This window comes from Massilia orientalis (assembly GCF_030411975.2).
Taxonomy (GTDB): Bacteria; Pseudomonadota; Gammaproteobacteria; order Burkholderiales; family Burkholderiaceae_D; genus Telluria; species Telluria orientalis.
In genome coordinates this window covers 281767-339437 of record NZ_JASNRB020000008.1, presented here as the reverse complement: position 1 = coordinate 339437, position 57671 = coordinate 281767, and the positions used below count along the sequence as shown (strand labels likewise).

49 protein-coding genes and 2 tRNA genes (1 of these 51 running past the window's edge) are annotated in these 57671 nt (G+C 63.5%); 15 read left to right on the top strand and 36 right to left on the bottom strand.

Going from position 1 to position 57671, the window contains the following annotated elements; all coding sequences use genetic code 11:
* Positions 1–2248, top strand: partial view of an ATP-dependent DNA helicase gene (locus tag QPK29_RS15450; protein WP_371769862.1) — the 3' portion only. Its footprint begins 14 nt before the window's first position; only the last 2248 of its 2262 coding nucleotides appear in the window; its start codon lies off the left edge, out of view; its stop codon occupies positions 2246–2248.
* A 64-nt stretch (positions 2249–2312) separates the two neighbouring features.
* On the opposite strand, the gene QPK29_RS15445 is transcribed toward QPK29_RS15450, so the two are convergent.
* From QPK29_RS15445 to QPK29_RS15415, 7 genes are all read right to left on the bottom strand, one after another.
* Positions 2313–3062, bottom strand: coding sequence for a LytR/AlgR family response regulator transcription factor (locus QPK29_RS15445; RefSeq protein ID WP_371769863.1), 750 nt, complete (start codon positions 3060–3062; stop codon positions 2313–2315).
* A 3-nt stretch (positions 3063–3065) separates the two neighbouring features.
* Positions 3066–4166: a sensor histidine kinase gene (locus QPK29_RS15440; protein WP_371769864.1), complete on the bottom strand. Its 1101-nt coding sequence runs from the start codon at positions 4164–4166 to the stop codon at positions 3066–3068.
* An 11-nt stretch (positions 4167–4177) separates the two neighbouring features.
* Complete coding sequence (locus QPK29_RS15435) at positions 4178–4885, bottom strand: LiaF transmembrane domain-containing protein (RefSeq protein WP_371769865.1); 708 nt, start codon at positions 4883–4885, stop codon at positions 4178–4180.
* The gene (locus tag QPK29_RS15430; protein WP_371762600.1) at positions 4875–5249 is read right to left on the bottom strand and encodes a LiaF transmembrane domain-containing protein; all 375 of its coding nucleotides are present in this window, start codon (positions 5247–5249) and stop codon (positions 4875–4877) included. The genes QPK29_RS15435 and QPK29_RS15430 overlap by 11 nt, the downstream gene beginning before the upstream one ends.
* A 165-nt stretch (positions 5250–5414) precedes the next feature.
* Entirely contained in the window at positions 5415–5579 is a 165-nt protein-coding gene (locus tag QPK29_RS15425) for a hypothetical protein (RefSeq protein WP_200949101.1), read from the bottom strand.
* Between the two features lie 34 nt (positions 5580–5613).
* Positions 5614–5781: a hypothetical protein gene (locus QPK29_RS15420; protein WP_200949099.1), complete on the bottom strand. Its 168-nt coding sequence runs from the start codon at positions 5779–5781 to the stop codon at positions 5614–5616.
* A gap of 296 nt (positions 5782–6077) precedes the next feature.
* A complete protein-coding gene (locus QPK29_RS15415) occupies positions 6078–9026 on the bottom strand; it encodes a TonB-dependent receptor (protein WP_371769866.1) in 2949 nt (982 codons plus the stop codon).
* A gap of 192 nt (positions 9027–9218) precedes the next feature.
* On the opposite strand from QPK29_RS15415, the gene QPK29_RS15410 reads away from it, so the two are divergent.
* The 11 genes from QPK29_RS15410 (at position 9219) to QPK29_RS15360 (ending at position 21780) form a co-directional block, all read left to right on the top strand.
* Entirely contained in the window at positions 9219–10199 is a 981-nt protein-coding gene (locus QPK29_RS15410; protein WP_371769867.1) for an N-acetylmuramoyl-L-alanine amidase-like domain-containing protein, read from the top strand.
* Positions 10200–10579: 380 nt separating this feature from the next.
* Positions 10580–12586 carry a polysaccharide biosynthesis protein gene (locus QPK29_RS15405; protein WP_371769868.1) on the top strand — a complete coding sequence of 669 codons (2007 nt, stop codon included), beginning with the start codon at positions 10580–10582 and terminating at the stop codon, positions 12584–12586.
* A 51-nt stretch (positions 12587–12637) separates the two neighbouring features.
* A complete protein-coding gene (locus QPK29_RS15400) occupies positions 12638–13966 on the top strand; it encodes a nucleotide sugar dehydrogenase (protein ID WP_371769869.1) in 1329 nt (442 codons plus the stop codon).
* Between the two features lie 11 nt (positions 13967–13977).
* Positions 13978–15039 (top strand): Gfo/Idh/MocA family protein, encoded by a 1062-nt coding sequence (locus QPK29_RS15395; protein WP_371770030.1) that lies wholly within the window; start codon positions 13978–13980, stop codon positions 15037–15039.
* Positions 15040–15041: 2 nt separating this feature from the next.
* Positions 15042–15650: an acyltransferase gene (locus QPK29_RS15390; RefSeq protein WP_371769870.1), complete on the top strand. Its 609-nt coding sequence runs from the start codon at positions 15042–15044 to the stop codon at positions 15648–15650.
* A gap of 31 nt (positions 15651–15681) precedes the next feature.
* Positions 15682–16821, top strand: coding sequence for a DegT/DnrJ/EryC1/StrS family aminotransferase (locus tag QPK29_RS15385; RefSeq protein WP_371769871.1), 1140 nt, complete (start codon positions 15682–15684; stop codon positions 16819–16821).
* A gap of 26 nt (positions 16822–16847) precedes the next feature.
* Entirely contained in the window at positions 16848–17978 is a 1131-nt protein-coding gene (locus QPK29_RS15380) for a glycosyltransferase family 4 protein (protein ID WP_371769872.1), read from the top strand.
* Positions 17950–18645 carry a hypothetical protein gene (locus QPK29_RS15375; RefSeq protein WP_056128048.1) on the top strand — a complete coding sequence of 232 codons (696 nt, stop codon included), beginning with the start codon at positions 17950–17952 and terminating at the stop codon, positions 18643–18645. The genes QPK29_RS15380 and QPK29_RS15375 overlap by 29 nt, the downstream gene beginning before the upstream one ends.
* 35 nt (positions 18646–18680) lie before the next feature.
* Positions 18681–19421, top strand: a complete 741-nt coding sequence (locus QPK29_RS15370; RefSeq protein WP_371769873.1) for a polysaccharide deacetylase family protein — start codon at positions 18681–18683, stop codon at positions 19419–19421.
* A 38-nt stretch (positions 19422–19459) separates the two neighbouring features.
* Complete coding sequence (gene wecB, locus QPK29_RS15365) at positions 19460–20569, top strand: non-hydrolyzing UDP-N-acetylglucosamine 2-epimerase (protein WP_371769874.1); 1110 nt, start codon at positions 19460–19462, stop codon at positions 20567–20569.
* Between the two features lie 50 nt (positions 20570–20619).
* Positions 20620–21780, top strand: coding sequence for a DUF1565 domain-containing protein (locus tag QPK29_RS15360; protein ID WP_371769875.1), 1161 nt, complete (start codon positions 20620–20622; stop codon positions 21778–21780).
* Here the strand turns inward: QPK29_RS15360 and QPK29_RS15355 are convergent.
* From QPK29_RS15355 to QPK29_RS15340, 4 genes are read right to left on the bottom strand one after another with little or no spacing between them, the layout of a single operon-like run.
* Positions 21777–22451 carry a membrane-associated phospholipid phosphatase gene (locus QPK29_RS15355; protein WP_400189775.1) on the bottom strand — a complete coding sequence of 225 codons (675 nt, stop codon included), beginning with the start codon at positions 22449–22451 and terminating at the stop codon, positions 21777–21779. The two genes, QPK29_RS15360 and QPK29_RS15355, sit on opposite strands and share 4 nt — an antisense overlap.
* Positions 22448–23641, bottom strand: a complete 1194-nt coding sequence (locus QPK29_RS15350) for a DegT/DnrJ/EryC1/StrS family aminotransferase (protein WP_371769877.1) — start codon at positions 23639–23641, stop codon at positions 22448–22450. The genes QPK29_RS15355 and QPK29_RS15350 overlap by 4 nt, the downstream gene beginning before the upstream one ends.
* 4 nt (positions 23642–23645) lie before the next feature.
* Positions 23646–24242: a sugar transferase gene (locus QPK29_RS15345; protein ID WP_371769878.1), complete on the bottom strand. Its 597-nt coding sequence runs from the start codon at positions 24240–24242 to the stop codon at positions 23646–23648.
* Between the two features lie 39 nt (positions 24243–24281).
* The gene (locus QPK29_RS15340; RefSeq protein ID WP_371769879.1) at positions 24282–25514 is read right to left on the bottom strand and encodes a glycosyltransferase family 4 protein; all 1233 of its coding nucleotides are present in this window, start codon (positions 25512–25514) and stop codon (positions 24282–24284) included.
* A gap of 276 nt (positions 25515–25790) precedes the next feature.
* Here QPK29_RS15340 and QPK29_RS15335 point away from each other — a divergent pair, with 276 nt between their 5' ends.
* Entirely contained in the window at positions 25791–26990 is a 1200-nt protein-coding gene (locus QPK29_RS15335; protein WP_371769880.1) for an acyltransferase family protein, read from the top strand.
* Between the two features lie 27 nt (positions 26991–27017).
* On the opposite strand, the gene QPK29_RS15330 is transcribed toward QPK29_RS15335, so the two are convergent.
* The 6 genes from QPK29_RS15330 to QPK29_RS15305 form a co-directional block, all read right to left on the bottom strand.
* Positions 27018–28280, bottom strand: a complete 1263-nt coding sequence (locus QPK29_RS15330; RefSeq protein ID WP_371769881.1) for a glycosyltransferase — start codon at positions 28278–28280, stop codon at positions 27018–27020.
* Positions 28281–29561, bottom strand: coding sequence for a lipopolysaccharide biosynthesis protein (locus QPK29_RS15325; RefSeq protein ID WP_160408644.1), 1281 nt, complete (start codon positions 29559–29561; stop codon positions 28281–28283).
* A gap of 121 nt (positions 29562–29682) precedes the next feature.
* Positions 29683–31965 (bottom strand): polysaccharide biosynthesis tyrosine autokinase, encoded by a 2283-nt coding sequence (locus tag QPK29_RS15320; RefSeq protein ID WP_371769882.1) that lies wholly within the window; start codon positions 31963–31965, stop codon positions 29683–29685.
* Positions 31966–32024: 59 nt separating this feature from the next.
* On the bottom strand, positions 32025–32999 hold the full coding sequence (locus QPK29_RS15315; protein ID WP_371769883.1) for a polysaccharide biosynthesis/export family protein: 975 nt from the start codon (positions 32997–32999) through the stop codon (positions 32025–32027).
* Positions 33000–33367: 368 nt separating this feature from the next.
* On the bottom strand, positions 33368–34498 hold the full coding sequence (locus QPK29_RS15310) for a choice-of-anchor Q domain-containing protein (RefSeq protein ID WP_371769884.1): 1131 nt from the start codon (positions 34496–34498) through the stop codon (positions 33368–33370).
* A 303-nt stretch (positions 34499–34801) separates the two neighbouring features.
* Positions 34802–36643: an energy transducer TonB gene (locus QPK29_RS15305; RefSeq protein WP_371769885.1), complete on the bottom strand. Its 1842-nt coding sequence runs from the start codon at positions 36641–36643 to the stop codon at positions 34802–34804.
* Positions 36644–36811: 168 nt separating this feature from the next.
* On the opposite strand from QPK29_RS15305, the gene QPK29_RS15300 reads away from it, so the two are divergent.
* Positions 36812–38113 carry a family 1 glycosylhydrolase gene (locus tag QPK29_RS15300; protein WP_371769886.1) on the top strand — a complete coding sequence of 434 codons (1302 nt, stop codon included), beginning with the start codon at positions 36812–36814 and terminating at the stop codon, positions 38111–38113.
* A 9-nt stretch (positions 38114–38122) separates the two neighbouring features.
* Here the strand turns inward: QPK29_RS15300 and QPK29_RS15295 are convergent, their stop codons facing one another.
* The 7 genes from QPK29_RS15295 to QPK29_RS15265 all read right to left on the bottom strand — a co-directional run bounded on the left by QPK29_RS15295 (position 38123) and on the right by QPK29_RS15265 (position 44440).
* Positions 38123–39058: an MBL fold metallo-hydrolase gene (locus tag QPK29_RS15295; RefSeq protein WP_371769887.1), complete on the bottom strand. Its 936-nt coding sequence runs from the start codon at positions 39056–39058 to the stop codon at positions 38123–38125.
* 89 nt (positions 39059–39147) lie between these two features.
* Positions 39148–39224 (bottom strand) — tRNA-Arg (locus QPK29_RS15290).
* 52 nt (positions 39225–39276) lie between these two features.
* Positions 39277–39353: transfer RNA gene (locus QPK29_RS15285), tRNA-Pro, on the bottom strand.
* Positions 39354–39416: 63 nt separating this feature from the next.
* Positions 39417–40757: a phosphoglucosamine mutase gene (gene glmM, locus QPK29_RS15280; RefSeq protein WP_371769888.1), complete on the bottom strand. Its 1341-nt coding sequence runs from the start codon at positions 40755–40757 to the stop codon at positions 39417–39419.
* An 18-nt stretch (positions 40758–40775) separates the two neighbouring features.
* Positions 40776–41618 (bottom strand): dihydropteroate synthase, encoded by an 843-nt coding sequence (gene folP / locus QPK29_RS15275; RefSeq protein ID WP_371770031.1) that lies wholly within the window; start codon positions 41616–41618, stop codon positions 40776–40778.
* 73 nt (positions 41619–41691) lie between these two features.
* A complete protein-coding gene (gene ftsH, locus QPK29_RS15270; RefSeq protein ID WP_371769889.1) occupies positions 41692–43569 on the bottom strand; it encodes an ATP-dependent zinc metalloprotease FtsH in 1878 nt (625 codons plus the stop codon).
* A 223-nt stretch (positions 43570–43792) separates the two neighbouring features.
* On the bottom strand, positions 43793–44440 hold the full coding sequence (locus QPK29_RS15265; protein ID WP_056127987.1) for an RlmE family RNA methyltransferase: 648 nt from the start codon (positions 44438–44440) through the stop codon (positions 43793–43795).
* 43 nt (positions 44441–44483) lie between these two features.
* Here QPK29_RS15265 and yhbY point away from each other — a divergent pair, with 43 nt between their 5' ends.
* On the top strand, positions 44484–44951 hold the full coding sequence (gene yhbY / locus QPK29_RS15260; protein WP_056331231.1) for a ribosome assembly RNA-binding protein YhbY: 468 nt from the start codon (positions 44484–44486) through the stop codon (positions 44949–44951).
* A gap of 52 nt (positions 44952–45003) precedes the next feature.
* On the opposite strand, the gene QPK29_RS15255 is transcribed toward yhbY, so the two are convergent.
* From QPK29_RS15255 to pstC, 12 genes are all read right to left on the bottom strand, one after another.
* Positions 45004–45444: a DUF4149 domain-containing protein gene (locus QPK29_RS15255; protein ID WP_371769890.1), complete on the bottom strand. Its 441-nt coding sequence runs from the start codon at positions 45442–45444 to the stop codon at positions 45004–45006.
* 10 nt (positions 45445–45454) lie between these two features.
* Positions 45455–45928: a transcription elongation factor GreA gene (greA, locus tag QPK29_RS15250; protein WP_056127980.1), complete on the bottom strand. Its 474-nt coding sequence runs from the start codon at positions 45926–45928 to the stop codon at positions 45455–45457.
* A 125-nt stretch (positions 45929–46053) separates the two neighbouring features.
* Positions 46054–49284, bottom strand: a complete 3231-nt coding sequence (gene carB, locus QPK29_RS15245) for a carbamoyl-phosphate synthase large subunit (RefSeq protein WP_056127977.1) — start codon at positions 49282–49284, stop codon at positions 46054–46056.
* Between the two features lie 10 nt (positions 49285–49294).
* Positions 49295–50458 carry a glutamine-hydrolyzing carbamoyl-phosphate synthase small subunit gene (gene carA / locus QPK29_RS15240; RefSeq protein ID WP_056127974.1) on the bottom strand — a complete coding sequence of 388 codons (1164 nt, stop codon included), beginning with the start codon at positions 50456–50458 and terminating at the stop codon, positions 49295–49297.
* A 284-nt stretch (positions 50459–50742) separates the two neighbouring features.
* Positions 50743–51150: a heme-binding protein gene (locus tag QPK29_RS15235; protein WP_056127969.1), complete on the bottom strand. Its 408-nt coding sequence runs from the start codon at positions 51148–51150 to the stop codon at positions 50743–50745.
* Between the two features lie 43 nt (positions 51151–51193).
* Positions 51194–52132 (bottom strand): patatin-like phospholipase family protein, encoded by a 939-nt coding sequence (locus QPK29_RS15230; protein WP_371769891.1) that lies wholly within the window; start codon positions 52130–52132, stop codon positions 51194–51196.
* A gap of 170 nt (positions 52133–52302) precedes the next feature.
* A complete protein-coding gene (gene phoR / locus QPK29_RS15225) occupies positions 52303–53595 on the bottom strand; it encodes a phosphate regulon sensor histidine kinase PhoR (RefSeq protein WP_371769892.1) in 1293 nt (430 codons plus the stop codon).
* 13 nt (positions 53596–53608) lie between these two features.
* Positions 53609–54301, bottom strand: a complete 693-nt coding sequence (locus tag QPK29_RS15220) for a response regulator (protein WP_056127958.1) — start codon at positions 54299–54301, stop codon at positions 53609–53611.
* A gap of 3 nt (positions 54302–54304) precedes the next feature.
* Positions 54305–55009 (bottom strand): phosphate signaling complex protein PhoU, encoded by a 705-nt coding sequence (gene phoU / locus QPK29_RS15215; protein ID WP_056127954.1) that lies wholly within the window; start codon positions 55007–55009, stop codon positions 54305–54307.
* A 35-nt stretch (positions 55010–55044) separates the two neighbouring features.
* Positions 55045–55851 (bottom strand): phosphate ABC transporter ATP-binding protein PstB, encoded by an 807-nt coding sequence (pstB, locus tag QPK29_RS15210; protein WP_371770032.1) that lies wholly within the window; start codon positions 55849–55851, stop codon positions 55045–55047.
* A gap of 11 nt (positions 55852–55862) precedes the next feature.
* On the bottom strand, positions 55863–56717 hold the full coding sequence (pstA, locus tag QPK29_RS15205; protein ID WP_371769893.1) for a phosphate ABC transporter permease PstA: 855 nt from the start codon (positions 56715–56717) through the stop codon (positions 55863–55865).
* Entirely contained in the window at positions 56717–57649 is a 933-nt protein-coding gene (gene pstC / locus QPK29_RS15200; protein WP_371770033.1) for a phosphate ABC transporter permease subunit PstC, read from the bottom strand. The genes pstA and pstC overlap by 1 nt, the downstream gene beginning before the upstream one ends.
* Between the last annotated feature and the right edge of the window lie 22 nt (positions 57650–57671).

Here is a 57671-nt window from a genome sequence, read left to right as displayed (position 1 = left end):
CTACGTCGTGTCCGTGCGTGCCCTGTGCGAATTCACGGCCAAGCAGGGCGACCTCGACCTGCGCTTCACGCCGTCGCCCACGGCGCAGGAAGGCATCGCGGGCCATGCCGTCGTGGCATCCCGCCGCGACGACAACTACCGCAGCGAAGTGACGCTGGCGGGCGACTGGGGCCCGCTGCACGTGCGCGGACGGGCCGACGGCTACGACCCCGACCGCAACCTGATCGAAGAGGTCAAGACGTACCGCGGCCAGTTCGCGCGCATCCCCGACAATCACCTGCGCCTGGCCTGGGCCCAGTTGCGCGTCTACGGGCACCTGATGTGCGAGGAGCTCGGGATGGACGACGTCAACCTGGCGCTCGTCTACTTCGACATCGGCACCCAGCAGGAAACCGTGCTGCGCGAGACCCACACCCGCGCCGACCTCGCCGCGCTGTTCGAAGACCAGTGCCGCCGCTTCGTCGCCTGGGCCGAGCGGGAACTCGCGCACCGCGGCGCGCGCGACGCCGCGTTGACGGCGCTGCGTTTTCCGCACGCTGACTTCCGTCCCGGCCAGCGCCAGCTCGCGGAAGCCATCTTCCGCGCCAATGCCGGCAAGCGCAGCCTGCTCGCGCAAGCCCCGACCGGTATCGGCAAGACCGTCGGCACGCTGTTCCCTGTGCTGAAGGCGGCACCCGGCCAAGCGCTCGACAAAGTGTTCTTCCTGGCCGCGAAGACGCCGGGACGCCAGCTCGCGCTGGACGCCGCTGCCACGTTGAAGTCCGGGGGCACGCTGCCGTTGCGCGTGCTCGAATTGAGCGCGCGCGACAAGGCCTGCGAGCATCCGGACAAAGCCTGCCATGGCGATTCGTGCCCGCTGGCCCAGGGCTTCTACGACCGCCTGCCGGCCGCGCGCGACGCGGCGGCGCACGCGGACATGCTCGACCGCGCCGCGCTGCGCGAGATCGGTCTCGCGCACGACGTCTGCCCGTACTACCTGGGCAGCGAGATGGTCCGCTGGAGCGACGTCGTCGTGGGCGACTACAACTACTGGTTCGACGGCGGCGCGATGCTGTACGCGCTGGCGCTGGAACGCGGCTGGAAGGTCAGCGTGCTCGCGGACGAGGCGCACAACCTGGTATCCCGGGCACGTTCGATGTACACGACGACGCTGCAACGCGCGGGCCTGCGCGCGGCACGGGCCATCGCACCGCCGGCGCTGCACAAGCCGCTCGACAAGGTCAAGCGCGCGTGGACGGACGTGAGCAAGTCCGCGCCCCTGCCCTACCAGGTGCTGGACGGCCTGCCGGACAAATTCCTGAACGCGCTGCAGGGCGCGGCCAGCGCCATCACGGAGCACATGGCGGCCTTCCCCGTACCGCTCGACCCGGAACTGCAGGATTTTTATTTCGGCGCGCTGCAGTTCGGCCGGCTCGCGGAATCGTTCGGCGAGCATTCGCTGTTCGACGTCACGCGCGAGGACGAGCGGAACACGACCCTATGCATCCGCAACGTCGTCCCCGCCCCCTTCCTCGGCCCGCGCTTCGCGTACGCCCATTCGACGACGCTGTTCTCCGCGACTCTGAGCCCCTGGCATTATTTCGCCGACCTGCTCGGCATGCCGGCAGACACCGCGTGGATCGACGTCGACTCCCCGTTCACCGCGAGCCAGCTGGACGTGCACGTCGCGCACGGCATCTCGACGCGCTACCAGGCCCGGGCCGGTTCGCTCGCGCCGATCGCGACCCTGATGGCGGACCAGTACCACGAAAAGCCCGGCAACTATCTCGCGTTCTTTTCCAGTTTCGACTATCTGCAGCAGGTGGCGGACCGCTTCGAGCGCGACCATCCGGACATCCCCGTATGGCGACAGGCGCGCCGCATGAGCGAGCCGGAACGTGCGGACTTCCTCGCGCGCTTCGTCGCGGGCGGTCGCGGCATCGGCTTCGCGGTGCTGGGCGGCTCGTTCGGCGAAGGCGTCGACCTGCCCGGCGAGCGCCTCATCGGCGCCTTCGTCGCGACCCTGGGCCTGCCGCAGGTGAACCCCGTCAACGAGCAGCTGCGCCAGCGCATGCAAGCGATGTTCGGCGCGGGCTACGACTATACCTATCTCTATCCCGGCATGCAGAAGGTCGTGCAGGCGGCGGGCCGCGTGATCCGCACGGAGCAGGACCGCGGCGTCGTGTGGCTGATCGACGACCGCTTCGCGCGGCCGGAAGTGCAGGCGCTGCTGCCCGCCTGGTGGCCCGTCGGCAAGGCCGCCTCCTAGCGCCTCATTCAGGGTGGACGGGGCCAGGCGCGGCGGCGACGCCATGGCCGCCCTGAATCAGCCGCTAGCGCATCAGGTCGCGCACCTTCTGGTAACCGCTGCGGCTGATGGGAATGCGCGCCCCCGACTTCAGCACGGCGCAGTGACCATCCTTCCCGGTCGGCTCGATGCGCGCGATGGTGCCCAGGTTGACGATGTACGACCGGTGCACGCGCAGGAAGGCCTGCGGATCGAGCTGGCTTTCCAGTTCGGCCATGCGCTGGTTCTTCAGCCACTGCCGGCCTTCCGAACAGATGGCCACGTAATCGTCCTGGGCCTCGATGTAGTCGATGCGCGCGACGGGAATGACTTGCACGCGCGCGCCGTCGCGGATCAGCACGCGCTCGATCGGCTGGCGGCGCGCCTGCGCATCGCTCACGAGCGCGCGCATGGCCTCCTCGCCCTGCATCGCGGCGGCGGGGGCGGCGAGGCGGGCGCGCGCATGCGCCAGCGCCTGCGCGAGGCGTTCGCGCGTGAACGGTTTCAGCAGGTAGTCGAGCGCGTGGACGTCGAAGGCCCGCAACGCGAACTGGTCGTACGCGGTGACGAACACGTAGTGCGTCTTCGCGCCGGCCAGCTCGACGACTTCGAAGCCGTCCAGCTTGGGCATCTGGATGTCGAGGAACACGAGATCGGGCGCCATCTCCGCGATGGCCTTCACGGCCTCGAAGCCGTTGGCGCATTCGCCGACGATCTCCACGTCGGGGTGGAGGCCGAGATGCTCGCGCAGCACGGCGCGCGCCAGGGGTTCGTCGTCCACGATGATCACGCGCATGCGTCAGATCCTTTCGGGTTCGGGATGGGGTTCGTCGGCCGTCACCGCCGGCAGTGCGAGCTCCACGATGAAGCGGCCGTCGCGCCGCATCCAGTGCGCGCTCGCCTCATGCCCATGGTCCGCCGCGAGGCGCTGGCGCACGTTGACGAGGCCCAGGCCCGTGCCGCGTGCCGAGGCTGTCCCGTCGACGCTGTCGGGATCGACATCGTTCTCCACGCGGATGCGCAGGATCGAGCCGGCGCGCGTCGCCTCGATGCGCACGAGGCCTGTCTCGATCATCTGGCCGATGCCGTGCTTGATCGCGTTCTCCACGAGCGGTTGCAGCAGCATCGGCGCCAACAGGCACTCACCGGCGGCGGGATCGATGGCGGTATCGAAGCGCAGCCGGTCGCCGTAGCGCACCTGCTCGATGGCGACGAAATGCCGCACGATCTGGAGTTCCTGGCCGAGCGTCACCTTGCGGTCGGCGCGCAGGCCCAGCGTGTGCCGGAAGAACTCGGCCAGTTGCACGGTCATGGCACGTGCGGCCGCGGGGTCGAGCGACGTCAGCGCGCTGATCGAATTCAGGCTGTTGAACAGGAAGTGCGGATCGACCTGGGCGCGCAGCATGCGCAGCTCCGCATCCTGGGCCATCAGCTTCATCTCCAGGCGCTGCGTCTCGAGCTGGCGCACGCGTTCGGTCTCGATCAGCAGGTAGTTCACGGCGGCCGCCAGGCCGTACAGGATCAGGCCGAGACCGAACATCGACGCCAGCACGGGGCCGCTCGCGACGGGCACGTAGCCGTCCGGCGCCAGCGCGGACAAGAGGCTGTTCCACACTGCGCCCATGCCGCACCACAGCCCGGACACGCAGGCCGCCGTCATGCCGACGCCGGCGGCGATAGCGAGCGGACGGCGCCGTCCCAGCGGATACGCGCGGCACACGTAGTAGGCGGAAAAGCCCGCCGCGTACGCGAACCAGAGCGCCAGCGGCACGGCGAACAGCACGCTCGCCCCCCAGCCCGCGCCGCTGACGGCCAGCATGGCCGCCAGCAGCAGGCCCAGCATCAGCCAGGCCAGCAGGTAGAGCGCCGTCGCGCGCCAGCTCGCGAAAATGCCGTGCATCGGCCGCGCCTTTAGTTACGCACTTCCACGCCGCCCATGATGGCGTAGCCGGTGATGACGAGGCGCTTGCTGGCGTCGGGCGGCCGGGCCGTCTTTTCCGCAAAGCCGCCCATCACGGGCGTGCCGTTCAGGACGACGGTCCAGTCGGACGGAACCTTGATGTTGATGCCGCCCCAGACCGTGAAGACGTTGATCACGGCTTCCTTGACGATGGACGCGTCGCGCAGGTCGAGCGCGCAGCCGCCCATCACGGCCGTGATCTCGCCGCCGCGGAAGTCCTGAGTGCTCACGCGGCGCTCGAAACCGCCCAGAACGGCGACGATGTCGACGACGTTGTCCGGACTCGTGCCCGCGGCAACGCCGTCGCGCACCACCCGCCCCGGGCCCAGCGAGCGGTACAGCACGAGCCCCCCGAGCGCGATCATCACGAGCGGCCACAGCGTGCCCCAGCTGATGGTGAAGTAGCCCATGCGGCTGACGATCATCAGGAGGCCGATCCCGATCAGCACGCCGCCCATGTAATTGCCGCTGCGGCCGCTGCGCGTCCCGTTGCCGAACAGGGCGGCGCAACCGGCCACGATGAAGGCGAGCGGCCAGAACCCGATCGCATGGCGGAAATTCAGGATGTCGAGGTTATCGAGCAGGAACAGGACGCCCATGCCCACGACGATCAGGCCCAGCACGACCTGGCTCGACGCGCGGTTCGTGTTATTTTCCATGGCCGTCCCCTCCCTTCGGGCCGAAGCGGCGCTCGGCGATCGGCCGGATCGCCATCGTGATGCCGCTGATGATGATGAACAGGGGCCAGCTGTTGCCGAACGTGAGGCCCCACAGGCCCTCGAGCACGGCGAACAGCCACAGGCCGATGAACACGGTCCACAGGCCGTTGGAGAATTCGCGGGCGCTCGGGTAGCCAATGGTCTGGTTGATGCCCACGACGACCAGCAGCAGCGGCGCATAATGCCACAGCGAGCGGACGTCGAACACATCCATCTGGTCCAGCAGGAAGGCCACGCCCAGCCCCACCAGGACCAGGCCCCACAACACCTGGCGCCGCAGGTGGTAGGAAGCTTCGCTATTCATGTTTCCTCCGTTGTGATCGAATGTCGACACGATAACGGAGGTCGGCGCGCGGGTGGAAGTGCTTTTCGGCCAATGGCGGCGCCGTCCCGGTGAATGGCGACGGGGCCGGCGAATGGCAAAGGGCCCGCCATGTCGCCATGGCGGGCCCTTCGGAAAGCCGATGAATCAGGCCGCGGCTTGCGGACGCTGCCCCTTCTGCTGGTTGCGGTACTTGGCGCGCGCAGCGGCCAATTTAAGGGCTTCGCGCGCGACGTTCATCTTGTGGATCTCCTCGCGCTCTTTCTTGCCGCGGTGCTGGGCCACGTGTTTGCTGCCGATCTTGGCGGTCATGATGCTTCTCCTGTTCGGTGACGGTGAAACTGGTTCAAGAGCGGGAGGTGCCGATCCGGTCGTCCGACGGCATCAGCATGCCCCACCCCAGCTGGCGCCGGATTTCTTCCGGCGTCGGCGGCGGTTTCGGGTCTTTCGAACGCCGCTCGAGGTACTCGCGCACGAGATGCTTGGGGGGATGGTTCGTCGTCGTCGTGGTCATGGCAACCTCCGCTTCCGTTGAAGCCGGCGCGTTCATCGCCGGCTTCGAAATTGGTGCCGGTCCTCGAGGCGACCGGCTGACCTGTCGAGGTGGTTGGCCACCTGCGGAAGATCGCTTGGTGCCTCACTCGACGCCTCCATCGTAGCGAGTCCAACGGGGTCGCAACCGTTAGATGCCGCACACTGTGCGCCCCCATGAGTTCCAGTCCTACAGGCCATCTTCAAAGAGACCTACGCGGCAACAAGAAATGCAATAAAAACGGGGCCGCAGCCCCCTTGCGCCTGTCGGCGACAACGTCAGAAACGATATTTCAGGTTCACATAGAACTGGCGGCCGCTGACGTCCAGCTTCTGCTGCTCCTCCTCGCTGTAACGATAGTAGGCGCGCTTCGCATTGGTCAGGTTCGTCGCATCGAACGTGAGCAGCAACTGCGGCGTGAGGTTGACGCTGGCGTTGAAGGCCAGCGTCGTCACCGGCGCGGCCATCGTCGGCGCCGTCGGCATCAATACGCCGTTGACGCTGTACAGGCCCTGGCTGTTGGCCGTCGGCGCGGGCGCCGTGGAGCTGTTCACGTATTCGCTGCGGTAGTTCGCGACGAGGCGCAGCGACACCTTGTCGTTCTCGAAATAGCCGCCCAGGTTCGCGGCCCATTCGGACGCGCCGACCATCGGCCGGCCGTCGTCGACCTTCGTGTGCGCGCGGCTGATGTTGCTGGTGAAGCCAAAGCCCGTCGTGCCGAACGGTTGTTCGTACGACAGTTCGAGGCCGGCGATGTGCGCCCCCTGCTGCTCCGACGTCTGGACGGTGTACGTCTTCATCGCCTGCGCCGCCGAATCCCACAGGTCGATCGTGGCGCCGCCCGTGGTGCCGGTCTTCGCATAACCCTGGATGCGCGAGTAGAACAGGTCCACGCCCACCATCGAGCGGCGCGAGAAATACCACGCCCACGACGCGTCGAGGTTGTCCGACGTGAGCGGCTTGATGTCCGGGTTCGGGCCCGTCACGCGGCACCCCTGCGCATCGCACGTCGGGGAGCCGAAGCCGGCGCCGAGCAGGTTGTAGTTCTGGCGGCCCACCGTGCGGCTCGCGCCGAAGCGCAGGATCTGGTCCTTCGTCAGTTCGTAGCGCACGTTCATGCTGGGCAGCCAGTTGTTGAAGCGGCGGTCCGTCTTGATGAAGTAGTAGGTGTTGCCCGTGTTGTTCTTGAAGGGCTCGTTGTCGTAGACCGGCTGCAGGTCGCCCGAGGTCGTGATCGCATCCGGATAGGCCGCGCATGGAATCGCCGGCTGGCCGGGCGCGGCACGCAGGCAGACGCCGGCCGGAATCGGCGTCGGGATGTCGGCGTTGATACGCGTCTGCACGAAGCGCAGGCCCACGTTGCCGGACCAGCGCTCGCCCTCCAGGTTGGCCATCACATAGGCCGCACCCTGTCGTTCGCGCATGTGCAGTTCGGACGCGATGCGGCGCTCGTACTGGTCGCTCGTCGCCTTCGTCGCGCCCTGGAAGTATGCCATCAGCACGGCGGGGTCGAACGTATAGCCCGTGTTGTCCCAGCCGGCCGGGCCGTCGAGACCGGCGCCGAAGTCGGACGGCCACGGAATCGTGCCGGTCGGCGCGCCGATAGTGATGTCGCGGTTGTGATAGGCCGGGTAGCGGCGCGCGCTGTCGCGGTGGTGGTCGGCGTAGCGCACGCCGCCTTCGACCGACTGGACCCAGCCCTTGTCGACGCGCCATTCGCCGTCGACCTGGCCGCTCGTCTCGCGGTCCGTCGTCTTCAGGCCGGAGATCGTCCGCACCACCAGCTGGTCGGGCCTGGCGCCGGTGCCGTAGTACTTCACGTACGGCGCGTTGTCGACGCCGGCCAGCGCGTACGACACGCCCGTGCCGAAGCTCGCATAGGTCAGGCCCTGGTCGTAGTCCGTCTTGCCGACGCCGCGCGTCGTCGACAGCAGCGTCCTCAGCGTGAGGTCCTGGTTCACGCGCCACTTGCCATCCAGGTCGAGGAAGGAACTGGTGGCACGCGCGCCTTGGCGGTAAAAGCCTTCCGAATTGCCGATGTATTGGGGCGGCGTCCCGTCGGGGAACATGATGTCGGCGCTTTTCAGCACGCGCAGCTGGTCGCCGTACATCGTCGTCTCGGTGACGATGACGGGGTTGCGGATCGACGCGAACACCTGCTGGCCCTGGGCGCCCACGGTGTTCGGCGCCGTCGCGCCGGTGGCGCCGTCGGCCAGCGACGCTTTACCGAGCAGCATGCTGTACATGGCGCCGGCCTTCAGGCGACCGTAGTTCGGCGCCTTCAGCGTCGACGTGAAGCCCGTCACCGTGACGTCGACGTCCTGGTTCGGCTTGAACTCGAGCGAGAACATGCCGCCCTTGCGGTCGCGCACGCCCTCGACGAATTCCGTGCTCATCGAACCGGGCAGGCGCACCCCGTTCAGGTCGGCGGCCTTGTAGCCGCTGCCCGCCAGCGACGCGTCCGTGTTGCCCTTCATCGTGGTCGTGTTGATGACGTCCCAGCCGCTGCTCGTGCCGTACGCGAGGCGCGACGCGGAATCGCGGCGGATGTAGCGCTTTTCCGCGAAGCCCTGCAGGATGAAGCCGAACGTGCCCGCCTCGTTCTTCCAGTTCACGGACGCGTTCAGGTCGGGCGCCGTCTTGCCGGGCAGGGTCGCGTAGCTGGCGCCGACGCTGGCCACGCCCGACAGGCGCTCCTTCTGCGCCAGGGGTTTGCGCGTCGTGACGTTGATGGTGCCCGCGAGGCCGCCGTCGACGATGTTCGCCTGCGACGTCTTGTACACGATGGCCTGGTTCAGCACCGACGACGGCATCAGGGACAGGCTCGTGGAACGGCTGCTCGATGCCTGGTCGGCGATGTACCAGTCGCCGCTGCTCACCGCGTGGCCGTTGAACACGATCAGCGACATGTCCGGATTGGTGCCGCGCATCGCCACCTTTTCCGCTTCGTCGTAGTCGGTGCGCACCGCCACGCCGGGCAGGCGCTGCAGCGAATCGGCCAGGTTCTTGTCCGGCATCTTGCCCACGTCCTCGGCGGTGATCACTTCGACGTTGGCGGTGGCATCGCGCTTGACGGCCAGCGACTTCGCCATCGACGCACGGATGCCCGTCACTTCGACCGTTTGCATCTGCGTGCTGCCGGCGTCGTTCTGGGCCAGCGCGGGCGTACCCGCCACGCCCAGCCATGCCAATGCGACAGCGGCCGCGAGCGGCTTCTGCTTCAACATTTCTCTCTCCTCTGTAGTCATCGTCGGGGCCGGTGTTTCCCGGTCTCGCGCTCAGTATTGACGATGACAAAGTCGTTGGATAATGATTACTGTTGAAGAATCTATAACTAAAAGGAATGCTCGGACTGCAATTTGTTTTTGACGGCTCCGGCCGGCCGGGTTAGCGTAGCGTTTTATCCATCGAGACCCGCCATGCGTCCTGTCCGCGCGCTGCCCGCGCTCCTGCTTTCCATACTCGTTGCCGGCTGCGCGACCCCGCCCGCCGTGCCGCCCGCCGCCGATGCGGTCGCGGTTGCGCAAACGGCGGCCACCGAACCGCTCGACGCGATCCTGGCCAAGCCCCTGTACCGCATGCACCCCGTCGAAGCGGGCCGTTACATCGCCTGGGTGCACGAGGCCGAGCCCGACCTGCGCAAGCGCATCGCCGCCATCGGCCGCAAGAACCTCGGCCAGCCGTATCGCCTGAACCTGCTGGGCGAGTTCCCCTACCAGGTCCATGACGACCTGCCGATGTTCAGCCTGGATCACAGCGACTGCGTCGTGTTCGCGGAGCACACCTACGCGATGGCCCTGTCGCAGTCGTGGGAAGAATTCTTCTGGATGCTGCAGCGCATCCGCTACCGCGACGGCGTCATCGGCGTGGCCACGCGCAACCACTACACGGAGATGGACTGGAACGTGGCGAACCGCTGGCTCGTGACGGACATCAGCGCCGACCTGGCCGGCCCGGATGGCCCGGCGTACACGATGACGATCGACCGCGCCCGCTTCCTCAAGACGCGGCACCACACGGACGCCAGCATCCCCGTCGAGACAAGCCGCCAGGCCTACGTGGCGAAGGACCGCGTGGCGGCCATCGCAAGCCAGCTGCGCGAAGGCGATCTCGTCAACGTGATCTCGACGCGCGACGGCCAGTACTGGGCTTCGCACGTAGGGCTCGTCGTGCTCGGTCTGGACGGCGAGCGCCACTTCCTCCATTCCTCCGAGCCGCAGGTGCGCGAGGAAACCTTCGAGTCCTACATCGCCCGCGCCGCCGCGCGCGAGGAACGCAACCGCCAGGCGGGCAAGAACGGCCAGGTGCTCGCCGGCTTCAAGTTCCTGCGCCTGAACGACGACATGGTGGTGCCGCCGATGGCACCGCAGCCGCGCCCGGGCCGTCCGGCCGGCGCCTGAATCCCGCCTCTACGGCGTCCATCACCCGTGATGGACGCCCTCTTTCACTCCCCCTTCATTGCCGCCTTCCGCCTGGCAGCCCCTCGCATCACGTTTTGAATCGGCGCGAATTCCAATTAGAAAATAATGGGAAATATTCTTTGAATTAATTTCCCAATGTTATCGCTTATGGATTCCGAAAAGAATTCCCTATTCCCGGTTGAGCATGGTCAAATCTTTATCGATGTGTATCGAGATAATAAATAGACCTGCTCATCAGAATAACAAACGACAATTTATCCGCGAATAAATATAAGTCTGACTTCGCCTTTCCGGGATACCAGTGCTTGTTTCAAACTTTGGAAGTTTGCATTCATTAACTCACGCAATGCTTCAGAATCATGGCCAAGCTCAACCAAGTATTCGTTCGTCGAATCTGCTCCCGGATGGTGTCCCTGCATCGCGCGTCGAAAATCGCGCTGATGATCACGGCCGACCTGATCGCGCTGCCATTTTGTTTCCTGGGCGCGATGCTCCTGCGCGGCGGCGATTTGAGACTCGCCTCCCATTTCGGGCCGGGTTCTTATGTTCTCGTAGCAATCGTCACGATAGCGGCGTTTTCCATTTCGGATCTTTATCGCGCCGTGATTCGTTTTATCGACCAGCGTTTATTGAGCGCGACAGGCGTGGCATTGGCGATTGCCGTTCTCTGTGCATACACCATCACGTTTTCGGTGAACGAAGCAAATTTTCCACGCAGTGCCTTGGCCATTTATTGGTTTATCGCTTTTTCGTATGTCGTTGCATCGCGCATCGGTGTACGCAATCTGCTGCGTAACCTGAACGGGAACCAGCGCGGCACATCGGAAGTGGTGGCAATCTACGGCGCCGGGGAATCCGGGGCGCAGCTGGCGCAGACGATGCGCAATAGCGACGAATATCGCCCTGTCTGCTTTTTCGATGACAAACGCGCCCTCAGCGAACGCACCATCGGCGGCCTTCGCGTTTTTCCCACCGATCGTCTGGTGGAAACGGTCAATGCAATGGGTATCCGCTCGATTGTGATCGCCATCCCGGCCGTGGCGCCCGGCCGCCTGCGCGACATCATGCAGCGGCTGGCCCAGGCCGGTATCACGACCAAGATCCTGAGCCGTCTCGTCGACCTGGCCGACGACAAGGTCACGCCGCGCGAGAGCATCCGCGACCTGAAGTTCGAAGACCTTCTCGGCCGCGCGCCCGTGCCGCCGCGCCTCGACCTGTTTGCGCTCTGCGTACGCGCAAAAAACGTCATGGTCACGGGCGCAGGCGGCTCCATTGGCAGCGAACTCTGCCGCCAGATCGCCACCTTGAGGCCAAGCCGGCTGCACCTGCTCGACCACTCCGAATTCGCCTTGTACACAGTCCGCCAGGAGATGGCCAATCGCTTCCCCGACGTCCCCGTGGACGCCCATCTCGGCTCGGTCTGTAATGCGGACCTGATCGAACGCATCCTGCGCGACAACCGCGTCGACACCATCTACCACGCCGCCGCGTACAAGCACGTTCCTCTTGTGGAAACGAATATCGTCGAAGGCCTGCGCAACAACGTGATGGGCGCCCAGGTGATCGCCACACAGGCCGCAAGACACGGCGTCGAAACCTGCGTGCTGATTTCGAGCGACAAGGCGGTGCGTCCGACCAACATCATGGGTGCCAGCAAGCGCATCGCCGAACTCATCTTTCAGGCAGCGGCCGCGCGCCCAGGCACGGACACGACGTTCTGCATGGTTCGCTTCGGGAATGTGCTGGGGTCGTCGGGTTCGGTGATTCCGCTGTTCCAGCGCCAGATCGCACGGGGCGGCCCGGTCACCATCACGCACCCCGACGTATCGCGCTACTTCATGCTGATTCCTGAGGCGGCCCAACTGGTGATCCAGGCAGGGGCGATGGCAAAGGGCGGCGACGTGTTCGTGCTCGACATGGGCGAGCCCGTACGTATCCTGGACCTCGCACGGACGTTGATCGCCTTGTCCGGCCTGACCGAGAAGACGCCGCAGAATTCGGGCGGGGATGTCGAGATCAACTATGTCGGCCTCTTCCCCGGCGAAAAGCTGCACGAGGAATTGCTGACCGACGGCGTCGTCTTCCCAAGCGAACATCCGCGCATCATGCGCATGAAAGAGAACGCCTTGCGGCCGAGCGTGCTGGACACCTTCATCAACTGCCTCATGATGGCCTGCGACACGCATGAACGCGGCCTGATCGAAGGCATGGTCAAGGCCATCGTGACGGAGTACAACCCCGGCCGGCATACCGAAGGGGCCGCACCGGCCCCCGCCCCGGCACCGGCCGTGGCCGCGCCGGCACCCATCGCTGCGCCGCAGGAACGGCTGGCCCTGATCAAGAAATTCGTGCCGTTCCGGATCTAGGCGCGGCAACCGGAACGCCCCTTTTACCCAACCAGTTCGGCGAGGACCCACATGCGTGACGAAAGCAAACCGGCTTATCTCGAACAGCTCACTGCCCGTCTGAGTGAGCGCACTGCCCTCATTGGCATTATCGGCCTGGGCTACGTGGGCCTGCCACTGACGCTACGCTATGCCGAAGCCGGCTTCCGCGTACTCGGGATCGACATCGACGGCAGCAAGGTCGAACGCCTCAACCGGGGTGAAAGCTACATCAACCACGTCCCTGCTGCCGACATCGCGCGTGCGCGCAGCCAGGGCTTCGAAGCGACCACCGATTTCACCCGCGCGGGCGAGCCGGATGCCTTGATCATCTGCGTGCCGACGCCGCTCAACCCGTATCGCGAACCCGACCTGTCTTTCGTACTGGAGACGACGGAAGCCCTGCTGCCGTTCATGCGGCCAGGCCAGGTACTGTCGCTGGAAAGCACCACATACCCGGGCACGACTGAAGAGGAACTCAAGCCGCGCCTCGAATCGCGCAGCTTCGTGATCGGACGCGACATCTTTCTCGTCTTTTCTCCCGAACGCGAAGACCCGGGCAATCCCGACTTCCACACCCGTACGATACCCAAGGTCTGCGGCGGCGTGACGCCAGCCTGCCTCGAAGCTGGAGTCGCCCTGTACAGCGCGGCCATCGACCGTGTCGTCCCGGTCAGTTCGACCCGCGCGGCGGAGCTGACCAAGCTGCTCGAGAACATCCACCGGGCCGTCAACATCGGTCTCGTCAACGAGATGAAGATCATCGCCGACCGCATGAAGATCGACATCCACGAGGTCATCCGCGCAGCCGCAACGAAACCGTTCGGCTTCACCCCCTATTACCCTGGTCCCGGTCTCGGTGGGCACTGTATCCCGATCGACCCGTTTTACCTGACGTGGAAAGCGCGCGAATACGGCCTGCACACCCGCTTCATCGAGCTCGCCGGCGAAATCAACAGCGACATGCCCCACTGGGTCGTCAGCAAGCTCACGGATGCGCTCAACCAGCGCGGAAAAGCCGTGATGGGAAGCCGCGTGCTGGTGCTGGGCATCGCCTACAAAAAAGACGTCGAGGACATGCGTGAATCGCCTTCGGTCGAATTGATGGAAATCCTGCGCGACAAGGGCGCCGTCGTCGACTATGCCGATCCACACGTGCCCGTCTTTCCACGCATGCGCGAACACCACTTCGACCTGAAAAGCGTCGAACTCACCCCGCAGCGCATCGCGTCCTATGACGTCGTACTGCTGGCCACGGCACACTCCGCCTTCGACTATGACCTCGTACGGCAATACGCCAGCCTCATCGTCGACACGCGCGGCGTCTACCTCGCCGCGCTACCCAACGTCGTGAAAGCCTGAGGACCGCCATGATGCGCCACTATCCTGCCCCCATCCAGGACCGCAAGATCCGCTTCGCGCTGGTCGGCTGCGGCCGCATCGCCAACAATCACTTCGAGGCCCTGCGCAAACACCAGGACCGCGCCGAGCTGGTCGGCATATGCGACGTCGACCCGCGTGCGCTCGACCGCGCGGTCGGACTGACCGGCGCCGAAGGCTACGCCAGCCTCCACGAGATGCTGCGCCGCGCCGACGCCGACATCGTCGTCGTCACCACGCCCTCGGGCCTGCACCCCGAGCAGTCGATCCAGATCGCCAACAGCGGCCGCCACGTAATGACGGAAAAGCCGATGGCGACCCGCTGGGAGGACGGCAAGCGCATGGTGGCCGCGGCCGACGCCGCCGGCGTACGCCTGTTCGTGGTCAAGCAGAACCGCCGCAACGCCACCCTGCAGCTTCTCAAGCAGGCCGTCGACAAGAAGCGCTTCGGCCGCATCTACATGGTCAACCTGAACGTGTTCTGGACCCGCCCGCCCGAGTACTACCACAGCGCCAAATGGCGCGGCACCTGGGAATTCGACGGCGGCGCCTTCATGAACCAGGCCAGCCACTATGTCGACCTGATCGACTGGATCGTCGGCCCGGTCGAGAGCCTGCAAGCCTATACCGCCACCCTGGCGCGCGACATCGAGGTCGAGGACACCGGGGTGCTCAGCCTGCGCTGGCGCAACGGCGCCCTGGGTTCGATGAACGTCACCATGCTGACCTACCCGCGTAACCTCGAAGGGTCGATCACGATCCTGGGCGAGCACGGCACGGTGCGCATCGGCGGGGTGGCCGTGAACGAGATTCAGCAGTGGGAATTCGCCACGCCCGATCCCGACGACGACAGGGTACGCGACGCCAGCTATGAAACCACCTCGGTCTACGGTTTTGGCCACCCGCTGTATTACGACAACGTGATCAAGGTGCTGCGCGGCGAAGCGGAGCCCGAGACCGACGGACGCGAAGGCCTGAAGTCGCTCGAAGTACTGATCGCCGCCTATAAATCGGCGCGCGACGGCAAGCGCGTGGCCCTGCCGCTGGAGTACTGATCATGAACGCTCCCATCGACAGCAAGGACATCCACCCGAGCGCGATCGTCGACGATGGCGCCGTCCTCGGGCCCGGCACCCGGGTCTGGCACTTCTCGCATGTCTGCGGCGGCGCCCGCATCGGCGCCGGCTGCTCGCTCGGCCAGAACGTCTTCGTGGGCAATGACGTCGTCATCGGCGACCGCGTCAAGATCCAGAACAACGTCTCCGTCTACGACGCCGTGACGCTCGAGGACGAGGTGTTCTGCGGTCCCAGCATGGTGTTCACGAACGTCTACAACCCGCGTTCCGGCATCGTCCGCAAGGATCATTACCGGCGCACGCTGGTCAGGCGCGGCGCCAGCATCGGCGCCAACGCCACCATCGTCTGCGGCGCGACGATCGGCGCCTACGCCTTCATCGGCGCCGGCGCCGTGGTCAAGCACGACGTGCCCGACTTCGCCTTGATGGCCGGGGTGCCGGCGCGCCAGGTCGGCTGGATCAGCCGTTTCGGCGAACGCCTGCCGCTGCCGACGGCCGGCAACGGCGAGGCGGTCTGCCCGCACACCGGCGAATCGTACGTCCTCGTCGACGGCGTCTGCAGCCTCGTTTCCGCCCCCTCCCGACTCTGAAGCGCCCCGACTCGCGAACGGACCGACTACCATGGAATTCATCGACCTCAAGTCCCAATACCAGGCATCGCGCGACCTGATCAACGGCCGCATCCAGACCGTCCTCGACCATGGTCAGTACATCATGGGCCCCGAAGTGGGCGAACTCGAGGCTCGCCTGGCCCAGTTTACGGGCGCCCGCCACTGCATCACCGTGGCCTCGGGCACGGAAGCGCTGCTGATTGCGTTGATGGCGCTCGGCGTGGGCCGCGGCGACGAAGTGATCACCACCCCGTTCACGTTCATTGCCACCGCCGAGGCCATCGTGCTGCTCGGCGCGACCCCGGTGTTCGTGGACATCGATCCGGTCACCTGCAATCTCGCCCCCGCGCTGATCGAAGAGAAGATCACGGCGCGCACCCGGGCAATCATCCCCGTGTCGCTGTACGGGCAGCCGGCCGACATGGACGAGATCAACGGGATTGCCGTGCGCCACGGCCTTACCGTCATCGAGGATGCCGCCCAGAGCTTCGGCGCCACCTACCGCGGCAGGCAGAGTTGCAACCTTTCCGGCGTCGGCTGCACCAGCTTCTTTCCCAGCAAACCGCTCGGCTGCTATGGCGACGGGGGCGCCCTGTTCACCAGTGACGACGAGCTGGCCAAGGCCATGCGTGAGATCCGCGTGCACGGCCAGTCGAAGCGCTACGTGCACACGCGCATCGGCGTCGGCGGCCGCATGGATACCCTGCAGTGCGCGATCGTGCTGGCCAAGCTGGAGCTGTTCGATTGGGAACTGCAGCAGCGCCAGCGCGCCGCCTCCGCCTACGATGCGCTGTTGCTCGGCAAGGACATGGGGGTTCGTCCGGTCGGCCGGCGGGACGACCGGACCAGCGTCTACGCCCAGTACACGGTGGTCGTGGAACAGCGCGATGCGCTGCAGGCGGCGCTGCACCGGGCCGGAATTCCGACCGCCATCCATTATCCCGTCCCCATCCACCGCCAGCCTGCCTATGCATCGCCGGGTGGGGCGGATGCCTGCCCCGTTGCCGTCGAGATGGCCGGAAAAGTGATGAGCCTGCCGATGGGCCCATACCTGTCGACGGCGAGTGCGCAACACGTTGCAACGGTATTGCTGGACGCGGCTGACATCAGCCGGCGCAGCAGCGTGGAACCCGTGGCATTGCCGGAGTAAGGCCGTTCAGCAAAGGATGCCTCACAATGTGCAAGGTCGTTCATCTCACGTCGGCCCATCCTCGCAACGACACGCGTATCTTCATCAAGCAGTGTCGGACGCTGGTCGCACACGGGTATGACGTGACGCTGGTCGTTGCCGACGGCCTGGGCGACGACCAGCGGGATGGGGTAGCGATCGCCGACGTCGGCCTCCCGGGTGGCCGCGTCAAGCGCATCCTGCGGACCACCCGCCGCGTCGGCGACAAGGCAATTGCGCTCGATGCCGATATCTATCAATTGCACGATCCCGAGCTGTTCCTCGTGGGATTGCGGCTCAAGCGGCGCGGCAAGAAAGTGATCTTCGATTCGCATGAAGATGTTGCGCGCCAACTGCTGGGCAAGCCCTACCTGGGACCGCTGTCGCGCAGGCTGCTGTCCTCTGCCTATCTGGCCGTGGAGCGTCACGCCTGCTCGCGCTTCGACGGGATCATCACGGCAACTCCTTTTATTAGAGAAAATTTTCTCAAGATTCATCCTCTTACTGTCGACGTGAACAATTTCCCCATGAAGGGGGAACTCGACGGTGACGCCCCCTGGGAAAACAAGGAGGCCGAGGTCTGCTATGTCGGCGGTATCGGCAGTATTCGCGGCATCCGCGAGCTGGTCCAGGCGGGCGAATTGCTGGCCTCGGCGGCGCGGGTGAACCTGGTGGGGACATTTTCCGAACCCTCCGTCGAGGCGGAAGTGAAGGCGAACCCTGGATGGCGTCGCGTGAATGCCCATGGGTTCCTCGACCGCCAGGGCGTGCGCGAAGTGTTGAAACGTTCGATCGCAGGCATCGTGACGTTCCATCCGCTGCCGAACCACCTGGATTCCCACCCGACCAAGATGTTCGAGTACATGTCGTCCGGTATTCCCGTGATCGCCTCGAATTTCCCGCTCTGGCGCGACATCATCGAAGGCAATCGATGCGGGATCTGCGTCGACCCACTCGATCCCGAAGCGATCGCAGCCGCGATAGATTACGTCGTGACCCATCCGCAGGCCGCGAGGGCGATGGGCGAAAACGGCCGCCGGGCCGTGCTGGAAAAGTACAACTGGACTGTCGAGGCAAACAGACTGACCGACTTCTACGGAGCGATATCCCATGACAAGCAAGCTGTCGCAGCTGTTTAACCTGGCCCTCGACATCAGCAAGCTTCCGGTCGCACGCCTCGAATTCCGCCTGGATCTGAACCCGGATAGCGTACGGCGCATGCACGCCCATTTCACCAAGCCCCACCCGAGGTACAAGATCTTCCAGAATAAATCGTTAGGTGCGGCACTCGTCGACCTGAAGCGCTTTGCGGACCCCGACGAGTATATGGCGAATATGAAAGGGCGTAACTCGGCGGGATCCTACGCCAGGAAAGCCAGGTCACGTGGTTACTCGGTCGTCGAGATCGACAGGAACGTGTTCGTCGAGGACATCCATGAAATCAACACCTCGCTCGATCAGCGCCAGGGCCGGCCGATGGCCGACGCATACCGGCAAAAACAGACGCACTTCAGCCCAGAGAAGAACTACAAATATTTCGGTGTGTTGAACTCCGCCGGGAAATTGACGGCCTACAGTGACATTGGTTTTTTCGGCAATTTTGTCGCCTTCGACCGCCTGCTCGGCCTGCGCAACAATGACGGCGCCATGCACCTGATGGTAACGGAAATTATCTGCCGGATGATCGAAAGCCACGCCTACGGCTACCTGATGTATGACACGTTCTTCGGTGCCAGTCCCGGGCTCAGGACCTTCAAGACGATGCTCGGTTTCGAACCCTATCGCGCAAAATATTCACTCCAATGACTCCATTACTAAGGCGTATCTATAGCGATTACGGGATGCCGTCGCGCCTGCGTACGCACGAAAAGCTGATTTGTGCCGCCAGGGATGCCGGCTACCTCCAGACCTCGATCCGCGATTTCCTCGACTGTACGCGGGCCGGCGTTTCAGCGGCCTCGACATTCATCGTGCATCGGCATGACATCGATACGGACCTGCGCACGACCAGGAAATTATTTGAGGTGGAAAAGAAGTATGGCGTCAAGGCGAGCTATTACTTCAGACTGTCCACGCTTGACTTTGGCCTGATGCGTGAAATCGAAGATTACGGCAGCGAGGCCAGCTACCACTACGAAGAAGTGGCCTCTTTCGCCAAGAAGAACAAGATCAAGGATCCTGCCCTCGTGCGGGATCGACTCCCGGAAATCAGAAATGTCTTCCGCAAGAATTTCCAGTGGTTCGAACAGCAGCTTGGAAAAAAACTCCGCACCGTTGCCGGCCATGGTGACTTCGCGAACCGCCGCCTGAAGGTGAACAATACGGAAATCCTCGCGGACCAGCAACTGCGCGAAGAATGTGGCATCGAGTGCGAGGCCTACGACCGCAGCCTGCTCGACCATATCGACATGTATATCGTGGACCGTCCGCCTCCACAATATTACTGGCCGACCTCGCCCCTGAACGTCGTCTCCGCACACCGCAGCCTCTGCCTCGTGACCCACCCACGGCAATTCGAAACGAACTGGAAGGAAAACACCAAGGACAATCTTTTCCGCTTTTATGAAGCTGTGACGTGGTAAGCGGCATCCCGCATTCAACCGGTAAGCAAAGAAAGCTCATGAATACAAAGAAAATCGTCACAGTGATCGGCGCTCGCCCCCAATTCATCAAGGCGAGTGCGGTCTCGGCCGTCCTTGCCGAATCCGGCCAGCTTTGCGAGACCGTCGTGCACACCGGCCAGCACTTCGACGCCAACATGTCGGATGTATTTTTCGCCGAGCTGGGCATGAAGCCGCCCGCTTATCAGTGCGGGATCCACGGCGGTACCCATGGCGTCATGACTGGACGCATGTTGATCGACATCGAGAATATATTGTTGCTAGAGAAGCCTGATGCCGTCCTGGTATATGGCGATACCAATTCCACACTTGCAGCATCATTGGCGACGGTCAAGCTACATATCCCGGTCGCGCATGTCGAAGCAGGTTTGCGTTCATTCAACATGAGATCTCCGGAGGAGGTCAACCGCATCCTTACGGACCGGGTCTCGCGCTGGCTGTTCACGCCGAACCATGAGGCGGGCGTGCATTTACTGAGCGAAGGCGCCAGTGCCGATCGTATTCATCAAGTCGGCGACGTCATGCTCGATGTCGCGCTTCGGCATGGCGCACGGGTCACGCCCGACGGGGGTGTACTGGGGCGGCTGCGGGACGAGCACGGTATCCGGGCAGGCGAGTATTGCCTGGCCACCATACACCGGGCAGAGAACACCGACGATCCCGCCAGGCTGACAACGATAGTCGAAGCCCTTTCGCGTTTCGCCAGCGATATCGACGTCGTACTACCCCTGCACCCCCGTACGCGCAGCACTCTCGCGAAACAGGGCAAATTGAAGGCCTTGCAAAACGCAGTGGTCGTGCTGGATCCACTGGGCTATCTGCCGATGGTGCAGCTGGAGAAATACGCTGCGATCATTGCTACCGATTCCGGTGGCGTCCAAAAGGAAGCCTTCTTCTATGGTGTTCCCTGCGTGACCTTACGGGATGAGACCGAGTGGACGGAGTTGGTGGATGCCGGATGGAACCGGCTGACGCCACCAGTCGATGCCGCTTCCGTGCTGCATTCCCTGCAAGCGAGCCTTGGACTTACCGGCAAAGACATTGCTCCTTATGGCGTGGGGGACGCGGCGACCCGGATCGTGAAACGTCTATCGGACGAGCTTGCCTGAACCACCGACGCTGTGCCAGCGCGCCGTCGGCGGACACCACGGAGGTACGCATGAGAAAGTCCACACCCTACAAAAAGCCAAGCCATGTGCCGAACCGTCACGGAGCCCGGGCCGGCGGCGACCTGCAGCGTCAAGTGGCTGCGCGCATGGTTTCACTCATCAGCTTCGCTGCCCTGCTCGCCTCCTGTGCCGACACCAGACAGCTGTACGTGGCCCCCCATGGCGCCGACTCGAACCCTGGAACGAAAGACGCGCCCTTCCTGACGATCGGACGTGCCGATGCCGCCGCTGCTCCGGGCTACACGATCCATGTGGCGCCCGGCGAGTACAGGGTCTCCGCGCCACGCGCGGACAGCGCTGGCATCAGCACGCTGCGCAGCGGCACCTCCTCCGCTCGGCTCAAATTCATATCAGACGTCAAATGGGGTGCAAAAATCATCGCGTCGGGAACCGGCATCGCCTGGCATTCAAAAGGAAGCCATGTCGATATCGAAGGTTTCGACATCAGCGGCACCGGGCGGCACGGCATTCTGGCAGACGGCACGAATCTCACGATCGCGAATAACTTCATTCACGAGCTGACGGTCAGCGGCGGGTGCACCGGTAATGGCGGCGCCGCGATCGATACCAACGGTGGTGACGGCAACGTACTGATCAAAGGGAACGTGGTCAGGAATATCGGCCATTCGATGATTGGCAAGTGCAACACGGTGCAGGGGATCTACATCGCCAACCCGAAGAATACGGTCGTCGACAACATCGTGTCCGGCGTTGCGCTGGCAGGTATTCAACAGTGGCATGGCGCCACGGATTCAACCATTGTGCACAACACGGTCTTCGGCTGCAAAATCGGCATACTCATCGGCGGTGGCGACGCCGGCACCTTGCCGAACGGTTCAGAAAACAATTACGTCGCAAACAACATCATCTACGACAACATCACCTACGGCATTATCGAAGTCGGCAAGGTCGGCGCCAACAACCGCTACATCGATAACCTGGTGTACTTGAGCGGAACCAGTGTGCGCGCGGCCGGCCACATCAGCGGCACCATCTCAGCTGATCCCGAATTCGTGAATTATCAGGCTGACGGCACCGGTGATTATCGTTTGCGGAAAAGCTCGCCGGCCATCCGCAAATACGCCACCGCTTCTTCCCACGAAACGCGAGCAGAGCTCGGGGCGTACAGCATTGGGGCTGCCGGACATTAACCGGGACTGTGCAAGCCCACTTTCGACGCACCTTGCTGTGCTCGCGGCTGCCGAGCGGCACACGCGTCTACACCGCTGGTCCATCGATATGGCTGGTCACGCCCGGAGAAATAGAGCGCGACGTCGACCAGCCGGTGGTTGATCGTGGACGGCTTTACACTGCAGATAAAAAAGAAAGTAAGCAAACTCATCGCCACGGTCTGGCGATTTGCACTGGGCGCCGGCAGTGTCGCCGACAGGCGTACAAACACACGGCCGGCAGCGACGCCGAGCACCAGGCTCGCCAGAACCTCCGAAGCCGTATGGAACCTGAACAGGATGAGCAGTGCGCCGAGACCAATGCTGAGCGCCACACCGGCCGCGAATCCGCGTTCGCGCCAGCGGTCAGGGGCGCCTTGCAGAAGGACGAACAACAGAACGGGCAGTACTGCCGCTGTCCGCCACGCGTGACCGCTGAGCGCCTTGAAACCAAGCGAAGGCACATACAGCCCCCACCCGAGGAAGGCAAGCTTGGACAGGGCAACCAGCCCCAGGCCGGCGGCAAAGATCAGGCACCAGCATGACGCCAGCTTCCACGCCCGGCCGCAGATGAGCCAGACGGCGATCGCACCCGCCGTTGGCACCATCACCGCCGTATGGCCGATATCGATGACATGCATCCACGCCATCATGGACTCGCTGGCAATGCAGCGCCTTCCGCCATGGTGATGACTTCCCGAATGACCTGACAGGTCTTCTGCATATCCTGCTCGCTCAGCGACGGGTGTACGACGAACATCAGGCTTGTCTCGCCCAACGCCTTCGCGACCGGCAACCGGTTCGTCGGGCGGTAGCCTGTGTTATCGAAAGCCTTCTCCAGATAGAGTTCGGAACACGTGCCTTGCACGCACGGGACACCTCTTGCAGAGATTTCCTCGATGATCCGGTCACGCGTCCAGCCGCCTGCCAATTTCTCGGGCTCCACAAACACGTAAAACTTGTAGAAGGCGTGCTGCACGTCAGCCGGCACGACGGGCACCCGCAATGCCGCGAATTCCCGGCATGTAGCAGCGATCCTCGATGCATTCGCCTGCCGCTGGGACGTCCACATGGGCATGTGCTGGAGCTGGATACGCCCGATAACGGCCTGGATTTCCAACATCCGCCAATTGGTACCAAAGGACTCGTGTACCCAACGGTAACCAGGGGGATGCTGACGTTCGTACATGGCCTCCCACGACTTGCCATGATCCTTGTACGACCACATGGTGGTCCACCATTGGCGGGAATTGGTGGTCACCATGCCGCCCTCCCCGCCCGTGGTCATGATCTTGTCCTGGCAGAACGACCAGGCGCCGATGTGTCCGATGCCCCCCACCATCCGCCCTTTGTAGCGCGCGCCGTGGGCCTGGGCACAATCCTCGATCACGAAGATGCCGCGTTCCTGGGCAAGCTCCATGACAGGGTCCATGTCACACGGCCAGCCCGCCAGGTGTACGCAGATGATGGCCCTGGTACGTGGTGTCAGCACGGCCTGGATGGTCTCGGCCGTAATATTCTGGCTGTCCCGGTCGACATCCGCGAACACGGGAATCGCGCCCGCATTGACGATGCAACTCGCGGAAGCCAGGAAGGTTCTTGGCGTCACGATCACTTCGTCGCCCGGCGATATGCGGAGTGCCTTGAGAGCCACGTCCAGCGCGAGCGTACCGTTCGACAGCGCGACGGCGTACCGGGTCCCGACCCATGCCGCAAATTCCTTTTCGAACTCCCGGCATTCCGTGCCCGTCCAATAATTGACCTTGTTCGACAGGATGACATTCCTGACAGCGGTTGCTTCCTCGAGTGAGAAACTTGGCCAGGTAGCGCATGAAGTACTCATGACCTTATCCGAAAATGGTGTGAAAAATATAGCGAAGATCGCGCAGCAGGGAATAATTATTAAAATACTCCCGGTTTATTCTTACCTTGTCGGGCCAGATGATCCGGTCGTTGTACGTCTCTGGATCATCGACCGCCGCCAATATGACCTCCTCATCCTTGTATTTGATGGATGCCGGGCCGGTAATTCCTGGCCGCAATGAGAGAATGATGCGGTCCTCACCCTGCAGACGGTCTGCATACCCAGGCACATCCGGCCTGGGACCGACAAAGCTCATGCTTCCAGCCAGAACATTAAACAGCTGAGGCAACTCATCGAGTTTGTATTTCCTGAGAAACCGGCCGGATTGCGAAATCGAAGCGAGATTTCTGGATGCGATGGGACTGCGCTGGGTGTTGCTCGGATACATCGTCTTGATTTTACAAACACGGATGACGCGACCATGGCGTCCGATGCGCTTTTGTATAAAAAAGCCATTACTCCGAGTATCAATTGTCGCCGCAAGCCAACATAAGACGATGACTGGCGCGAGCAACAGCACCCCCGCAAGCGATGCAACGATATCAAATGCTCTTTTAAATAAAATGTCGGCTTTTGACATTTCGCGCCTCATCGATCGGCAATACGCACGGCCTGCCTTTCAGGCACTGCAGGCAGCCAGAAAACGTTCGCTCAGGATTGGATAAATATGGTTCTCCATGACAAAACGCTTGCCGCACAGCCCCATGGCTTGACGCTCGCCGGGACTCAAAGCCAGCAGGTTCCGGATGCCTTGCGCCGCGACTGCCGGATTTTCCGGTACGACCGTCAAACCGCATCCCGCGTCGCCGACCGGATCGTTACCCGCCTCGACGGCGTGCAATACCGGGCGGGCAGCCATCATGTAATCCATCAGTTTGTTTGGCGCGATACCGAAGCGGTAGAGAGATTGGCGTTGCCAGCCGATATACGCAATGTCGAAACGTTGAAGCAGTGCCGGAATCTGCTCCTTGGCGATCGGATCGATGAAACGAACGTTTTGCAACTGCTCTGCCTGCGCCCGGCGCTGCAAGTCCGCTTTTTCCGGACCGCCTCCGACCAGCACAAAAACCACTTTGTCGTCGCGCATAAGTGCTGCGGCATCAAGCAAGGTGTGCAGCGAGTTCGATACGCCATGAGTGCCTGCGTAGCCAACCACGAAGTTTCCTGCATCCCTGATAGCGGAAAGTGCCGCCTCGACGCTTGCCTGGAGTTCGGCGCCCCCTGTCGTCCACTCCCGCGGATCGACGCCATTCGGGACGATGTGCAATCTGTCACGCGGTACCCCGCGGGATTCCACGTAGTCATGCACTTTCGGAAGCATGGACACGACCGTATCCGCATGACGATAGGCATAGTCCTCTGCGGCTTGCACCAGCATGATGAAGGGATGCCATTTCGACATCCGCCCCAGTTCCATTGGCGTCAGCGGCCATAAGTCATGTATTTCGAAGATGAGTTTCGCACCGGCCAATTTTGCTATCCGGCGCGCGGGCCAAATGTCCATTGGATAGGTGCTCGACGCAATGACCACATCCGGTTTGAACGATGCGGCAATTCGCTTGCTCTCGAAATATAAACGGCTGACGAAGGAAGCCATATTGCGCACCCGTCCAATGCCGTTACCGCAATACGCGGGCGTCTCAAGCCATGTGTATTGAATACCGTCGATGGTCTCGTTCAGGCCGTCCTGGCCTGCGAGTCGAGGCTGCCGGCTTCGGATGTGAGATTGGGAAGCCGCAATAATCTGCACATCGTGCCCCATGCGCGCCCATTCTCGTGCCAGGTAATACGGCCGGTATTCCATGCCATAGTGCGGCGAACCCGCATAATGATTGACGTAAAGAATGCGCATCGTTTCGACACCTGGTAATCCAGCACGACGATCGAACAACAAGTGCGATTATCATATTTTTAAGACCGCACAAACTGATTAGCATCAATCGTAACCAATCCGACTATTTACCGAATTTTTCTTCTATTCCATTGAGCGAACTTAAAAAGTCGAGGCCGAAGTATTTTCTCGTGTTTTAATGTGATTTAGCTTTATGCAGCATCAATAACACTAATTGCCGGCATCGATATCGTCCGATAGAGAACCAGTCGCATAGCTCCCAAAAGGAAATGAATCATGGCAATCAATAAAATGCCGAGAATCACATTCCAGGCACACAGTCAGGCCGGCGATGACTGCTGGCATTCGGTCGTGATTTCGCTGTTGCGCGGGCTGGCTGCGATCGAGGTTGCCGCCGCGCACCTGCGCGCGGACGTATACCCGGGCATGCGTACGGTTGTGGATCCATCGATCTGGTTCAAAGGATTCACGTTCGCTACCGGCTTTGCGCACCACGCGGTACTGGTGTTTTTCGTCATCAGTGGCTGGCTGGTGGGGGGCAGCCTGCTCGACAAGATCCGGCAGCCCAATGCGATAGCCAGCTATGCGATCGACCGTGTAACGCGTCTGTGGACGGTGCTGATGCCGACCTTCGTGCTGACACTGCTGTTCGGTTTCGCCACCGGGATCGTGGATGCGCAAGACGTCGACTTTCATCTTGCCAACGATTACTCCGCCGTGGTGTTTGGCGCCAACCTGGTCGGCTTGCAGACCATCGCCGTGCCTGCGTTCGGCGGCAACTTCCCACTCTGGAGCCTCGCCAACGAGACCTGGTATTACATCCTGTTTCCGCTCCTGGTCGTGCTGTTGCGCGCGCCCGGCCGCGCCCTGCGCGTCGCGTGCGGTGCCACACTTCTCGTGCTGGCAGCCCTGTTGCCTGTGGCGATCGTCGGCTACTTCGTGATCTGGTTGCTGGGCGTGGCGTTCTCGCGGATCAGGATCGAGTGCGGCACCGGGCAGCGTACGGGCTGGCTGATACTGGTCGCCGCGCTGTGGGCGTATTATCGGCTGACCGGCGACATGAACGCGTTCACCCTTGCCAACCTGCTGCCGGACCTCGGGTGCAGCCTGGTGTTCCTGGTGCTTTTGTCGAGCCTGCAATTCAAGGCCGCCGCAACGTCCAGGCTGCGGCCCCGCCTCACCAGGATCGGCAGCTTTTTCGCGGAATTCTCCTTCAGCCTCTATGTCCTGCACGTGCCGCTGATCGGCCTGCTGCAGCATTGGACATTGAAGCGCTGGGGGCTGCGCGAGCTGTCGCCGCACGAGCCGCTGCACTTCGCGCTCTATCTGGCCATGCTGGCCACATTGCTTGTGGGTGCCTATTTGTCATACCGGCTGTTCGAATCGCACACTTACCAGATTCGGCGGCTGCTCAAGCGCATGCTGCTGCAGCGCCCCGCCCGCACGCCCGTCGCCCCGACCTTTCGCGCCGATTGAAGCCCGCGGACGGCTCGGCGCGCGCATTCACGGACGGGATGCGATGTCGACCAGGGATTGGCCGAACTGCGGGTAATTGTGGGCGGCGCTATATTTTTCCTGCCAATCGGCGCGCGCACGCGTCCGGTATGCCACAGCCGACGCCCTGTCGCGGAAGCGCGCAAGCGCACCGGCGATGGTCGCGACGTCCGGATCGGCCGGGATCAGGATGCCATTGCTTTCATTGACGATTTCGCTGTTGCCGCCGACGTCGGTTGCCACCATCGGAATGCCGACCGAACTCGCCTCCATGAGACTGACAGGGATCCCTTCGCTCGAACTGACGTTGACGAACACATCAAAGGTTCGCTCCCGGTACAGCTTCATCACGTCTTCCTGCGCAAGGTAGCCCGTAAACACGACCTCGGCGCGCCTTCCTCCCAGCTTCGACTGGGCGTATGCCTGTAACTCCTCGAACAGCCCGCCGTCCCCGATATGGGTCCACCGGACACTGAGCGATGGTGCTGCCTCCAGCAGGTGCGCAATCGCATCGACGATGAGGTGCAGGCGCTTCTCCTCGACGACGAAGGAACACGAGACGACGGAGAGCGCTTCCTCATGCGGCTGCGCGTTCTTGAACCCGGGGTCATCCACGCCGAGGCGCGCGGTGAAGCACTTGCGAGCCGCCGCCGGATGCTCGCGCGCCACGTAGGCCCGGCCATGCTCGGAGATGCTGAAGATAGCGTCGATCCCGGCCAGTACCCCCTGCCGCAAGCCTGCATAGCCACCGCTGCGCTTGTCCTCGTACAAGTCGCCGCGATGGGCTCGCGACACCACCTTGAGCGAGGGCTGGTACACATTCCGGAAACGGATCGCTCCTGCGATTTCCGGGAACATCCAATAAAAATAAACGATGTCGATTTTCTTGTTCGCGTACCGAACCTGCTCGACCAGAAAGCGCTCGAACAGGCGGGCGCGGTACAGGGCGCGCGCCAATTCCTTCACGTTCTCCCAGCGGTGCGCGCCGCGCATGACACGCCGCGCATCGTCGAGCCACGCGTAGCGCCACAGCCCTCCCAGGAATGAACCGACCACGATGAAGCGTCGCTGCACGCCCCAGCGCGCATTCGCGTAATCGAGGTTGACCGGTAGCGAGGTCGGGCGCGGCGTGGCGTCCCGCGGGTAGAAACCCGGCACGAGTTCGACATGCGCGAAACACTGGGCAAGATATTCCAGTTCGGCCTTGATGAAGGCTTCGTTCCGGCCGTAAGGGTAAGAGGTGGTCACCACCAGTATGCGTTCCTGTTTCATTCACTCGTCTCCCTCGACAAAGGTCTCGACATCGGTGCGCGCGCCACTGGCCTCTGCCCGCTTCGCGGCCATGATCTTCCTATACATGACAACGGTATACAAGGCAGTGATCGAAAACGCGACCGTCGACGCGAGTGCCGCACCGCTCGTTCCCATGACTGGAATGGCGAGGACGCCGCAGATGGCATTGATCACCAGGCACAAGATAGCGCCTTGGATATTCACTCTTTGAAATCCCATCCCGGCAAGGGCATTCGATACGATGCTCATATAGCTCCAGGTGACGATCCCCGGCAGCAGAATGATGAACGGTGCGACACTGCCCCGGAAATCCTTGCCGAACGCGAGCGGGATTGCGAACGACGAGATGGCGGCAGCGGCCAGCGCGCCGGCCAACGTCACCTGCACCACCAGTTTCGCCACTTTCGCCACCATGGCTTCCAGCGCCTCCGGCGACCTGCTGTTGGCGGCCGATTCCGGGTACACGATCGACGACGCGGCGCCCGAGAACAGCCACAGCATCTCTGCCAGCTGTACCGCCAGTGCGTAGAATCCAGTCGCGGTGGCGCCCAACATGAAGCTGACGAGATACAACGCGAGCCTGTAGTTAAGAAAGGTGATGACATTGCTGACGTGAGCGCGCAGCCCGAACGCAACCGCATCGCGCAATCGGTACTGGCCGGTGGCGCCAGGCGCGATTTTCCCGAGCCGCGATTCGCTCATCAGCCAGAGCGACAGTTGGCCGATGAGGTGGCACGTCACCACGGCCGCCACGCTGACGCTGCCGGTCAGGCCCAATAAGGCAACCATGGCGAAAAAAATGAACGGGTGGATCAACAGTGTTCTGTTGTAGGTGCGATAGTCACGCTGGCCCCGGATCATCGACGATGACCATCCTGCCAGCAGCAGCAGCGGGAACAGGAGACTGGCATACAAGGCCAGGCCTTTGTGTATGCCTGGAAGGAAACGGGCGATGCGTTGCTCGCTGCCGGCCGCCAATACCAGCGCGACGACTACCCATAGCAGGGCTGCAAGAATCCAGTTCGCGGCGCGCATCTGCCGTGGATTGCCGGAACCGGAGCTCAGGTGGTACACGTGGCTCGCGCCCATGCCGAGGTTGAGAAATGCGTACAGCGCCTGGGGCAGCAACATTGCCGTGGCCAGCACCCCGTTACCCGCCGGCCCGAGCAGCCGCGCGGTGATGCACATCCCGGCAAAGTACAAGGAACCTGACAGGATCTGGCGGGCGACGGTCGCGCCAATGGTGGCAGACAGGTTCAAGTGCGAACCCGGGGATCGCCCCAATGAGAACGCTGCAAACAGGCTTCGCATCATTGTCTTCATCGTTGGCCTGGCGGGTTGGGTTCTGGTCCTGCCAGCTGAAGGTTCGCGCCGCGAAGCGCTAGGCCGAGTAGCCCAGCTGCGCCGCATCGTCGATGTATCGCGTACGACCGGAGCCAATTCGCAAGGCCATGTCGTTGAACAGCACCCCGCGCGGCGCAAGGCCTGCATGGTTCAGACGCTTGATCGATTCCGTGATCTCGGCGTCGGTCGTGACGCGCGCGCGCGCGAGGAGGAATATGGCACCGGCGTGATTGCCGATGATGAGGGCGTCGGATGCCAGCAGGATCGGCGGCGTGTCGATCAGCACCAGGTCGTAGTTGGCGCCGGCGGCTTCGAGTAGTGTGCTGAAATTCGCGTGCAGCAAAAAGTCCGAGCGGTTGGGCGGCAACGGGCCCGTCGGGATGAAGTCGAGATTCTCGAAGATCTCGTGGTGCACGACGTCTTCGATCCGCATCGATCCATTGATGGCCTTGGACAATCCCTGGTCGCGGCTGACACCGAAGTAGCGGTGCAGGTGGCCGCTGCGGAAGTCCGCATCGATCAGCAACACCCGCTTGCCGCTGGCCGCCATCACGGCAGCGAAGTTCGCCAGCACGAAGGACCTGCCGAGGCCGTGGGTCGGCCCGGCGAACATGACGATGTTGTTCCTGAAGTGGGGCATCGCGAACTGCAGGGCAGCCCGGAAGCTCCGCAGGCTTTCCACGGCGGCGTCCCCGGGAATGACACGGGCCAGCAGAGGCAAGGGCTCCATGCCGCCCCGCGCCTTGTGCATCAGCTTGTCCTGGTTGCTGCTGTGCGGGATCGTGGCGTAGACCACGCGCGCATGCAGCAAGCGCTCGATCTTCTGCGGATCGTCGATGCCGCCCTTCATCGCATTGCGTGCAAACGCGATCATGGTACCGAGCAAGAGCCCAGTGACCACCGCGAGCGCGACGATCAGGGGACGGTTCGGCTTGAGCGGCTTTTCGGGCGGCACCGGCTCATCGACCATGCGCACGTTGCTTACCCGACCCACCGAAATCAGCCGCAACTGCTGGGCCGTGTTCGACAGTGCCGTGTACAGGTCCGTGCTGACCTTGATCTCCCGGGTCAGCCGAGCTTCTTCCTGCTCCAGTGCCGGCAAGGCTTTGATGCGCGCGTTGACTGCATCGATTTCCGCCTGGGCTTCCTTGCGCTGGCGATTGATGGTCGCGATGATCGGATGGTCTTCCGTGAACCGTCCCAGCAGTTCCGTTTTTTTCTGGATCAGGTCGAGGCTGCGGGTGCGCGTCGCTGCCGCCTGCGCGAGCATTTCCTTGGCCTCTTCCTGCAGGTCCACGGTGCCGTGGGTGTTGCGGAACTGGTTGTAGCGGTCTTCAGCCTGCTCGAGCTGGCGCTTGAGGATCGGCAGTTGCTGGTTCAGGAAGGCCAGCGACTTTTCCGCTTCCTCGGTCTTGCGCGCCAGATTCTGGCGCATGTACTCGCGGCCGATCTCGCGCAGGACCGCGTAGGTGCGCTGGGCATTCTCGCCCTGCAGCTTGACCTCGATCACACCGGACTGCTTGCCCTGCTCCGAGATCACGAGGGCGCTCTGGATCGCCTGGATCATGGCCACCCTCGAGATGCGGCGCAGGCGGAAACGCGCGCCGGCCTTCGCCTGGATCCGATCGACCTTCAGCTCGATGGTCCCGTCCGGCGTCGGCACGCGGTAGCGCTGGCCGACGATGCCGTCGAAAACGGTGCGCTGCCCGCCGCCGGAAAAACGGAAGCGCCCGCTCCCCAATGACGTCAGTGCGAACTCGCGGCCCAGCCAGGCCTCAGGCACCTCGAACACCGAAACTTCGGCCTTTTCCCCACCCCAGACATAGCCGCCGTAGCCGAACAGTCCCGGTTCGGACAGCGCGCCGCTGTTCTGGTTGGCGAACCAGAATCCGGCGACCGGGAAATACTTCGGCTGCGTGTCGATGTACAGCTGCAGGTTGTCGATCGCGCGCGATACGACCATGCGCGAGCGCAGCAACTCCATCTCGGCGATGGCTGCCTTCTTGGTCTCGAACAACGACGACGCTTCGCTCAGGATGTTCTTCGTGGCGTTCGGGCTTTCCTCCTCGACGTGGATCAGCAGGTCCGCTTCGAACACCGGCATCGCAAGCAGCGCGTACAGTACGGCTGCCAGCGTGATGAGGGCCGTGATTCCGCCGATCAGCCAGCGGCTGTCATAGAGTGTGTGCAGGTGGCTCTTGAGGTCGAAAGGCGGGTCGTCTGCCCCACCCGCGGTTGCGCGCGGATCGAAGGGGACGCTGACGATAGGCGGCGTATGGACCACAGGTGTCAGGGAATGCGACTCGCCGAGGGTGCTCATGGTCATGCTCCTGCAGGGTTCCGTGTGCGTGATCAAGCGTGCGTTCGTGTGCGCGGGTTTCAGGGCCGCGTGGTGGCGCTGACGGCCGACGTCAATGCCCCCGGGATCAGGAGGCTCAGGTTCCGGTTCCAGTTAGCCAGAGGCGTCGCTGCCACGTAGACGATGTCCTTGGGCTGCAGTTCGAAGGCTTCGGCCAGCGCCAGCGAACTGGCCTCGCGGGCATCGAGCCGGAACACGCGGGTCCGGCCGGACGTCTTGCGCACCACGTAGACCTGGCGCGCATCGCCGCTCAGCGGACTGATGCCGCCGCTCTCGCCGAGTGCCTCGTTCAGGGTGAGGCGCCCATCGTGCATCGTCAGCGCCTTGGGCGTGATGACCTCGCCGGAAACGAAGATCTTGCTTTCGTCTCGCGATTGCACGCGGACCACGTCGCCCGGCTTGAGCATGACCAGCCCGGGGTTGATGCCCTTCTGCACGAGATCGCGCAGGTTGACGCGGTAGCGCTGCTGGCTGCGCTCGAGGACGATCCTGCTCTGGTCGGCGGTGGGCAGCAGGCCGCCGGCACGGTTGAGCGCCTCGACGAGGGTCATCGGGATGTCGTTGATGGCTTGCAGGCCGGGGGCCTTGACCTCGCCGTCGATGTACACGCGCTTGCTGCGGTAGGACTGGACCCGCAACGTGACGTTCGGGCCCGCAAGATACCTGGAAAGTTTCTTCGTCAGGACCGCGCGGGCCTCCTCCTCGGTCAGGCCCTCGACGGGCACGAGGCCGATCAGCGGAAACTGGATGCGCCCGAGATGGTCGACCACGAAACCCGGTGGCGCCGCGTTCGCTCCGCTGGAATCGGGTGCGCCAGGGGACGCGTTTACGGCGGTCCCGGCCAGTTCAGGGTGGTCCCAGACCACGATGGACAGCACGTCGCCGCTGCCGATCGCGTAGGGCGCCGGATTCTGCACGAGCAGCTCGTCCAGGCCCTGGTTGGCCACGCCCTGATGCTGCTGGCGCTCCACGGTGATCAGTTGTTCGGTGATCATTTCTGTCGGCGGCGCGGGTTCGTCGGTCCCCGCTTTGTCCTGCGAGCGGAACTGGATAACGGGGGCGCATCCACCTAAGGCGAGCGCCAGCAAGGCGGCCGCCATACATTGCGTAGAGGAAGCTCTCATGATTTGCCTGTCGGAATGTGCTGCCAACCCTGGCGATCCGAGTCAGGGTAAGCCCGCTACCCGGAATGGCTTTGGCGCACGTCAAACGGCAGGCTCAGGTCAGCATTACCGCCAGCGGCAACAGTTTGCCCGCGAGTGTGCGTATATGCGGCGCGGAAATAAAAATACCCGCATCGAACATCGATGCGGGTATCGTCCTCGCTAGTGCGAGATGAGCGGATCAGCGTGAGCCGGTGCGATCAGTACTCGTAAGCGCCGACGTCGACTGCCGCGCCGCGCGGACGGGCCACGCCTGCGAAATCGATCGCCGGTGCCTTGGTCGACGTGCCGCGGTCGATTGCGGGCGAGCTGCTGTACACGCGGTAGTCGCCGGTGCCGTTCGCCAGGTAATTCCTGAACAGCGGATCCGACGAAATCGAACCGGACACGGAGCCTTTCACTTTCCAGCTGGTGCCGCTGCGTGCGACCAGGTTGTTGGCATAACGGTTGTTACCGCCCATCTTGCCCATTTCGATCACGCCGTAAGCAACGTTGTCGTAGACGATATTGTTGGCGACGTAGTTGTTGGCAGAGCCGGTGGTGGTGCCGGCGTCGCCCTGGCCCAGCAGAATACCGATCTTGTTGTGGAACGACGTGTTGTTGACGATCGTCGACGCGGTGGCGCCGTGCCATTGCTGGATACCAGCCATTGCAACGCCCGAGACGATATTGTTCGTGACGACGTTGTTTGCATTGGCGATATAGATGCCCTGGATCGTGTTGCATGCGCCGATATAGCGATAACCGATGTTACGCACCACGTTGCGGTCGATGAGGACGTTACCGACCGGGCCATACGTGTCGATCGCTGCGCCGCCGCTGCCATTGCAGCCGCCGCTGACTGTCAGATCGTGGATGTAGTTGTTCTTGAACGTCAGGTACGCCCCCGAAGCCAGGAGACCATGACGGCCCGAGCCGGTGATCTGGAAGCCGTCGATATCGACATAGTTGCCGCGCGAGTCCCAGGTGATACCGGTGCCCGACACGACGATCTTTGCGCCCCACTTCACGTCCGACACGAAACGGATACGCGCGCTCGAGGTGCCGCTCTTCCGGGTCACGATGCCGGCACTGCTCAGGGAAGGTGCCGACACATAATATGTTCCAGCTGCAACGTGGACCGTCGATCCAGCGCTTGCCAGCGCGTCTGCACGCGTGATCGTCTTCACTGGCCTTGCCTGCGTGCCTGGGTTGGAATCGGAGCCCGTGGGCGACACGTAGATGTTAGTGGCGGCAACTGCGCTCCCACCGACTGCCAGCAGCGCGACAGCGCCAAAGCACGACAACAGGTTGATACGAACGTTCGGAACAAGCTTGACTGCGTTTTGCATTTAACTGCCTCAACAAGTGAAAGGAGTAGCTTTGAGGCGTGGAAACTTCCTAAGTTCAATGAATTTGCGGAAAAATTTTTTAGGAGTAACAAACAATACAAACAAATTTCCTCTACGAAAAATTTCTTAGGAGGATAATTACTTGTTGTTTGTTATGCCGTGACGCAGGGGGGAAGGTCGCTCAAGGGCCGGACGGTGGGATTGCCGGACGCGCCACATGAACGCTGAAACATGTCGCATGCTTCAGCGTTCGAATGAGGGCAAGATTTGATCGTGGCCGCATGGCCGCGCCGACCGCGGGGGTCAGCGCATCTCTTCCATCAACCGCAGGGCGCCTGCGAAACGCCACACGCGCCGCAGTTCGATGACGTCGTAGTTCGCCGCGACGTTCGGCGGAAACGCCGAATAACGCGCGTTCAGGCGCACGATGCGGCGCACGAAGTCGTCGATGTCGGCACGGCCGCTGGAGCGCAGGACGGTCACGTCCTCGACACTGCCGTCGCTCCGGATCGCCACGCTGACGATGGGATCGGTGCGCACCACGTCGGCCGACAGTTGGGCGTCGCTCAGAACGGCGTTACGCTCGATTTTCTGGCGCACGCTGTCCATGTACATGCGCAGCGGAATGTCGTGGCGCGCCGCCTCGGCCAGGGCGCGCCGGACGGCACGTGCCGCGTCCTCGGCGGGCTGCATGGCCCGCGGCACGGGTTTCAGGATGTCGATACCGCGCATCATCTCGCGCGCACGCGAGGCCAGGTCGCTGCCCGGCGCGCCGCGCGGGAGCGTGCCGTCGCCGCGTCCGGCGCCATCGCCGCTGCCGCCGTCCGCGCCTGCGCGCGCGGGCCCCGGTGCTGCGGCGTCGGAAACGGCACGCTCGCGTGCCTGGCGGGCCCGTTCCTGGGCCAACCGGGCGTTCTCTTCCGCCTGACGGCGTGCCGCCTGTTCGGCCTGGGCATGTTCCTGGCGCGACCTTTCTTCAGCGAGCCGGCGGGCCCGTTCCTGATCCGCCAGCTGTTGCCGGACGGCCTCCTCCGCGCGGCGTTGCTCGGCCAACTGCTGCGCGCGTGCGTGCTCGGCCTGTTCGATACGCTGCTGTTCGGCCAGCTGCTGCGCCCGCTCCTGCTCGGCTTGCTGGATACGCTGCTGTTCGGCCAGCTGTTGCGCCCGTTCCTGCTCGGCTTGCCGGATACGCTGCTGTTCGGCCAGCTGCTGCGCCCGTTCCTGCCCGGCTTGCTGGATACGCTGCTGTTCGGCCAGCTGCTGCGCCCGCTCCTGCTCGGCCTGCTGAAGGCGTCGCTGCTCCGCCAGGCGCCGCTCTTCCTCTTCCTGGCGTGCCCTCGCCTGCGCTTCCTCGGCCGCGCGCTGCCCGGCCAGCGCCGTCTCGTATTGCGCGGATTGCTCGGCGAGACGCTGGCGCTGCTGCTCGGCCTCGGCCCGCAGCCTGTCCTCGGCGTCGGCGCGCAGGCGGGCTTCGTCCGCTTCGCGCCGCAGCGCCCGCTCCTGCTCGCGTTCCTCAGCCAGGCGAGCGCGCTCGGCCCGTGCGGTTTCTTGCGCCATCGCATCGTCCTCGGCGGGTGCATCGGCCTCGGCCGGCGGCTCGGCGCGGGCCATCGGGTCCGGCGCGGGATCGGGCTCGACAGCCGGCAGCGGCACGTCGAACGTGTTGTCCTGATGGGTTTCCTGAGCGATCACCCGCGTGTGCAAGCCATCGGCCAGGCGCGTGGCAGGCGGTTTGCGGCGGCGTTTGACGACGCGCCGCGGCGGCGGCGCGGGCGTGGGTGCCGGTGCCTTGGGCACCGGTACCGGCACGACGGGATCGACGACCGTGAAACCGTGGCGCGGTATGGCCGACTGCTTCGGCGGCAAAGGCAGCGGCGCCACTGCCGCGGGCGCAAGTGCGACTGGGGCGGGCGGTAACGCAGGTACCGGCGGCGGTGGCACAGGCGCCGAGTCCGGCACAGGTACGGCAGGCGCCGTCAGCCGGATCGACATCGGTCCGCCGGGTCCCGGCCGTAATCCGGGAATGCCGAACTGCAGGGACAGTACGAGGGCATGCAGCAGCAGGGAAACCAGCACGCCCATTGCCAGCCGGCGCTCGGACGCATCGTTGGCTTTGACAGGTCGTGCCGAGGTGGCATTGGGCATGCTGGTCGTGTCGCGTCGGGCGTGAAGAAATGAAATGTTGCTGGATTGATAGCACAGCTTACACGCGACAGTAAAGGGGGCGCGCACAAATGGGGGCGCGCACGGTTCGGAACGCTGTTTGCAATCCCGGCTACAATGAATTGGACCGATCAGCAGCCAGGGGTTCGAATGTCGCCAGGATTTATTTTCGCAACGGGTATCGAAAACAGCATTCCGACGATCGACAACGGTCGCGTGCGCATGGACGAGATGGAAAAGTGCGGCCACTACAAATACTGGCGCACTGACTTCGACCTCGTACAGGAACTCGGGTTGAAAGTCCTGCGCTACGGGCCGCCCTTGCACAAGACGTGGCTCGAACCCAAGCGCTACGACTGGGAATTCGCCGACCTGGCACTCAACGACCTGCGCCAGCGCAACATCGCATCGATCGTCGACCTGTGCCACTTCGGCGTGCCCGACTGGATCGGCAACTTCCAGAACCCGGATTTTCCCGAGTTGTTCGCCGAGTATGCCGGCACGTTCGCGCGGCGCTACCCATGGCTGCAGTTGTACACGCCGATCAACGAGATGTCGATCTGCGCCCTCTTCTCCGCCCTGTACGGCTGGTGGAACGAGCAGATGACGACGGACCGCGGCTTCGTCACGGCGACGAAGAACCTCGTCAAGGCGAACATCCTGGCCATGCATGCGATCCTGCAAGTGCGTCCGGACGCCCTGTTCGTGCAAAGCGAATCGACCGAATACTTTCACGCCGAAAGCCCGTCCGCCATCGGCCCCGCCGAGCTGTACAACTCCCGCCGCTTCCTGTCGCTGGACCTGAATTACGGCCGCCGCGTCGATTCCGAAATGTACGAATACATGATGGACAACGGCATGACGCGCGAGGAGTATCACTTCTTCCTGAACAATAATCTGAAGCACCACTGCATCATGGGCAACGATTATTACCAGACCAACGAGCACTACGTGTCGGCGGACGGGCTGACGCGGGCGGCGGGCGAGATCTTCGGCTATGCCGTCATCACGCACCAGTACTACAACCGCTACCGGCTGCCCGTGATGCATACGGAAACGAACGTGTGCGAAGGGCCGCGCGGCGACGAGGCCGTGCACTGGCTGCGCAAGGAGTGGGCGAATGTCCTGCGCGTCCGCAACAACGGTGTGCCGCTGGTCGGGTTCACCTGGTATTCGCTGACGGACCAGGTCGACTGGGACACGGCCCTGCGCGAGAACAACGGCAACGTCAATGCGCTGGGGCTGTTCGACCTCGACCGCAAGATCCGCCCCGTCGGCATCGCCTACAAGGAGCTCGTGCGCGCGTGGATGGAAGTGCTGCCGACGCAAAGCGTCTGCCTGCAGGTGCCGATCGTGATGCCGCACGAATTCCAGCGCCATGTGCCGCCGCCGAGCGGCTGGCCATTCGACGAAGACGCGACGCTCGCGCCACGTACCGAAGAGCGCGAGTGACCCGTAAGGTCAATGCTCGGCGGGCCCGAACGTGTAGGTATCGCCGTGCGCCAGGTAGACGACCTGCTGGTCGAGTCCGGCCGCCTTCGCCTCCCGTGCAAAGTCCGACAGCGGCGACTTGAACACGTCGTAGTCGTCGTAATGGATCGGAATCGCCTTTTTCGGCTGGACGATCTGCATCAGGGTCACGCCGTCCTTGCCGTCCATCGTGACCTTGAAGACACCCAGGATGCGCGTGCCGCCCAGGTGCAGCAGGGCGAGGTCGACACCGGGAAACCGTTGCGGGATCGCCTTCAGGTCGTCGTAGATCAACGTATCGCCGCTGACATACATGCGATAGGCCGGGGCCGCCGTGTTCGGACCGAAGTCGAGGACCGATCCCATCACCGAGGGCAGCAGCGCCTGCATGCCCGCCTTGCCGTGGCGACCCGGGGCCGCCGTGATGCGCAGCCGGGCCTCGCCTTTTTCGATGTCGATCCGGTCCCACGTCGCCAGCCCGAACGTGCGCTGGAAGCCCATGTCCTTGAGCTTTTTCGCCGCCGACCTGGTCGTGATGATGGGAATGTTCTTGTCGAGTTTTTCCTGCACGAGCCTGTCGAAGTGATCCTCGTGCAAGTGCGAGAGCACGACGAGATCAATCGGCGGCAACTGTTCGAGATTCAGGGCCGGATTCGTGAGGCGTTCGGACGTGATGCCGTAGCCGAGGTGCACATGGTCGCCCTTGTGCAGGAAATTGGGATCCGTCAGGATCGTGAAGCCCTGGTAGCGGATCAGCACCGTCGCGGTGCCGATGAACTGGACGGTGCCGTTCGCTGCAGCGGGCGCGCCCGCCGGTGGCAGCCTGAGTGCGAGCGTGGCGGATTCGGGCGCCTTCGTTTGCGCGCTTGCCATCACGCAACCGGACAGGAACATCACCATCATCCACACCACCCGGACCAGCACCATATCGCCTCCTTGCCATTGTCGAGTCAAGACTAGCATGGGGGTTTGCACGCAGGCGTTCGCTAGCCTGCAGTCAACGAAAGGATGGGGGGTGGCCTGCCCAGCTGGGTTCGAACCAGCGACCCTCAGCTTAGAAGGCTGATGCTCTATCCAACTGAGCTATGGGCAGTACGGCTTCATAAATGAAAACGGGCCGTCGAGGACAGCCCGTTTGCAAACGGTGGTCGGAGTACAAGGATTCGAACCTTGGACCCCCTGCTCCCAAAGCAGGTGCGCTACCGGGCTGCGCTACACTCCGATTGGAACGATCATACCCCGCCGGGCGGGAGGCGTCAATGAAGGGTCCCGCCGCGGCGGATGGTCAGACTTCGAAGCGCGCGGCGATGCGTTCGGCCATTGACTCGGCCAGTTCGGCGTTCTTCGCCTCCACCATGACACGCACCAGCGGTTCCGTGCCGGACGGGCGGATCAGCACGCGGCCATTGTCGCCCAGTTCGCGCTCGACGTTCTCCTTTTCCGCCAGGACGGCCGCGTTCTTCGTCCAGTCCGTACCCGGCTGCACGCGCACGTTGATCAGGGTCTGCGGATACAGCGTCAGGTCGCTGCAGCACTCGGCCAGGCCCTGGCCGGAACGCTTGAGCGCGGTCAACACCTGCAGTGCCGACACGATGCCGTCGCCGGTCGTGTGCTTGTCCAGCGCCAGCAGGTGGCCCGAGCCTTCGCCGCCCAACAGCCAACCGCGGTCCTGCATCATTTCCAGCACGTAGCGGTCGCCGACCTTCGCGCGCGCAAAACCGATGCCCATGTCCTTGAACGCCACTTCGAGCGCCATATTGGTCATCAGGGTGCCGACGGCACCGGCCACCGGACCGGTCGCCATGCGCGCGCGCACCATCACGTACAGCAGCTCGTCGCCGTTGTACAGGCGGCCTTTGGCGTCGCACATGATCAGGCGGTCGGCGTCGCCGTCCAGCGCGATGCCGAGGTCGGCCTCGTGCTCGACCACCGCGGCCGCCATCGCCTTCGGTGCCGTCGCGCCGACGCCGTCGTTGATGTTGAAGCCGTCCGGCTTGGTGCCCAGCTCGATGACTTCGGCGCCCAGTTCATGGAACACGTGCGGCGCAATGTTGTAGGCGGCGCCGTGGGCGCAGTCGACGACGATTTTCAGGCCGCGCAGGTCGAGCTCGTTCGGGAACGTGCTCTTGCAGAATTCGATGTAACGGCCCTGCGCGTCGCGCAGGCGCGTGGCCCGGCCCAGCTTTTCCGACGACACGCAGCCCATCGGCTGGTCGATCATCTCCTCGATTTCAAGCTCGACGGCATCGGGCAGCTTGGTGCCATGGCCGGAGAAGAACTTGATGCCGTTGTCCTGGAAAGGATTGTGCGAGGCCGAAATCACGACGCCCGCCTGCAGGCGCAGTGCGCGCGTCAGGTACGCGATGGCCGGGGTCGGCATCGGGCCGGCCAGCATCACGTCGACGCCGGCTGCCGAGAAACCGGCTTCCAGCGCCGCTTCCAGCATGTAGCCGGAAATACGCGTGTCCTTGCCGATCAGGACCGTTGGACGTTCGCTGGTGCCGGCCTTGTCCTTGGCCAGCACCTTGCCGGCGGCATAGCCCAGCCGCATCACGAAGTCAGGGGTGATGGGCGACTTGCCCACCAGGCCGCGTACGCCATCGGTACCGAAATATTTGCGTGCCATTAATTAAATTCTCTTCATCTATTGATTATTCGTAGTGGCCGCTTGCCAGACTTTCAGCGCATCCACCGTCTCTGCCACATCATGGACCCGTACGATCCGCGCGCCCTGCGCTACCGCAGCGAGCGCACCGGCCAGGCTGCCGGCCAGCCGCTGCTCGACGCTGCGGCCCGTCACGGCGCCGATCATCGATTTGCGCGACAGGCCCGCCAATACGGGCAGGCCCAGTTCGCTTTCCATGCGGTTTATGCTCCGGAGCAAAGCATAATTATGCTCGACACTCTTCCCAAAACCAAATCCGGGATCAATCGTGATACGTTCGCGTGCCACACCCGCCGCCAGCAGCGCATCGATCCGCTCGCGCAGGAAGGCGATCACGTCGGCCACGACGTCGACGTATTCCGGCTGTGCCTGCATGTCCTGCGGGGTGCCCTGCATATGCATTACGCACAGCCCGCAGTCGCTGTCCTTCACGGCCTCGATCGCGCCGGGCGCGCGGAAGCCGTTGATGTCGTTGATCATGTCGGCGCCCGCGATGATCGCCTCGCGCATCACCTCGGGCTTGCAGGTATCGATCGACAGCGGATAGCCCAGTTCGCGCAACGCGTAGATGGCCGGCATGATACGGCGCAGCTCTTCGTCGACGGGGACGCTGGGCGAACCCGGACGCGTGGATTCGCCGCCGATGTCGATGATGTCGACGCCGTCCTTGATCATCAGCTCGGCCCGCTCCACGGCGAATTCGAGGCCCTGGTAGCGGCCGCCGTCGGAAAAGGAATCGGGGGTAACGTTGAGGATGCCCATGACCAGCGGGCGCTGGGCGAGGTTATAGCCGAAACGGCCGCACTGCAGATATTGACGCATGACGAAAAACCAACGGAATGAAGAATAAAAAGGCACCCGCTCGGGGTGCCTTTTCGAGGAGAGACCGCGCTGGTCAGGCCGGGGCGGTCGCGTTCGGGGCGACGCCGCTGTCGCTCGGAGGCGTGCGCTTGGTCAGGACGACCGACTTCGGCGGGCGCGGCTCGCGGCCGGCCATGATGTCGTTGATCTGGTCGGCGTCGATGGTTTCCCATTCGAGCAGCGCCTTCGTCATCACTTCGACCTTGTCGCGGTTTTCTTCCAGCAGGCGGCGTGCCAGCGTGTACTGCGTGTCGAGGATGCTGCGGATCTCGGCATCGACCTTTTGCTGCGTCGCTTCGGAGATGGTCTTCACGGAGCCGCCGAAGAAGCCTTCGTTCGGATCATCCTCGTAGACCATCACGCCCATGCTTTCCGACATGCCGAAGCGGGTCACCATCGAGCGGGCCAGCTTGGTCGCGCGGGCGAAGTCGTTCGAGGCGCCGGTCGACATCTGGCCGACGAAGATCTCCTCGGCGATACGGCCGCCGAACAGGATCGAGATCTCTTCCAGCATCTTGTCCTTGTAGCCGGACAGGCTGTCGTGCTCCGGCAGTTGCCACGTCAGGCCGAGGGCAAAGCCGCGCGGCATGATCGTGACCTTGTGCACCGGGTCCGCCTTCGGCAGCAGCTTGGCGATCACCGCGTGGCCCGACTCGTGGTACGCGGTGTTGCGGCGCTCTTCCTCGCGCATGACCATCGATTTGCGCTCCGGACCCATGAAGATCTTGTCCTTCGCGTCTTCGAAGTCGCTCATCTCGACGAGACGCTTGCTGCGGCGCGCGGCGAACAGCGCGGCTTCGTTGACGAGGTTGGCAAGGTCGGCGCCGGAGAAGCCCGGGGTGCCGCGCGCCAGGATGTCGGCCTTCACGTCGGTGCCGATCGGCACTTTACGCATGTGCACGTTCAGGATCTGCTCGCGGCCGCGGATGTCCGGCAGGCCCACCATCACCTGGCGGTCGAAACGGCCCGGGCGCAGCAGCGCCTTGTCCAGCACGTCGGCACGGTTGGTCGCGGCGATCACGATCACGCCCGACGATGCCTCGAAGCCGTCCATCTCGACCAGCAGCTGGTTTAGCGTCTGTTCGCGTTCGTCGTTGCCGCCGCCCATGCCGGCGCCACGATGGCGGCCGACGGCGTCGATTTCGTCGATGAAAATGATGCACGGCGAATGTTTTTTCGCGTTCTCGAACATGTCGCGCACGCGCGACGCACCCACGCCGACGAACATCTCGACGAAGTCCGAACCGGAGATCGAGAAGAACGGGACCTTGGCTTCGCCGGCGATGGCGCGGGCCAGCAGCGTCTTGCCGGTACCCGGGGGGCCGACCATCAGCACGCCGCGCGGGATGCGGCCGCCCAGTTTCTGGAACTTGGTCGGATCCTTCAGGAAGTCGACGATCTCGCCCACTTCTTCCTTCGCTTCGTCGCAGCCGGCGACGTCGGCGAACGTGACGGTGTTGTTCGTCTCGTCCATCATGCGCGCCTTCGACTTGCCGAACGAGAACGCCCCGCCCTTGCCGCCGCCCTGCATCTGGCGCATGAAGAACACCCAGACACCGATCAGGAGCAGCATCGGGAACCAGGAAATGAAGACTTGCTGGAGGAACGACGGTTCCTCGGGCGGCTTGACGTCGAAGCGCACGTTGTTGTCGCGCAGGTCGCCGATCAGGCCGCGATCGAGCATGGTCGCGGTGGTGCGGACCTTGGTGTCGTCGGTGCGGGTCGCGGTGATGCTCGAACCTTCGATCACGACGTCCTTGATGCGTTTCGCCTTGACGTCATCGAGCAGCTCGGAATAAGCAATGGTCTTGCTGCCGCCCGCGACGCTGTGGTTGTCGAACTGCTTGAACAGCATGAACAACAGCAGCGCAACGACCACCCAGATGGCGGATTTGGAAAACATATTATTCACGAAGACTCCTCTGATGCGAACGCATCTTTTCCCATTTTTTCAAAGGCAGATTTTACCGCAATAAGCAGCCCGTGCCACGCACGACCGCCATAGTGCCTATGCTCCACTATAGCCGGTTTTTATTTCCGTTGCGCAGCCATCATGTACATAGACGTGGCTGTCCTTTGCTGATGTGCGGTTGTACCGCAGGAAATCAAGGGCGTTTCCGTCGAATTTCGCAATTTCAGGCGGCCGGATTTTTCAGCCCACGCCCCAACAGGAAAATTTCCGAGGATTTGTCGCGGCTGGCCTTCGGTTTGATCTGTTTGACGACCTTGAACTCGGTGCGGAACTTCTCCAGGATCTGGGTAAACCCCATGTCCTTGAAGCATTTCACCAACAATGCCCCTGAAGGTTTGAGGTGCATTTGAGAGAACTCAATAGCGAGATCGATCAAATCCTCCATGCGCGCTGCATCCGCCGACGGAATACCGGAGAGATTCGGCGCCATGTCGGACAGCACGACGTCGGCCATGCGGCCTTCGAGGACGCCCGCCAGCTCGTCGAGCACCTCCTGCTCGCGGAAATCGCCCTGGATGAAATGCATGTCGGCGATCGGCTCCATCGGCAGGATGTCGAGGCCGATCATCGTGCCCTTGATGCCGCCCTCCTCGCCGCCGGCCAGCTTGCGCCGCGTGTACTGGCCCCAGCTGCCCGGCGTGCAGCCGAGGTCGACGATCACCTGGCCCGCCTTGATGAGCTTTTCGCTTTCGTCGATTTCCTTCAGCTTGTAGGCCGCACGGGCCCGGTAGCCCTCTTTCTGTGCCAATTTGACATAGGGATCGTTGATGTGATCGTGAATCCAGTTTTTATTGAATTTGTTCTTGGCCATTCGCGTAAAATACTGCTTTTAATAGGTATCTCAAAATAACATCATGATCAAACTTACACCGGTCGAGCGTGCAGCGCTGCGTGCGGAAGCCCACGGACTCAATCCTGTCGTCATGATCGGCGCTGACGGCCTGACCGAGGCCGTCATGAAGGAAGTCTCGTCCAGCCTCGACGCACACGGCCTCATCAAGGTACGCGTGTTCGGCGACGACCGCGAAGAGCGCATCGCGATCTACGAACGCATCTGCGCGGAACTCGACGCCGCGCCGGTCCAGCACATCGGCAAGCTGCTCGTGCTGTACCGCCCGAAGAAGGACGACGTCAAGGAACGTTCGGCCAAGTCCGGCAAGGGCCTGCGCGAAGTCACCATCGTCAAGCCGAGCCCGAGTGGCACCAAGAAGCCGACCGTGACCAAGGTCCTGCTGAAAGGCAACGAGCGCGTCACGCAAGGCGGCAACATCAAACGGGCCAAGCCACGTCAGGCCAGCACCAAGAAGACGGCCCTGAAATAAGCCGTGTTCACCAAAAATTAACCGGGGCCGCTACCCCGGTTTTTTTTATGCCTCAGCGGGCCTTCACGACAAGAAGCGCGCCAAGGATGCTCTCGGCCAGGTACAACACCTGCGAGACCCCGTGCAGCGCCGCGAACGTGCCCCACTGCGGCGACGCCCGCACACCGGCCGGTCCGGCCGCTGCGCGGATCGCCGCCATCATCGGCTGCAGGCCCAGGTAGACGACGAGGCTGCATGCCACCATGCTGACGATCAGCGCATACAGCCAGCGCTTGCGCCGCGCGTCCACATCCGCCGCACGCGACGTCAGCAGCGCCAGCAGCACGGCCAGCGCCATCGCCAGCCAGGCCGAGCGCGTCAGCATGACGCCGACGACGTTGCCCGCCTGCGTGCTGTCGAGCACGGCGAACGCGCTCGGCGCGGCCAGGTAGCTGACGGCCCAGATACTGCCGGCCCACAGGGCGGCCAGCAGCAGGCGCGCGTTGGCGAGCATCGTGGCGGAATTAAACGTAGCGGACTTCCAGGATTTCGTATTCGCGCGGGCCGGACGGCGCCTGCACTTCGACCACGTCGCCGGCGTATTTGCCGATCAGCGCGCGCGCGATCGGCGAGGTGACGGAGACCTTGTTCTCCTTGAGGTCGGCTTCGTCGATGCCGACGATCTGGTAGGTGACCTTCTGGCCGTTGTCGAGGTCTTCGAGGTCGACGGTCGAAGCGAACACGACGCGGCCTTCCGCATCCAGCGTGGACGGGTCGATGATCTGCGCGGTGGACAGCTTCTGCTCCAGCTCGGCGATTCGGCCTTCGACGAAGGCCTGGCGCTCCTTGGCGGCGTCGTATTCGGCGTTTTCCGACAGGTCGCCGTGCGAGCGCGCCTCGGCGATCGCATCGATCACGTTGCGGCGTTCCTTGGTCTTGAGCTGGTGCAGCTCTTCCTTCAACTTCTCGGCGCCGAATTTGGTCAATGGAGTGTTCATCGTATTCTGTTCTCAGTGTTTGCGGACGTACCAAGTGAAAACCACAGAGCCGCACGGCGCAAGCCGCGCGAACTCTGTGGTCTTAGGTACTGCTAAGCGGTGGTGCTATGTTACCGCATCGCCGCTTAGTTTAAGGTTTTATGCAGGCCTTGTAAATCGTACACCCGCAGTTCGTCCAGGTGACGCATGCCCTGCACGGCCGCCTCGGCGCCGGCGATGGTCGTGTAGGTGACCACGCGCGCCTGCAGTGCCGACGTACGGATCGTACGCGAGTCGGCGATGGCGCTGCGCTTCTCTTCGACCGTGTTCACCACCATCGCGATCTCGTGGTTCTTGATCATGTCGACGATGTGCGGACGGCCTTCGATCACCTTGTTGACCGGAGTGACCGGGATGCCGGCGGCGGCGATGACGGCCGCGGTGCCCTTCGTCGCGACGAGCGAGAAGCCCAGTTCGACGAGGTCGCGCGCCACTTTCACGGTGCGCGGCTTGTCCGAGCCCTTCACGGACAGGAACACGCGGCCGGTCTCCGGCAGGATGATGCCGGCCGCCAACTGCGACTTGACGAACGCTTCGCCGAACGTCATGCCCACGCCCATCACTTCGCCGGTCGACTTCATCTCGGGGCCGAGAATCGTGTCGACGCCGGGGAACTTCACGAACGGGAACACGGCTTCCTTGACGCTGTAGAACGGCGGCACGATCTCTTTCGTGATGCCCTGCTGTGCGAGCGTCTGGCCGACCATGCAGCGCGCGGCGATCTTCGCCAGCTGCAGGCCCGTCGCCTTCGACACGAACGGCACGGTACGCGAGGCGCGCGGGTTCACTTCCAGCACATACACGGTGTCCACGGTCTGGCCGTCGACTTCCGACTGCTGGATCGCGAACTGCACGTTCATCAGGCCGACGACGTTCAGCGCCTTCGCCATCAGCGAGGTCTGGCGCTTCAGTTCATCGATCGTGGCCTGCGCCAGCGAGTACGGCGGCAGCGAGCATGCGGAGTCGCCCGAGTGCACGCCGGCCTGCTCGATGTGTTCCATCACGCCGCCGATGAAGGTCGTCTCGCCGTCCGAGATGCAGTCGACGTCGACTTCGATCGCGTCGTTCAGGAAGCGGTCCAGCAGCACCGGCGAATCGTTCGACACCTTCACGGCCTCGCGCATGTAGCGCTCGAGGTCGCGCTGCTCGTGGACGATCTCCATCGCGCGGCCGCCCAGCACGTACGACGGACGCACGACGAGCGGGTAGCCGATCTCGGACGCCAGCGCCAGCGCTTCGGCTTCCGTGCGCGCGGTGCGGTTCGGCGGCTGGCGCAGGCCCAGGTCCTGCAGCAGCTTCTGGAAGCGCTCGCGGTCTTCGGCCGCGTCGATCATGTCCGGCGACGTGCCGATGATCGGGACGCCGTTCTTTTCCAGGTCCAGCGCCAGCTTCAGCGGGGTCTGGCCGCCGTACTGGACGATCACGCCTTCCGGCTTTTCCAGGTCGACGATTTCGAGCACGTCTTCCAGGGTCAGCGATTCGAAGTAGAGGCGGTCGGACGTGTCGTAGTCGGTCGACACGGTCTCCGGGTTGCAGTTGACCATGATGGTCTCGTAGCCGTCTTCGCGCATCGCGAGGGCCGCGTGCACGCAGCAGTAGTCGAACTCGATGCCCTGGCCGATGCGGTTCGGGCCACCGCCCAGCACCATGATCTTCTTCTTGTCGGTCGGGTTCGATTCGCACTCCTCGTCGTACGTCGAGTACATGTACGCGGTGTTGGTCGCGAATTCGGCGGCGCAGGTGTCGACGCGCTTGTAGACCGGACGGATGCCGAACTCGTGGCGCTTGGCGCGCACGGCTTCCGGCGTCGTCTGCATCAGGAACGCGAGGCGGCGGTCGGAGAAGCCCTTCTGCTTCAGTTTATACAGCGTCGGCTTGTCGAGGCTGTCCAGCTTCTGGTGATCCAGCCACAGTTCGATGTCGACGATTTCCTTGATCTGGATGAGGAACCACGGATCGATCTTGGTGAGGTTGTGCACCTCTTCCAGCGTGAAGCCCTGCGCGAACGCATCGCCCACGTACCAGATGCGCTCCGGACCCGGCTCGCCCAGTTCTTCCTCGATCTTTTCGCGGTCGCGGGTCTTTTCGTTCAGGCCGTCGACGCCGACTTCCAGGCCGCGCAGCGCTTTCTGGAACGATTCCTGGAACGTGCGGCCCATCGCCATCACTTCGCCGACGGACTTCATCTGCGTGGTGAGGTGCTTGTCGGCGGTCGGGAATTTCTCGAACGTGAAACGCGGGATCTTCGTCACGACGTAGTCGATCGACGGCTCGAACGAGGCCGGGGTCGCGCCGCCGGTGATCTCGTTGCGCAGCTCATCCAGCGTGAAGCCGACGGCCAGCTTCGCCGCCACTTTCGCGATCGGGAAGCCCGTGGCCTTCGATGCCAGCGCGGACGAACGCGACACGCGCGGGTTCATCTCGATGACGATCATGCGGCCGTCTTTCGGGTTGATCGAGAACTGCACGTTCGAGCCGCCCGTGTCGACGCCGATCTCGCGCAACACGTTGATCGACGCGTTGCGCATGATCTGGTATTCCTTGTCCGTCAAGGTCTGCGCCGGCGCGACGGTGATCGAGTCGCCGGTGTGCACGCCCATCGGGTCCAGGTTCTCGATCGAGCAGACGATGATGCAGTTGTCCTTCTTGTCGCGGACGACTTCCATCTCGTACTCTTTCCAGCCGAGCAGCGATTCTTCGATCAGCAGTTCGGAGGTCGGCGACGCTTCCAGGCCGCGCTTGCAGATCGCTTCGAATTCTTCTTCGTTGTAAGCGATGCCGCCGCCCGAGCCGCCCATCGTGAACGACGGACGGATGATGGTCGGGAAGCCCAGTTCGCGCTGCACGGCGCGCGCTTCGTCCATCGAGTGGGCGATGCCGGAACGGGCCGAACCCAGGCCGATCTTGGTCATCGCTTCCTTGAACTTGAAGCGGTCCTCGGCCTTGTCGATGGCTTCCGGCGTCGCGCCGATCAGTTCGACCTTGTACTTGTCGAGGACGCCGTGGCGGTGCAGGTCCAGCGCGCAGTTCAGCGCGGTCTGGCCGCCCATCGTCGGCAGGATCGCGTCGGGACGTTCCTTGTCGATGATGCGCTCGACGGCCTTCCACGTGATCGGCTCGATGTAGGTGACGTCGGCCGTTTCCGGGTCCGTCATGATGGTCGCCGGGTTCGAGTTGACCAGGATGACCTTGTAGCCTTCTTCGCGCAGCGCCTTGCAGGCCTGGGCGCCGGAGTAGTCGAATTCGACCGCCTGGCCGATGACGATCGGGCCCGCGCCGATGATCAGGATGCTTTTGATGTCAGTACGTTTTGGCATTTATTTCTTCTCACTTGCTGGCGTGGGCTTGCATCTTGCTGATGAAACGGTCGAACAGGTAGGCGACGTCCGTCGGGCCTGGCGACGCTTCCGGGTGGCCCTGGAAGCAGAACGCCGGCTTGTCGGTACGCTCGAAGCCCTGCAGCGAGCCGTCGAACAGCGACACGTGGGTCACGCGGCAGTTGGCCGGCAGCGTCGCGGCATCGACTGCGAAGCCGTGGTTCTGCGACGTGATCATGACCTGCTTCGAATCCAGGTCCTGCACCGGGTGGTTGGCGCCGTGGTGGCCGAACTTCATCTTGACGGTCTTCGCGCCCGAGGCCAGCGCCATGATCTGGTGGCCGAGGCAGATGCCGAACGTCGGGATGCCCGAGTCGATCACTTTCTTCGTCGCGGCGATCGCGTAGTCGCACGCGGCCGGATCGCCCGGACCATTGGCCAGGAAGATGCCGTCCGGATTCAGCGCCAGCGCTTCTTCCGCGGTGGCTTGCGCCGGCAGCACGGTGATCTTGCAGCCGCGCTCGGCCAGCATGCGCAGGATGTTGCGCTTGACGCCGTAGTCGAAGGCGACGACGTGGAACTGCGGGTTCTCCTGCTTGCCGTAGCCCTCGCCCAGCTTCCATTCGGTCTGGTCGAACGTGTACGGTTCCTTGACGGAGACGACCTTCGCCAGGTCCATGCCGTTCAGGCCGGGGAACGAGCGCGCCAGTTCCAGCGCCTGCGCTTCCGACGGCTCATTGCCCTGCGTGCCGGTCAGGATCGCGCCGTTCTGGGCGCCCTTCTCGCGCAGGATGCGGGTCAGCTTGCGGGTGTCGATGCCGGCGATGGCGACGACGTTTTCCTGCTTCAGGTAGTCCGACAGCGATTGGGTGGAGCGGAAATTCGAGGCCAGCAGCGGCAGGTCACGGATGATCAGGCCGGCGGCGTGGACTTTCGAGGCTTCGACGTCTTCGGCGTTGATGCCGTAGTTGCCGATATGGGGGTACGTCAGCGTGACGATCTGACGCGAATAGCTGGGGTCGGTCAGGATTTCCTGGTACCCGGTGATGGCGGTATTGAATACCACTTCACCGATGGTGTGACCGGCGGCGCCGATCGAATATCCTTTGAAAATGGTTCCGTCTGCCAGAGCGAGGATGGCTGGAACGGCTGGGCCAGAAAAAAATGGCGGCAAGGGCAACTCCCGATAAAGTCGCCGTAGGCTGCGCCACGTCAGACCGGCCTGAACAGGGTGTGGGCATGCATCTCGCCCAGTGTTACAGGTCGCTAGATAGAGGTATGTGTGGGGTAGTCGCTACGGCAGATAAGTGATGGCTAAACCTCTGAATTATAGCGCGATTTATATCGGCCGGCAATCGCCTGCCCCACGTTTTTCCTCTAAATACCCTGCAGAAAAAAATCGGCGGGCGGGCGCGACGATCTGTCGCACCACGCCCGCCGACTTGACGTAAACGTAAATTACAAGCCCAGCGCGGCGATACCGGCCTTGGCGATCTGCGCGTCTTCCGCCGATTTCACGCCCGACACGCCCACGGCGCCGACGACTTCGCCGTTGACGACGATGGGCACGCCGCCTTCCAGCATGCCGTCCAGTTCCGGCGCACGGGCGAACGACACGCGGCCGTTGTTGATCATGTCCTCGTAGATCTTCGACTCACGACGGCCCAGCGCGGCCGTCCTGGCCTTGGCCGGGGCGATGTGGGCCGACACCGGGGCGGCGCCGTCCAGGCGCTGCAGCCACAGCGGGTGGCCGCCGTCGTCGCAGATGGCGATGACGACTTTCCAGCCGTTCGCGACCGCTTCGGCTTCGGCGCCGGCGGCGATCTTCTTGATGTCTTCGAGGGTAAGGACGGGCTTGGTTTGCATCTTGAGTCTTTCTTTCGTGTGGCGTTACAAAAAAGGTCTGCGGTCAGCGCGCGGCCGACAGCGGGGCCGGTGTGCCCTGTTTGGCCTTCAGCCTGGCCTTGAGGTCGGCCATGACGCCGGCCGCGGCCTGCTCGCCGGCCAGCACGGCCAGGTTGCGGCCGGTGAAGTCGGCGCTGCCCATCGTGCCCAGCGCGGGCGTGATGACGACGTCGGCATCCTTCAGCTCGTACTGGTTCAGGCGCTGGCCCATGATGGTAAAGGTCTGCATCAGCACGTCCACGGAACTCGCGGTGGCCTGCGCTTCGGTCGCACTGGAGATATTAACCGCGATGATGAATTCGGCGCCCATTTCCTTCGCGAAGCGAACGGGCACGGGGGCGACGAGGCCGCCGTCGACGTAGCTGCGGCCGCCGATGACGACCGGCTGGAACACGCCGGGCACGGACGACGACGCGCGCACGGCCATGCCGGTGTTACCGCGGCGGAACAGGATCGGCTTGCCCGTCTTCAGGTCCGTGGCGACGGCGCCGAACGGAATCTTGAGCTTTTCGATCGGCTGGTTGTGCACGGCCTTGTTCACATAGGTCTGCAGCGCCTCCCCTTTCAGCACGCCGGGGGCCTTGCTGAAGAACGGGATGGCCCAGTCGGAGATCGTCGTCTCGTCCATGTCGAGGGCGATCTTCTGCAACTGGAATCCGTTGTAGCCGGACGCGTACAGCGCGCCGACGACGGAACCGGCACTCGTGCCGACGACGATGTCGGGCACGATGCCCTGGGCTTCCAGGGCCTTGATCACGCCGATGTGGGCGAAGCCGCGCGCGGCGCCGCCGCCGAGGGCGAGCGCGATTTTCACGTGACGCAGCGGGACGGGAGCCGGCGTGGCGGCCACCGGCGCGGCCGGCTGGGTGGGCGTGGAGCCGCAGCCCGCGAGCAGTGCCGCGGCGCCGAGCGTGGCAAGAAGGGAACGTCGGGAGAAGGTCATCCGGAGCGAGCTGATAAACGGGCAAAGATGGGATTGTAACCCGATACTGGCCAATCTCGCGGGATCCGGCAGTGCAGGCGAACTTGGGTACCCGCCTGCGCGGGTACGACGTTTCAGGGCCTCAGGCCGCAAGACCGTCGCCCCTGCGCAGGCAGGGGCCCAAGTTGTTGTTACCCAGGCAGCGACGTATTCGGCAGCGTGGCCGTAAACACGCTGCCCTTGCCCGGCGTGGACCGGATCGCGAGCTTGCCGCCGTGGCGCAGCAGCACGTGCTTGACGATGGCGAGACCGAGGCCCGTGCCCTGCGTCTCGCGCGAGCGGCTCTTGTCGACGCGGTAGAAACGCTCCGTCAGGCGCGAGATGTGCTGCTCGTCGATGCCGATGCCGTTGTCGATCACTTCGAAACGCAGGTCGTTCGGGCCGCGCAGCCAGCGCAGTTCGATCCGGCCGCCTGCCGGCGTATAGCGCACGGCGTTGCTGGCCAGGTTGCCGAACGCGCTGCGCAGCTCTTCGCTGCTGCCCATCACGTCCGGACCGTCGACGGCGAAGTCGATCTCGTGGCGGCCGTTCGACAGCGCGCGCGCGTCGTTCGCCACCTGCCCGACGAGGGCGCGCACATCCACGCGCTCGCGCTTCAGGGGATACTCGTCCGATTCGAGGCGCGACAAGGTGAGCATGTCCTCGATCAGCCGCTGCATGCGCTGCGCCTGTTCCGTCATCAGCATCAGGTGCGCGGTGCGGGTCTTCTCGTCCAGGCCCGGGTCGGCGAGCGCGATCTCGAGGAAGCCGACGATCACCGTCAGCGGCGTGCGCAGCTCGTGCGATGCGTTGGCGATGAAGTCGCGGCGCATCGCTTCGATGCGTTCCGTCTCGGTGGCGTCGTGGGTCACGAGGATTTGCCGGCGGTTCTCGAACGGGATGATCTGCACGATCAGCTTGCGGCCGCGGATCGACAGGGTGAGCGGCTGTTCGTAGCGGCCAAGAATCAGGTAGTCGATGAATTCCGGGTGGCGGATCAAATTGGTCACGCGCCGGCCCTTGTCCTGTTCCAGCGTGAGGCCCAGGTGGTGCTCGGCCGCCGGGTTGCACCATTCGAGGAACAGGACGTCGTCCATGATCGCCACGCCTTCCGGCAGCAGATGCATGGCCTGGCGGAAGCGCGCGAGCCATTCCGTCAGCTCGTCGCGGTTGCGTTCGTCGTCGCGGCGGAGGCGGTACAACCGGGCGAAGACGTCCGTCCACGCGCCCCACCCGTCCGGCAGCTTCGTGCTCTGCGGGTCGTCGAGCCACTCGCCCAGCTTGTGCAAATAGGCCAGTTGGGAAATCAGCAGGCCGAGCGTGATGAGCAGCGCGAGCGCCAGCCCGGAGACAGGACCCAGCAGCCACCACGCGATGCCGGCGACCGCGAGCATCAGGGCCAGGCGCAGCAGCGCCGGGACCCAGAACATGACGCGAGGATTCAAGCGGACGACCTTTCTATTTTTCTTTCTCGCTCAGCATGTAGCCCACGCTGCGCACGGTCTTGATCAGCTTTTCCGCTTCCTTCAACGCCTTGCGCAGGCGGAGGACGTGGACGTCCACCGTGCGTTCCTCGACGGCCGCGGCGTCGCCCCACACCTTGTCGAGCAGCTGGCTGCGCGAAAACACGCGCTCGCGGTGCGCCATCAGGAATTTCAGCAGGCGGTATTCGGCGTTCCCCATATCGAGCTGGCGGCCGTCCAGGGTGACCGTGCAGCTGGCCGGATCGAGCATGACCGGACCGGCCGACAGCGGCGCCTCTGCCAGGTGCGGGCTCTTGCGGCGCAGCAGCGCTTTCGAGCGGGCCACCAGTTCGCGCGGCGAGAACGGCTTCGTCACGTAGTCGTCGGCGCCGGTATTGAGCCCCGCGATCTTGTCCTCTTCCATGCTCTTCGCCGTCAGCATGATGACGGGGATGTCCTGGAAATCGCGGTCGCCGCGCAGGCGCGACAGCAGGCGCAGGCCGCTCTGGTCGGGGAGCATCCAGTCCAGCAGCAGCAGGTCGGGCCTGCCGTGCACGATCGAATCCCAGGCCGACGCCACGTTCGCGGCCGTGCGGATATCCCAGCCCGTCTCGCGCAGCGAATAGCTCACCAGTTCGACGATCGCCGGCTCATCTTCGACAATCAGGACGCTCGTGTTGGCCGCCATCGATCACCCTTCTCCGCCGGCCGCGACGGCTTGCGGTTTGCTATGACGAATATCCCTGCCCTCGACCACGTAGATCACGTACTCGGCGATGTTCTTCGCGTGGTCGCCGATGCGCTCGATCGCCTTCGCGACCCACAATACGTCCAGCGCCGACGAGATCGTGCGCGGGTCTTCCATCATGAACGTGATCGTACTGCGCATGATGGTGCGGAACTCGTGGTCGATGACGTCGTCCTGGGCGATGATCTGCACGGCCGCCTTGCCGTCCAGGCGCGCGAACGCGTCGAGCGCGTCGTGCAGCATGTCGGCCGTGGCGCGCGAGATCGTGCGCACCGTCTCGTAGTGGTTGAAGCTGACCATGCCGCGCTCGTGCAGGCTCTTGGCCGTGCGGGCGATCTTGGCGGCCTCGTCGCCGATGCGCTCGAGGTCCGTGATCACCTTGATCGTCGCCATGATCGTACGCAGGTCGTTGGCGGCCGGCTGGCGGCGCACGATCAGGTGGCTGCAGGCGTCGTCCAGCTGCACTTCGAGCTGGTTGACGGCGTGGTCGTCCGCCACGACCTTGTCGGCCTGCTCGGTGTTGCCGACGCGGAACGCATTCACCGCCTCGTCGAACTGCGTTTCCACCATGCCGCCCATGAGCAGCACTTTCGACCGGATCGCTTCCAGTTCCTGGTCGTACTGCTTGGAAGAGTGCTCGCCTACCATGTGTCCATCCTGTTCAATTTGGTTATCTTACCGTATCAGCCAAAGCGACCGGTGATGTAGTCTTGGGTTTCTTTTCGTACAGGGTTCAGGAACAGCTGGTCGGTCTCGCCGAATTCCACCAGTTCGCCCAGGTACATGTACGCCGTGTAGTCCGAGCAGCGCGCGGCCTGCTGCATGTTGTGCGTGACGATGGCGATCGTGTAGTCGCCCTTCAGTTCGCTGATCAGTTCCTCGATCTTCGACGTCGAGATCGGGTCCAGCGCGGAGGTCGGCTCGTCCAGCAGCAGCACGTCCGGCTTCACCGCGACGCCGCGCGCGATGCACAGGCGCTGCTGCTGGCCGCCGGACAGCGACAGGCCGCTCTTGTTCAGCTTGTCCTTCACTTCGGTCCACAGCGCGGCCTTCTTCAGCGCCCATTCCACGCGCTCGTCCATCTCGCCTTTCGACAGGTTTTCGTACAGCCGCACGCCGAACGCGATGTTGTCGTAGATGGACATCGGGAACGGCGTCGGCTTCTGGAACACCATGCCGATCTTCGCGCGCAGCATGTTCACGTCGACGCCGGGCTCCAGGATATTCCGGCCGCGGTACCGGATGGCGCCTTCCGCGCGCTGGCCCGGGTACAGGTCGTACATGCGGTTCAGCGTGCGCAGCAAGGTCGACTTGCCGCAGCCCGACGGGCCGATGAATGCCGTGACCTGCTTGTCGTGGACGTCCAGGCTGACATTCTTCAGGCTCTTCGTCTTACCGTAATAAAAGTCCAGGCCGGAGATCTCGATCGTCTTGGTCTTCGGCTTGGCGTTGGTCGCCGGCGGCGTCGGGGTGGACAGGGTCTGGGTCATCATGGAGGTCATCATTGCGGGTTCTTTTGGCGGAACAGGGTCCGCGACAGGATATTCAGGAGCAGCACGCTGAACGTCACCAGCAGTGCGGCGCCCCAGGCGAGGCTGCGCCAGTCTTCGTACGAGCTCATCGCGAACAGGTAGATCGCCACCGGCAGGTTGGCCATCGGCTGCTTCATGTCGAGGCTGAAGAACTGGTTGTTCAGCGCGGTGAACAGCAGCGGCGCCGTCTCGCCGGCGATACGGGCCACGGCCAGCAGCACGCCGGTCACGACGCCCGCCTTCACGGCGCGCAGGCGCACCATCATCGCCACTTTCCAGCGCGGCGCGCCCAGCGCGAACGCCGCTTCCAGCAGGCTGTTCGGCACCAGGTGCAGCATGTTGTCGGTCGTGCGGACGACGACCGGGATCGCGATCAGCGACAGCGCGATCGTGCCCGCATAGCCGGAGAAATGCCCGAAGCGCGCCACGCACAGGGCGTACACGAACAGGCCGACCACGATCGACGGCGCCGACAGCATGATGTCCGTGACGAAGCGCGTGACGGCGGCGAACTTGTTGTTCTGGCCGTACTCGGCGAGATAGATGCCGGCCAGGATGCCGACCGGCGTCGAGATCGCCGTGGACAGGCCGACCATCATGAGGCTGCCGACGATCGCGTTGCGCACACCGCCCGGGCTGCCCGGCGCCGGCGTGTCCATCGTGAACAGCGTGTGCGACAGTGCGCCGAAGCCATTGACCAGCAGGGTCTCCAGGATCCACAGCAGGAAGCCGAGGCCGACGGCCATCGCCAGCACGGACAGCGCGATGCCGATGCGGTGGCCCAGCAGGCGGCGCCGATACACTGAATTGACAACGGCATCCATTACTTCACCCCTTCCTTGCGGGACATCCCGACGAGCATCAATTTGGCGGCCGACAGCACGATGAACGTGATGGCGAACAGGATCAGGCCCAGCGCGAACAGCGAGGACACGTGCAATTGCGAGCTGGCTTCGGCGAATTCGTTGGCCAGCGTCGAGGAAATCGAATTACCCGGCGCGAACAGCGACAGCTTGATGTCGTTGGCATTGCCGATGACGAACGTGACGGCCATCGTCTCGCCCAGCGCGCGGCCCAGGCCCAGCATCACGCCGCCGACGACGCCGGCGCGGGTGTACGGCAGCACGATCTTGCGCACGACTTCCCATTTGGTGCAGCCGAGGCCGTAAGCGGATTCCTTCAGCACGGCCGGGACGATCTCGAACACGTCGCGCATGACGGAGGCGATGAACGGGATGATCATCACGGCAAGGATGATCCCGGCGGTCAGGAGGCCCAGGCCCATCGTCGGGCCCTGGAAGAACGGGCCGATGAACGGCAGCACGCCCAGCGTCTTTTTCAGGAACGGCTGGATGGTGTCGCCGAACAGCGGCGCGAACACGAACAGGCCCCACATGCCGTAGATGATCGACGGCACGCCGGCCAGCAGTTCGACGGCCATGCCCATCGGGCGGCGCAGCCAGGCCGGGCAGATCTCGGTGAGGAACAGCGCGATGCCGAAGCTGATGGGGAAAGCGACGAGCAGCGCGATGATCGACGTGACCAGCGTGCCCGTGATGGCGATCAGCGCGCCGAATTTGTCGTTGACGGGATCCCACTCGTTGGTGATGAGAAAGGATGCGCCGAATTCGCGGAACGCAGGCGCCGCGCCGATCGCCAGGGAAATGATGATGCCCACGAGGACGATCAGGACGCTCGCGGCGAACAACAGGGTCACCTTGTGGAAGATGAAGTCCTGGATGCGCTGCACGCGCATGGTATTGCGCAGTGCGACGTTG

Bases quoted from the DNA above. Each gene is read 5' to 3' on its own strand.
- pstB (WP_371770032.1), bottom strand. From the start codon at position 55,851: ATGACCCAGACCCTGTCCACCCCGACGCCGCCGGCGACCAACGCCAAG.
- QPK29_RS15425 (WP_200949101.1), bottom strand. From the start codon at position 5,579: ATGACCGCCAAGATCGGCAGCAAACACGTGGCCCAGCACCGCGGCAAG.
- QPK29_RS15305 (WP_371769885.1), bottom strand. From the start codon at position 36,643: ATGCCCAATGCCACCTCGGCACGACCTGTCAAAGCCAACGATGCGTCC.
- QPK29_RS15430 (WP_371762600.1), bottom strand. From the start codon at position 5,249: ATGAATAGCGAAGCTTCCTACCACCTGCGGCGCCAGGTGTTGTGGGGC.
- QPK29_RS15350 (WP_371769877.1), bottom strand. From the start codon at position 23,641: ATGAGTACTTCATGCGCTACCTGGCCAAGTTTCTCACTCGAGGAAGCA.
- QPK29_RS15440 (WP_371769864.1), bottom strand. From the start codon at position 4,166: ATGCACGGCATTTTCGCGAGCTGGCGCGCGACGGCGCTCTACCTGCTG.
- phoU (WP_056127954.1), bottom strand. From the start codon at position 55,009: ATGGTAGGCGAGCACTCTTCCAAGCAGTACGACCAGGAACTGGAAGCG.
- QPK29_RS15360 (WP_371769875.1), top strand. From the start codon at position 20,620: ATGAGAAAGTCCACACCCTACAAAAAGCCAAGCCATGTGCCGAACCGT.
- pstA (WP_371769893.1), bottom strand. From the start codon at position 56,717: ATGGATGCCGTTGTCAATTCAGTGTATCGGCGCCGCCTGCTGGGCCAC.
- greA (WP_056127980.1), bottom strand. From the start codon at position 45,928: ATGAACACTCCATTGACCAAATTCGGCGCCGAGAAGTTGAAGGAAGAG.
- QPK29_RS15295 (WP_371769887.1), bottom strand. From the start codon at position 39,058: ATGGTGCTGGTCCGGGTGGTGTGGATGATGGTGATGTTCCTGTCCGGT.
- QPK29_RS15370 (WP_371769873.1), top strand. From the start codon at position 18,681: ATGCCGTCGCGCCTGCGTACGCACGAAAAGCTGATTTGTGCCGCCAGG.
- QPK29_RS15375 (WP_056128048.1), top strand. From the start codon at position 17,950: ATGACAAGCAAGCTGTCGCAGCTGTTTAACCTGGCCCTCGACATCAGC.
- pstC (WP_371770033.1), bottom strand. From the start codon at position 57,649: ATGCGCGTGCAGCGCATCCAGGACTTCATCTTCCACAAGGTGACCCTG.
- yhbY (WP_056331231.1), top strand. From the start codon at position 44,484: ATGATCAAACTTACACCGGTCGAGCGTGCAGCGCTGCGTGCGGAAGCC.
- QPK29_RS15315 (WP_371769883.1), bottom strand. From the start codon at position 32,999: ATGATCACCGAACAACTGATCACCGTGGAGCGCCAGCAGCATCAGGGC.
- QPK29_RS15345 (WP_371769878.1), bottom strand. From the start codon at position 24,242: ATGTCAAAAGCCGACATTTTATTTAAAAGAGCATTTGATATCGTTGCA.
- QPK29_RS15330 (WP_371769881.1), bottom strand. From the start codon at position 28,280: ATGAAACAGGAACGCATACTGGTGGTGACCACCTCTTACCCTTACGGC.
- carB (WP_056127977.1), bottom strand. From the start codon at position 49,284: ATGCCAAAACGTACTGACATCAAAAGCATCCTGATCATCGGCGCGGGC.
- QPK29_RS15400 (WP_371769869.1), top strand. From the start codon at position 12,638: ATGCGTGACGAAAGCAAACCGGCTTATCTCGAACAGCTCACTGCCCGT.
- QPK29_RS15435 (WP_371769865.1), bottom strand. From the start codon at position 4,885: ATGGAAAATAACACGAACCGCGCGTCGAGCCAGGTCGTGCTGGGCCTG.
- QPK29_RS15235 (WP_056127969.1), bottom strand. From the start codon at position 51,150: ATGCAAACCAAGCCCGTCCTTACCCTCGAAGACATCAAGAAGATCGCC.
- QPK29_RS15380 (WP_371769872.1), top strand. From the start codon at position 16,848: ATGTGCAAGGTCGTTCATCTCACGTCGGCCCATCCTCGCAACGACACG.
- QPK29_RS15310 (WP_371769884.1), bottom strand. From the start codon at position 34,498: ATGCAAAACGCAGTCAAGCTTGTTCCGAACGTTCGTATCAACCTGTTG.
- QPK29_RS15390 (WP_371769870.1), top strand. From the start codon at position 15,042: ATGAACGCTCCCATCGACAGCAAGGACATCCACCCGAGCGCGATCGTC.
- QPK29_RS15405 (WP_371769868.1), top strand. From the start codon at position 10,580: ATGGCCAAGCTCAACCAAGTATTCGTTCGTCGAATCTGCTCCCGGATG.
- QPK29_RS15395 (WP_371770030.1), top strand. From the start codon at position 13,978: ATGCGCCACTATCCTGCCCCCATCCAGGACCGCAAGATCCGCTTCGCG.
- QPK29_RS15335 (WP_371769880.1), top strand. From the start codon at position 25,791: ATGGCAATCAATAAAATGCCGAGAATCACATTCCAGGCACACAGTCAG.
- QPK29_RS15230 (WP_371769891.1), bottom strand. From the start codon at position 52,132: ATGACCTTCTCCCGACGTTCCCTTCTTGCCACGCTCGGCGCCGCGGCA.
- QPK29_RS15220 (WP_056127958.1), bottom strand. From the start codon at position 54,301: ATGGCGGCCAACACGAGCGTCCTGATTGTCGAAGATGAGCCGGCGATC.
- folP (WP_371770031.1), bottom strand. From the start codon at position 41,618: ATGCGTCAATATCTGCAGTGCGGCCGTTTCGGCTATAACCTCGCCCAG.
- QPK29_RS15415 (WP_371769866.1), bottom strand. From the start codon at position 9,026: ATGTTGAAGCAGAAGCCGCTCGCGGCCGCTGTCGCATTGGCATGGCTG.
- QPK29_RS15320 (WP_371769882.1), bottom strand. From the start codon at position 31,965: ATGAGCACCCTCGGCGAGTCGCATTCCCTGACACCTGTGGTCCATACG.
- QPK29_RS15385 (WP_371769871.1), top strand. From the start codon at position 15,682: ATGGAATTCATCGACCTCAAGTCCCAATACCAGGCATCGCGCGACCTG.
- QPK29_RS15355 (WP_400189775.1), bottom strand. From the start codon at position 22,451: ATGATGGCGTGGATGCATGTCATCGATATCGGCCATACGGCGGTGATG.
- QPK29_RS15340 (WP_371769879.1), bottom strand. From the start codon at position 25,514: ATGCGCATTCTTTACGTCAATCATTATGCGGGTTCGCCGCACTATGGC.
- QPK29_RS15300 (WP_371769886.1), top strand. From the start codon at position 36,812: ATGTCGCCAGGATTTATTTTCGCAACGGGTATCGAAAACAGCATTCCG.
- wecB (WP_371769874.1), top strand. From the start codon at position 19,460: ATGAATACAAAGAAAATCGTCACAGTGATCGGCGCTCGCCCCCAATTC.
- QPK29_RS15255 (WP_371769890.1), bottom strand. From the start codon at position 45,444: ATGCTCGCCAACGCGCGCCTGCTGCTGGCCGCCCTGTGGGCCGGCAGT.
- QPK29_RS15410 (WP_371769867.1), top strand. From the start codon at position 9,219: ATGCGTCCTGTCCGCGCGCTGCCCGCGCTCCTGCTTTCCATACTCGTT.
- QPK29_RS15420 (WP_200949099.1), bottom strand. From the start codon at position 5,781: ATGACCACGACGACGACGAACCATCCCCCCAAGCATCTCGTGCGCGAG.
- glmM (WP_371769888.1), bottom strand. From the start codon at position 40,757: ATGGCACGCAAATATTTCGGTACCGATGGCGTACGCGGCCTGGTGGGC.
- QPK29_RS15445 (WP_371769863.1), bottom strand. From the start codon at position 3,062: ATGCGCGTGATCATCGTGGACGACGAACCCCTGGCGCGCGCCGTGCTG.
- QPK29_RS15265 (WP_056127987.1), bottom strand. From the start codon at position 44,440: ATGGCCAAGAACAAATTCAATAAAAACTGGATTCACGATCACATCAAC.